We start from the raw sequence: 56,344 nt of genomic DNA, 5'->3' as shown, positions 1-56,344 counted from the left end.
ACGGCCAGACCGGCCTCGACGGCGGCGCCGGCATCGTCGGAATGGACGTGCACCGAGTACTGCCCGGGAGCGCCGGAAGCGCCTGCCGCCGCGATCACGATGGAGTCACCGAGACCCTCGAGCCGGCGGCGCAGCACCTCGACCCCGTCGGACCCGCACCCGCCCAGCAGGTACATGACCTCGAACTGCGGGGTGGCGCCCGCGGCCTCGCGGGCCGGTTGCGTCGCCGGCCGGTAGGCCTGGCGCCGCGGGGTACGACCGGTCAGGGCGCGGGCCAGGGCGTCGAGCAGCACCAGCAGACCGCGACCGCCCGCGTCGACGACACCGGCCTCGGCGAGGACGTCCAGTTGCCCGGGGGTCTCGTCGAGGGCGATCGCCGCGGCGTCGGCAGCCGCGGCCACCGCGTCGGGCAACCCGGGCGCCGCGTTGCCGGCGGCCTCGGCCGCCGCCGCGAGGACCGACACGATGGTGCCCGGCCTGGTGTCCAGTGCGGCCTCGACGAGGTCGACGCCGTGGCGCAGGGCGGAGGCGAACAGCGCACCGTCGACCTCCGGCAGCGAACCGCCCCGGCGGGCCGCGGCGCCGGCGGTGACCTCGGCGACACCGCGCAGGATCTGCGACAGGATCACACCGGAGTTGCCGCGGGCGCCGTGCAGCGCCCCCTCCGCGAGCGCGGCCGCCACCTCGGCGACGTCGCCGTCGCAGCCCTGGGCCTGCGACCAGGCCGAACGCATGGTGAACAGCATGTTGGTGCCGGTGTCGGCGTCGGGAACCGGGAAGACGTTGAGCCCGTTGATCTCGTCGGTGTGGGCTATCAGGTCCTCGACCGCGGCGTGGGCCCAGCCGCGCAGCACCGTCGCGTCGAGTCGCCCAGCCGCCATCTCACCTCCTGCCCTCACCCCGGTCGTGCGCGCCAGCCTATCGACCTCCCCGGACATCGCTGCCGCGCCGAGGCGTCCTGTGGACGGCTGCCGCGGAGGCACCGCGGGCGGTTTTGGCGATCACCCGCCCGGCCGGTATCCTGATCAGGTTGTCGGGTCGTTCCGCGCTCGCCGCGGCCCAGGGACCCGGACCCCCACGTACTGATCCAAGGAGTTCTAGATATGGCTGCCGTGTGCGATGTCTGCGGAAAGGGCCCCGGCTTCGGCAAGTCGGTGTCGCACTCCCATCGCCGGACCAGCCGTCGGTGGAATCCGAACATCCAGACCGTGCGCGCCGTTTCCCATCCGGGCGGCAACAAGAAGCGCGTCAACGTGTGCACCTCCTGCCTCAAGGCGGGCAAGGTCGCTCGCGGCTGACCTGCCCACGGTTGAGCCCGGCGCCGTCCGGGTAGCCCCGCGGCATGTCCTTGCGCGAGAAGAGTAGGTCTGTCCTGTTCGCCACCGCGGCGGTCGTCGCCGTCGGCGCGTTCGCGACCGCATGCGGCGGCGATTCGAGCGAGGGCGGGGAGACCACGTCCACGACCACGACGACCACCACCGAGACGTCCACGGAGACGACGTCGGTGACGGTCAGCCCCCCGGCCGAGACGACGCCGCCCGCGACGGGCACCGTGGCGCCCGAGGTGCCGCCCGGCACGACCGACGGTGACGGCACCGTCGAAATCCCCGCACCCCCGGCGATCCCGGCCCCACCGGCGATCCCGGCCATTCCGTCGCCCCCGGCGATCCCCTCGCCGCCGCCGATCCCCGCGATCCCCTGATCTCCACTGCCGCTAAGGCAACCGCCAGTCGATCGGTTCGGCACCCAGCTCCGTCAACAACTCGTTCGCCCGGCTGAACGGCCGCGACCCGAAGAACCCGCGTGACGCCGACAGCGGCGAGGGGTGCGGTGACTCGATCGCCACACACGCCTCGCCCGTCAGCATCGGTTTGAGAGTCGCCGCATCACGACCCCACAGCACCGCCACCATCGGCGTGTCCCTGGCGACGAGGGCCCTGATCGCGCATTCGGTGACCGCCTCCCAGCCCTTGCCGCGGTGCGACGCGGGGGTGCCGGGACGCACCGTCAGTACCCTGTTGAGCAGCAGCACACCACGCTCCGCCCACGGGGTGAGGTCGCCGTTACTCGGCTGCGGGTGGCCCAGGTCGGCGGTGTATTCGGTGAAGATGTTGGCCAGGCTGCGCGGCAGTGGACGGACCTCCGGGTCCACCGAGAAGCTCAGGCCGACCGCGTGCCCGGGCGTCGGGTAGGGATCCTGACCCACGATGAGCACCCGGACCTGGTCGAACGGGAACGAGAACGCCCGCAGCACGTTGGCGCCGGCGGGCAGGTAGCGGTGGCCGGCGGCGAGTTCGGCGCGCAGGAACTCCCCCATCCGGGCCACCTGCTCACGCACGGGTTCGAGCGCGTGCGCCCAGCCCTGGTCGACGAGTTCGGAGAGCGCGCGTGCAGTCACGAAAAGCCAACCTAGCGTGCGGGGTTCGTCAAAACGACTGCCATCCCCGGTTTCCGGTCCACGTGCCGCCGTCGACCAGTACGCCGGTCGGGCCTGCGACCACCCGCCCGACCGTCCGCCACCCGTCCGGCGGCGGGCCGGGGAAGGCCGCGGCCAGCGCGTGGTCCTCCCCGCCGCCGAGCACGAACGCCCACGGGTCGCCGCCCACGACCGCCGCGGCGCCGGCCACCGCGTCTGGGGGTGCGCGCAACGCCGCCCGGTCCACGTCGATCCGGCATCCCGATGCGTCCGCGATGTGCCCGAGATCGGCCAGCAGCCCGTCGGAGACGTCGGTCATCGCCGTCGCGCCTGCATCCGCCGCGGCGCGGCCCTGACCGTAGGGCGGCGCGGGCACGAGGTGCCGACGGCGCAGCTCACTGAACTCGTCGATTCCCTTGTGCCACAACTCATATCCAGCGGCCGACCGACCGAGCTCCCCCGTCACCGCGACGATGTGACCCGGACGGGCACCGTCCCTGCGCACGGGCGCCCGGCCGGCGAGGTCACCCAGCACCGTCACCGAGATCACCCACTGCGGGGCGCGGACCAGGTCGCCACCGGCGATGCCCGCACCCATCGCGGCCGCCTCGTCCCACATACCGTCGCTGAGGCGCACCGCCGAACCGGCCGGGGTGTCTGCGGGCGCGCCGAACGCGACGACGAACGCGGTCGCCGTCGCGCCCATCGCCTCCACGTCGGCGGCGTTCTGCGCGATCGCCTTGCGCCCGACGTCGTACGGCGTCGACCATTCGAGCCGGAAGTGCCTGTCTTGAACCAGCATGTCGGTCGACACCACCGTCCGGCCGTCCGCGAACGTCACCATGGCGGCGTCGTCACCGGGTCCCAGCGTGATCGACGGCGGCAACCGCCGCCCCCGCACCAGCGCATCGATCACCGCGAACTCACCGACGTCCGCCATGCTCGCGGTCGGGTCGAACGGCGCCATGTCACCTCCACCCGGCGGCCGTCACGACGCGCAGCACCGGCTCCACCTGCGGTACGTTTGGTCCCCGGAGTCTATGGGGCGGGACGGAGGCGAACACCGGTGGTCGAGGCTTTCATGCTGATCCAGACCGAGGTCGGCCGCGCCGAGGTCGTGGCGGCACGGTTGGCCGAGCTGCCCGGTGTGCAGACCGCGGAATACGTCACCGGACCCTACGACGTGGTGGTCCGGATCGGCGCCGACAGCCTCGACGATCTACGGTCGGCCGTCGTCCCGAGCGTTCAGGGAGTCGACGGGATCACCCGGACTCTGACCTGCCCGATCGCGAACGGCGCGCACCCATAGGCTTGTCGGGGTGACCCCCGCAGATCCGCAACGAGCGCCGCGAGACGGCCCACCCCGCGCCCTGATGATCGCGGCGATCGTGGTGGCCGTCGCGGCGTTGGTGGTGGTGCTCGGTATCGCGGCCGTGCGGCAGGGCCGCCCGCAGCAGCAGCCGGTGCCGATCGCGGCGGTCCCCGCACCCCGCGCCGACAGCCCGGAGTGTGCGGCCCTGTTGGGCGCACTCCCCGAGGTGCTCGGCGACTTCCGCCGCGCGCCGACGGCGGAACCCACCCCGGCCGGCACCGCGGCGTGGCAGGCCGGCCCGGACACCGAGGCGATCATCCTGCGCTGCGGGCTGGACCGTCCGGTCGATTTCGTGGTCGGGGCGCCGATCCAGATGGTCGACGCCGTGCAGTGGTTCCGCGTCGGGGAAGAGGCCGCGCCGGGCAGCAGGCCGGAGAGTCAGCAGACCCGCAGCACCTGGTACGCCGTGGACCGCCCGGTGTACGTGGCGCTGACGCTGCCGCAGGATTCTGGCCCGACGCCCATCCAGCTCATCTCCCGGGTGCTGACCGACACGATGCCGGCCGAGCCCATCGCCCCCGGGCCGCCGCGTTAGCGCAGACCGGTTCCGCGGGCCACCGCCGTGTCCACCATCGCGGCGAGTAGCGTCGGGTAGTCCACGCCGCTGGCCGCCCACATCCGCGGATACATCGAGATCGTGGTGAAGCCCGGCATGGTGTTGATCTCGTTGATCACCGGTCCGTCGTCGGTGAGGAAGAAGTCGACCCGCGCCAGCCCCTGACAGTCGATCGCGCGGAAGGACCGGATGGCGAGGTGGCGGATCTCGTCGGCCACGTCGTCCTCGATCTTCGCGGGCACGTCCAGTTCGGCGCCGTCGTCGAGATACTTGGTGGCGAAGTCGTAGAAACCGTCCTCGCGGCCACGCACCCCGGCCACCCGGATCTCCCCGACCGTGCTGGCCTCGAGCCGGCCGTCGGGATACTCCAGCACGCCGCACTCGATCTCCCGGCCGGGCACTGCGGCCTCGACGATGACCTTGGGATCGTGCCTGCGGGCCAGGTCGATCGCTGCGGGCAGCTCCGCCCAGTCCGCCACCCGGCTGACCCCGATCGAGGAGCCGCCGCGGGCGGGTTTGACGAACACCGGCAGACCGAGGCGTTCGCGTTCGTCGAGCGTCATGTCCGCACGTCCGGGACGCAGCACCACGTGGTCGCCGACCGGGAGACCCTCGGCGATCAGCAGCTTCTTCGTGAACTCCTTGTCCATGCCCGCGGCGCTGGCCAGGACACCCGCACCGACGTAGGGCACCCCGGCGAGTTCCAGCAGACCCTGGATGGTGCCGTCCTCGCCGTAGGGGCCGTGCAGCACCGGGAACACCACGTCGACCGCGGCGAGGACCTCGCCCGCCTGGGCAGGGCTCAGCGACACCAACTCACCGCGACGGCCCGGGTCGGCGGGCAGCGCCAGGGCCGTCCCGGATGCGGCGCTCACCTCGGGCAGCTGCCCGTCGGCGATGGCCAGGGTCTCCGGCCTGCCGTCGGTGAGCACCCAGGACCCGCCGGGAGTGATCCCGACCGGGACCACGTCGAAGCGTTCGGGGTCGAGATTGCGCAGGATGCTGCCTGCGGAAACGCAGGAGATGGCGTGTTCGGAACTGCGCCCGCCGTAGACGACGGCAACGCGGGTGCGCTGGTTGCGGGCGATCACAGTCTGCAGAGGCTACCGTCCCGGCCACCACGGGGACGATTCGATATCAACCGAGCGCGGCGCCGAGGTCGGCGATCAGGTCGTCGGTGTCCTCGATGCCCATCGACAACCGGGCGAAGCCGTCGGGCACCGGGTCGCCCCACCGGGCGCGCCGGTCGATGGAGGTGTGGATGCCGCCGAAGCTGGTCGAGGCGACCAGCAGGGCGCTGCGCTCGACGAGCGCGTGCACGGCCGCCGCGTCGGCGAGTTCCACCGACACCAGCCCGCCGAACCGCCTCATCTGACGCGTCGCCACCTCGTGCGCGGGGTCCTCGGGCAGTCCGGGATAACGCACACCCCGCACGGCGGGATGGTTGCGCAGGAGCATGGCCACCGCCAGCGCGTTCTGGCACTGCCGTTCGAACCGCAGTCCGGCGCTGCCGAGGCTGCGGAGCACCAGCCACGCCTCGAACGGTCCGAGGATCGGGCCGGCCAGCAGTCGGTCGCTCTCCAGCGCGGCCATCATCTCGGGATGGCTGCCCGCCACGTAGCCGGCGATCAGATCGCTGTGCCCCGAGAGCGCCTTGGTTGCGCTGGCCACCACCAGATCGGCGCCCAGCGACAGCGGTTGCTGGCCGAGTGGGGTGGCGGTGGTGTTGTCGACGATCAGGGTGGCCCCGCGCCGCCGGCACGTCATCGCCAGCCGGTGCAGATCGACCACCTCGAGCCCCGGGTTCGCGGGTGTCTCGGCCAGCACCACATCCGCGTCCACCGCCGCCGCACACATCTCGGCCGCCCCCACTTCGACAACCGAGACGCCCAGCGGCGCAAGGTATTCCGAAGCGTATCGACGTACCTGGTAGTAGCCGTCGGCAGGGACGACCAGCCGTTTGCCCGGGCCGGTCAGCACCCGCAGCGCGGAGGTGATGGCTGCCATGCCGGATCCGAAGGCCAGTGCGGCGGAGGCGCCTTCGAGCTCGGCCAGCGCCGCCTCGAGCCGCCGCCAGGTCGGGTTGGAGCTGCGCCCGTAGGTGTCCAACGGCTGCGCTTCGTCCGGCGACAGATGGTACGCCGAGACCGGAACCGGCGGGGTGGCCACGGGCTGGCCCGCAACCGCCTCGGCGCCAACGGCTTTGACGCTTCGCGTGGAGTCGCCGTAGACGCCTTCCATCTGCGCTACTCCGGTTTGGTGCTGCGCCCGAGCAGCAGCACGACTGCTTCGTCCACGGAGAACCCCTTGTGGCAGACGCGGTGCACCGCATCGGTGAGCGGCATCTCGACGTCGTAGCTGGCGGCCAGCGCCAGCACCGACCGGCATGAGGTGACGCCCTCGGCCACGTGTCCGCCCGCGGCGCGCAGCGCCGACTCCATGGTGCCGCCCCGGCCCAACCGTTCGCCGAAGGTGCGGTTGCGCGACTGCGTCGAGGTGCAGGTCGCGACGAGGTCACCGACGCCGGCCAGGCCGGCCAACGTCGCCGGTTTGGCGCCCAGCGCGATCCCGAGCCGCATGATCTCGGCCAGGCCGCGGGTGATGATCGCCGCGACCGTGTTCTCCCCCAGTCCGACGCCGACGGCCATCCCGCAGGCCAGCGCGATCACGTTCTTGCACGCGCCGCCGATCTCGGCGCCGACCACGTCGGCGTTGGTGTAGGGCCGTAGATAACCGGTGGCCAGCGCGCGCTGAAGGGCTACCGCGCGCCCGCTGTCGCTGCACGCGACGACGGTGGCGGCGGGCTGTTCGTCGGCGATCTCGCTGGCGAGGTTCGGCCCGGTCACCACCGCGACACGGGCTGGGTCCGCGCCGGTGACCTGGACGATCACCTGGCTCATCCGCATGAGCGTGTCGAGTTCGATGCCCTTGGCGAGGCTCACGAGCGTGGCGTCGTCGTCGATCAGGCCCTTCCACTGCTCGAGGTTGCTCCGCAGGCTCTGCGCAGGCACACCGAGCACCACCGTGCACGCCCCGGCGAGGGCCTCGGCCGCGTCCGCGGTGGCGTGGATCGTGGTGGGCAGGTCCACCTCGGGGAGGTAACCGCTGTTGCGGTGGGTCTCGTTGATCTCCGCGGCGACCTCGGGCCGCCTGGCCCACAAGGTCACCGAGTTCCCCGCGTCGGCGAGGACTTTGGCCAGCGCCGTGCCCCACGCACCGGAACCCATCACCGCCGCCGTCACCACGCGTTCACCCTAGCGCGCAGCCGGCGGGGCCCGACGGCGTCGGCCGGACAACCGCGGTGCTGGCAGGATGGCGCCATGCGCGGCACGACAAGCAACGGCGCCGCCGCGTCCGACACCGACGTGGCGGTGGTCGTCGCCGTCAAACGCCTCGCCGCCGCCAAGACCAGGCTGGCGCCGATCTTCGCCCCCGGCGATCGCGAGACGGTGGTGCTGGCGATGCTCGTCGACACCGTCGCCGCGGCCGCAGCGGTCGCGTCGGTCACCGTCGTCACTCCCGATCCCGCCGCCGCGGACGCCGCCCGCGCGCTCGGCGCGCAGGTGCTCGACGATCCGACCCCGGCCGGCCACCCCGACCCGCTCAACAACGCGCTGCGCGCCGCCGAGGCCGTCGTCCGCACGGTGACCCCGAATGTCGTTGCGTTGCAGGGTGATCTGCCTGCGCTGCGGGCTCGCGAGCTGAGCGAGGCGATCGCCGCCGCGCGGGCACGGCCCCGCAGCTTCGTCGGCGACCGGCACGGCACCGGCACGTCGGCGCTGTTCGCGTTCGGCGTCCCGCTGGATCCCCGGTTCGGTCCCGATTCCGCGGAGCAGCACCGTCGTTCGGGTGCGGTCGAGCTGACCGGCTCCTGGCCGGGTCTGCGCTATGACATCGACACCCCCGACGATCTGCTGGCGGCCCGCCGCCTCGGTGTCGGCACGCAGACCGCGCGCGCGGTCGGGGCCCAAAGGTGAACAACTCGCGTACGCGGTGGCAGGACGGCAGCGACATAGGGGAGGATCGGGCCATGACCGAAGCCGAGGCCGCGATCCGCGCGGAGGGCACCACAGAGAGCACCGACCGGGCGCCGGGAGATTCCACCCCGGAGGCACCGCCGGCGGCGACGTCGCCCGCGATCGACAACGCCCTGCCCGAGGACCGCTACCTCAACCGCGAACTGAGCTGGCTCGACTTCAACGCGCGGGTGCTGGCGCTGGCCGCCGATCCGAGCCTGCCCCTGCTCGAACGGGCGAAATTCCTCGCGATCTTCGCGTCCAACCTCGACGAGTTCTACATGGTGCGCGTCGCCGGCCTCAAGCGCCGCGACGAGATGGGGTTGTCGGTGCGGTCGGCCGACGGGCTGTCGCCGCGTGAGCAGTTGCGCAGGATCAGTGAGCGCACCCAGCAGATCGCGTCGCGCCACGCGCGGGTGTTCCTCGACGCGGTGCGCCCCGCCCTGGCCGACGAGGGCATCGTCATCGTCACCTGGTCCGAACTCGACGAGGCCGAACGCGCGCAGCTGTCGACGTACTTCCACGAACAGGTCTTCCCGGTGCTCACCCCGCTGGCCGTCGACCCGGCCCACCCGTTCCCGTTCGTCAGCGGCCTGTCGCTGAACCTGGCGATCACCGTGCGCCAGCCCGAGGACGGCGGACAGCACTTCGCGCGAATCAAGGTGCCCGACAACGTCGACCGGTTCGTCCGGCTCGGGGTGCGCGGTGAGAGCGGCGAGGTGGTGCGATTCCTTCCGATGGAGGAACTGATCGCCGCGTTCCTGCCGGTGCTGTTCCCCGGCCTCGAGATCGTCGAGCACCACGCCTTCCGGATCACCCGCAACGCCGACTTCGAGGTGGAGGAGGACCGCGACGAGGACCTGCTGCAGGCGTTGGAGCGCGAACTCGCCCGCCGGCGGTTCGGTTCGCCGGTGCGCCTCGAGGTCTCCGACGACATGACCGAGAGCATGCTCGAACTGCTGTTGCGCGAACTCGACGTGAACCCGAGCGATGTCGTCGAGGTGCCGGGGCTGCTCGACCTCTCCGCACTGTGGCAGATCTACGCCGTCGACCGGCCCGCGCTCAAGGACCGGCCGTTCGTACCCGCCACCCCACCGGCTTTCGGTGAGCGGGAGACGCCGAAGAGCATCTTCGCCACGCTGCGCGACGGCGACGTGCTGGTGCACCATCCCTACGATTCGTTCTCCACCACGGTGCAGCGGTTCATCGAACAGGCCGCGGCCGATCCGAACGTGCTCGCCATCAAGCAGACGCTGTACCGCACCTCGGGCGACTCCCCGATCGTCAACGCGCTCATCGACGCCGCCGAGGCCGGTAAGCAGGTGGTGGCGCTCGTCGAGATCAAGGCGCGCTTCGACGAACAGGCCAACATCAAGTGGGCACGCGCGCTGGAACAGGCAGGCGTCCACGTGGTGTATGGGTTGATCGGGCTCAAGACCCACTGCAAGACAGCGCTCGTCGTGCGCCGCGAAGGGTCGATGATCCGGCGCTACTGCCACATCGGGACCGGCAACTACAACCCGAAGACCGCCCGCCTGTACGAGGACGTCGGGTTGCTCACCGCCGCACCGGACATCGGCGCCGATCTGACCGACCTGTTCAATTCGCTGACCGGGTACTCCCGCAAGGTCGCCTACCGCAACCTGCTGGTGGCGCCGCACGGGGTTCGCCGCGGCATCGTCGAGCGCATCGAGCGGGAGGTGGCCGCCGCCCGCGACGGCGCCGAGGGCCGGATCCGCCTCAAGGCCAACGCGTTGGTCGACGAACAGGTCATCGACGCGCTCTACCGCGCATCGCAGGCCGGGGTGCAGGTCGAGGTGGTGGTGCGCGGTATCTGCGCGCTGCGACCCGGTGTTACGGGCTTCTCGGACAACATCGCGGTCCGGTCGATCCTGGGCCGGTTCCTGGAGCATTCGCGGGTGATCCACTTCCGGGCCATCGACGAGTATTGGATCGGCAGCGCGGACATGATGCACCGCAACCTCGACCGTCGCGTCGAGGTGATGGCTCAGGTGAAGGACCCCCGGCTGACCGCACAACTCAACGACGTCTTCGAGTCGGCGATGGACCCGGCGACCCGCTGCTGGGAACTCGGCGCCGACGGGCACTGGTCGGCGTCGCCGCGCGAGGGTGAGACCGTGCGCGACCACCAGGTGTCGCTGCAGCAGCGTCATCGCCACCCGTGACGTGCCGCGTGACATTGGGCACCCCCGCGGGCCCGCGATGACCTGCAGGAGTTGAGTTGTCCAAGACGAAGACGTCGAATGCCGTTGCCTCGCCTGCCAAATCCGTGCTGGCGGCGGGTGCGGTGCTGTGGCGGCCCGGCGGGGACGGGTCCTCGCCGGAAGTCGCCGTCATCCACCGTCCTCGCTACGACGACTGGTCACTGCCCAAGGGCAAGGTCGACCCCGGGGAGACCGAACCGGTGACCGCCGTACGTGAGGTGCAGGAGGAGACCGGCTACTCGTGCGTCCTCGGCAGGCGGCTGGCCTCGGTGAGCTATCCCCTCGAGGAGGGCGTCAAGAAGGTCCGCTACTGGGCGGCCCGCGCCGTCGACGGCGCCTTCTCCCCCAACGACGAGGTCGACGAAATGGTCTGGCTGCCCGTTCGGGAGGCGATCACCCGGCTGGGTTACCCCCACGATCGGAAAGTGCTGCGCCGGTTCACGAAGGTGCCGCCGGACACCCGGACGGTGCTCGTCGTGCGGCATGCGACGGCGGGGAGCAAGTCGCGCTACCGCGGCGACGATCGCAAGCGACCGCTGGACAAGCACGGCCGCGCACAGGCCGAGTCGTTGGTCGGTCAGCTCCTGGCGTTCGGGGCCGACCGGCTTCACGCGGCCGACCGGATCCGTTGCGAGCAGACGATCGAGCCGCTGGCCCAGGAACTCGGTGAGACGGTGCACCCGGAACCGGCGCTCACCGAAGAGGCCTACGCCGAGGACAAGAAGGCGGCGCGGCGGCGCGTCCTGGAGATCGCCGCCGAGGCGGGCGAGGCGGGGCACACACCGGTGATCTGCTCGCAGGGCAAGGTGATTCCCGACCTGATCGAGTGGTGGTGTGACCACGACGGGGTCCGGCCCGACAAGTCCCGTAACCGCAAGGGCAGTACGTGGGTACTGTCGTTGGCGGCAGGGCGACTGGTCGCCGCCGACCACATCGGCAGCCCGCTGGCCCTCAGATAGACGCCGGAACCGCCGCGGATCGTCACGACCCGCGGCGGTTCGGCGCTCTGCGAGGGATTACTTGCGGCCCTTCTTGGCCGGCGCCTTACGGGCCGGAGCCTTGCTGGCCGTCTTCTTGGCGGCGGTGGTCTTCTTGGCGGGAGCCTTGGCGGCGGCCTTCTTGGCCGGTGCCTTGGTCGCAGCCTTCTTGGCCGGTGCCGTCTTCTTCGCCGCGGCGGTCGACTTCTTCGCCGGCGCCGACTTCTTGGCGGCGGCCGTCGTCGTCTTCTTCGCCGCGGTCTTCTTGGCCGGTGCCGTCTTCTTCGCCGCGGCGGTCGACTTCTTCGCCGGCGCCGTCTTCTTGGCGGCGGCCGTCGTCTTCTTCGCTGCGGTCTTCTTGGCGGGCGCCTTCTTCGCGGTACGCTTCGCCGGCCCGGCAGTCACACCGCGCTTGACGGCGGGACCTTCGGACGCGAGCTTCTGTGTGCCGGAGACGATCGCCTTGAATTGAGCACCCGGCCGGAACGCGGGCACCGAGGTCGGCTTGACCTTCACCGTCTCACCCGTGCGGGGGTTGCGTGCGACGCGCGCTGCGCGCCGGCGCTGTTCGAAGACGCCGAAACCGGTGATGGTCACGCTGTCGCCCTTGTGCACCGCACGCACGATGGTGTCCACGACGTTCTCGACCGCGGCGGTGGCTTGCCGACGATCGGTGCCCATTTTGGTTGTCAGTGCGTCGATAAGCTCCGCTTTGTTCATGCAAAACCTCCGAGACCAGTGGTCCTTCTTGGACCGACTAGTGGACACGGTAAACCCACTGACCACTGATTTCCAAGAGCCACGCGCAATTTCGGCGGGCGTTGGCGAACTTTTCGGCAATCCGGTTGGCCCCCTTGAGGTCCTGCCGGGGCACCGGGAAATGGGTGCGGAGGCGGCGATTTCGGGTCGGCCGGAGCCCCGGATCAGGCCGGCAAGGTGCGCGGTTTCCAGCTCGGCCGGTGCCGCTCGTAGTCCTCGATCTCGGCCTGTTTCCGCAGCGTAAGGCCTATATCGTCGAGTCCCTCGAGCAGCCGCCAGGCCGTGTAGTCGTCAATCTTGAACGGCACCATGACCGTTCCGGCGATGATGTTCCGATCTTGAAGATTGACAGTGATTTCCAGTCCCGGATTCTGCTCGATCAGCTTCCACAACAGTTCAACGTCATTTTGATCGACCTCGGCGGCCAGGAGGCCGGCCTTACCCGCATTCCCGCGGAAGATGTCGGCGAACCGCGACGAGATGACGACCCGGAAGCCGTAGTCCATCAGCGCCCACACCGCGTGCTCGCGCGAGGAACCGGTCCCGAAATCCGGTCCCGCGACCAGAACCGAACCCCTGTCGAACGGCGGCAGGTTGAGCACGAACGAAGGGTCGTTGCGCCACGCGGCGAACAGACCGTCCTCGAAACCGGTTCTGGTGACCCGCTTCAGGTAGACCGCGGGGATGATCTGGTCGGTGTCGACGTTCGACCGACGCAGGGGGACGCCGATCCCGGTGTGGGTGCGAAAGGCTTCCATGGCGAGTTCTCCTTCAGCGAGCGGGGACGGCGGACAGGTCCGCGGGGGATGACAGGGTGCCGCGGACGGCGGTGGCGGCGGCCACGGCCGGGGACACCAGATGTGTCCGCCCGCCTTTGCCCTGGCGCCCCTCGAAGTTGCGGTTGGACGTCGACGCGCAGCGCTGCCCCGGGGAGAGCTGATCGGGATTCATGCCCAGGCACATCGAGCAGCCCGCCTGCCGCCACTCGGCCCCGGCCTCGGTGAAGATCCGGTCGAGCCCTTCGGTTTCGGCCTGCGCGCGGACCCGCATCGAACCGGGCACCACGAGCATCCGGACCCCGTCGGCGACGCTGCGACCGCGCAGGACGTCGGCGACCACGCGCAGATCCTCGATGCGGCCGTTGGTGCACGATCCGACGAACACGGTGTCGACCGCGACGTCACGCATCGCGGTGCCGGCCTCAAGACCCATGTAGGTCAACGCCTTTTCCGCCGCCTGCCGCTCACCCTCGTCGACGATCAGCTCCGGGTCGGGCACCGCCCCGGACAGCGGCACACCCTGCCCGGGGTTGGTGCCCCAGGTGACGAACGGGCTCAGTTCGGCGGCATCCAGGTAGACCTCGGTGTCGAATTCGGCGCCGGGATCGGTGCGCAGCTGCCGCCACGCCTCCACGGCCGCATCCCAGTCGGCGCCGGTGGGCGCGTGCGGGCGGCCGCGCAGGAATTCGAAGGTGACGTCGTCGGGGGCCACCATGCCCGCGCGCGCACCGGCCTCGATGCTCATGTTGCAGATCGTCATCCGGCCTTCCATCGACAGCGATTCGATGGCGCTGCCGCGGTATTCGATGACGTGGCCCTGACCGCCGCCGGTGCCGATCTTGGCGATGACGGCCAGGATGATGTCCTTGGCGCTCACCCCGGGTGGGAGTTCCCCGTCGACGTTGACCGCCATCGTCTTGAACGGCCGCAGCGGCAGCGTCTGCGTCGCCAGCACGTGTTCCACCTCGGAGGTGCCGATGCCCATCGCCAGGGCGCCGAACGCGCCGTGCGTCGAGGTGTGGCTGTCACCGCAGACGACGGTCATCCCCGGCTGGGTGAGCCCGAGCTGCGGGCCGATGATGTGCACGATGCCCTGTTCGGCGTCGCCCATCGGATGCAGACGGATCCCGAACTCGGCGCAGTTGCGCCGCAACGTCTCCACCTGGGTGCGCGAGACCGGGTCGGCGATCGGCTTGTCGATGTCGACCGTCGGCACGTTGTGGTCCTCGGTGGCGATGGTGAGGTCCGGCCGCCGCACCGGCCGGTTCGCCAGGCGCAGACCGTCGAACGCCTGCGGGCTGGTCACCTCGTGGACGAGGTGCAGGTCGATGTAGATGAGATCCGGTTCACGTGCGGCACCCTCGCCGGTGCCGTGGGCGACGACGTGGTCGGCCCACACCTTCTCGGCCATGGTGCGCGGTGTGGCGGGCTGTGCCATTACCTTCTCGATTCTCGATACGCGGCCTGCGACGTAGCGCTGGCAATCTCATATTGCGGGACGATAGTATCTCCCTGTGAGACAGGATAGCGGCATCGGCGTGCTGGACAAAGCCGTGGGCGTACTGCACACCGTGGCGGAGTCGCCCTGTGCCCTGGCGGAACTGTGCGAGCGCACGGGGTTGCCCAGGGCGACGGCGCACCGGTTGGCCGCGGGCCTGGAAACCCACCGGCTGCTGGCCCGCGACGCCGACGGGCGGTGGCGGCTCGGCCCTGCGCTGACCGAGCTGGCCGGCCAGGTCAACGACCCGCTGCTGGCGGCCGGAGCGGTGATCCTGCCTCGACTCCGCGAGATCACCGGGGAGAGCGTGCAGCTATACCGGCGTGAGGGCACCGCGCGGATCTGCATCGCGGCGTTGGAACCGCCCGCGGGACTGCGGGATACGGTGCCCGTCGGCACCCGGCTGCCGATGACGGCGGGTTCGGGCGCCAAGGTGCTGCTGGCCTTCGCCGACGCCGCCACCCAGCAGGCGGTGCTGCCCGACGCGATGTTCACCGAACGCACGCTGGCCGAGGTGCGCAAGCGTGGATGGGCCCAGAGCGCCGCCGAACGCGAGCCCGGGGTGGCCAGCGTGTCCGCGCCGGTGCGCGACGGCAAGGGGGCCGTGGTGGCGGCCATCTCGGTGTCCGGTCCGATCGACCGGATGGGTCGCCGCCCGGGCGCGCGGTGGGCCGCCGATCTGCTGGCCGCCGCCGACGCACTCACCCGCCGGCTGTAGGACCGCTCGCGAGATCGACACCAGGGCGGTCATCGACCCGTCGAGGACGACCGTGACGTAGATCTCGGCGAATGAACAGCCCGGAACGACGACGGCGCCCGACTCCGAAGAGCCGGGCGCCGTGATCTTGTACCCCCGATGGGATTCGAACCCACGCTACCGCCGTGAGAGGGCGGCGTCCTAGGCCGCTAGACGACGGGGGCTAGAACTTTCGGTTGGTCAGCATAGCTCAGCCGAACAACGCTGACCTAATCGCCTGCAGAGCCTGTCGGGCTCTTCGCGCAGACCGCCGAACCAGCTGGGGTACCAGGACTCGAACCTAGAATGGCTGAACCAGAATCAGCTGTGTTGCCAATTACACCATACCCCATTGGCTGCTCATCACCGCTGGTCACGAGCATTTTCGGAGCGCTTGCGCGGCGAGGATCGCCCCCGCGCATCGTTCCGGCGCCGACGTGCACACTACCAAAGATTTCGGGGTGCTTTCGCCACGCCTGCCCCGGACCCACCCCGGGAGCTAGCCGGCGGCGGCCGCACGCTCGCGCCCGGCCCGCAGGCGGGCGAGGCTGCGATCACGGCCCAGCAACTCCAGCGACTCGAACAGCGGTGGGCTGACAGAGGCTCCCGTGGCGGCGACGCGGATCGGCCCGAACGCCTTGCGCGGCTTGAGCCCGAGATCGTCCAGCAGCGCCTTCTTGAGCGCCTCCTCGATCGCGGCGGTCGTCCACTGCCCGACACCCTCGAGTCCGGCGAGCGCGGCGTCGAGCACCTGTACCGCGTCAGCCTTGAGTTCCTTGCCCGCCGCCTTCTCGTTGAGGACGAAGGCAGCCTCGTCGAGGAACTTCAGCAGATCCCACGCATCGCCGAGCACGACGATGCGGGTCTGCACCAGCCGGGCGGCCTCGGCGAACTGGGCGTCGTCGAGACCGGTGTCGTGTCCGTGGACGGCGAAATACGCCTTCAGGCGGGCGGTGAACTCGTCCTCGGACAGCATCCGGATGTGCTCGGCGTTGAGCGCATCGGCCTTCTTCTGGTCGAACCTCGCCGGATTGGAGTTCACGTCGGCGACGTCGAAGGCGGCCACCATCTCGTCGAGGCTGAACACGTCGCGGTCGTCGGCGATACCCCATCCGAGCAGCGCCAGATAGTTGAGCAGACCCTCCGGGATGAATCCCCGGTCGCGGTGCAGGAACAGGTTCGACTGCGGATCCCGTTTGGACAGCTTCTTGTTGCCGTCGCCGAGCACGCTCGGCAGATGGGCGAACTCCGGCACCCCGTCGGCCACACCGATGCGGATCAGCGCCTCGTACAACGCGATCTGACGGGGCGTGGACGGCAGCAGATCCTCGCCCCGCAGCACGTGGGTGATCTTCATCAGCGCGTCGTCGACCGGGTTGACCAGCGTGTAGAGCGGTTCACCGTTACCGCGGGTGAGCGCGAAGTCGGGGATGGTCCCCGCCCCGAACGTGGTCTCCCCGCGCACCAGATCCCGCCAGGTGACGTCGTGTTCGGGCATCCGCAGGCGGATCACCGGATTGCGGCCCTCGGCGCGGTGGGCGGCCCGCTGCTCGTCGGTGAGGTCGCGGTCGAAGTTGTCGTAGCCCAGTTTCGGATTGCGCCCCGCGGCGAGGTGGCGCGCCTCCACCTCCTCAGCGGTCGAGAAGGCCTCGTAGGCCTCCCCCGCCTCGACCAGACGGGTGATCACGTCGCGGTAGACGTCCCGCCGCTGAGACTGCCGGTACGGCGCGTAGGGCCCGCCGACCTCGGGCCCTTCGTCGTAGTCCAGGCCGAGCCAGCTCAGCGCATCGAGGATCGCCAGGTAGCTCTCCTCGCTGTCGCGCGCGGAATCGGTGTCCTCGATGCGGAACACGAACGTGCCGCCGGTGTGCCGGGCGTACGCCCAGTTGAACAGCGCGGTGCGGATCAGGCCGACATGCGGGGTGCCCGTCGGCGAGGGACAGAATCGGACGCGGACGCCCATATCGCTCATCGTTTTCCTTTTCGCACAACGGGATTGGTGAGAGTTCCGATGTTCTCGACGGTGACCGAGACGGTGTCGCCGTCGTCGATCGGGGATACCCCTTCCGGGGTGCCGGTGAGAATGAGATCTCCGGGAAGCAGGGTCATCACAGCCGAGATCCACTCCACGATCGCCCCGACGTCGTGCAGCATCATCGACGTCCTGGTGAGCTGACGGGTCTCGCCGTTGACCTCGGTGCGCAGTTCGAGATCCGACGGGTCGACGTCGGTGACGATCCACGGGCCCACCGGACAGAACGTGTCGTGCCCCTTGGCGCGCGTCCACTGTCCGTCCTGCTGCTGCTGATCTCGCGCGGACACGTCGTTGGCGATCGTGTAGCCGAGGATGTTCTCGGCTGCCCGCGCGGCGGGGACGTCTTTGCACGGTCGCCCGATGACGACGGCCAGTTCCCCCTCGAAGTGCACGGGATTGGCGTTGGCCGGCAATTGGATCGGGATGTTGGGACCGATGATGGAGGTGTTCGGTTTGAGGAAGATCACCGGATCGGGGAAGTGTCCGCCGCCCATCTCCTCGATGTGCGCGGCGTAGTTCTTCCCGATGCACACCACCTTGCTGGCCAGGATGGGCGCCAACAGCCGGACGTCGGCCAGCGGCCACGACCGCCCGGTGAAGGTGGGCGTGCCGAAGGGATGTTCGGCGATCTCCTTGACGACCGCGGCGGGATCGTCGGGGGTGCCCTCAACGCTGACGAAGGCGACCCCGTCGGGGCTGGCGATTCGACCAAGGCGCATGGCTGCCAGCCTAGTGTCAGCCGCCCGCACCCCCGGCAAGCGCCGTCCGCAGGAACGGGGTGGAGTGGGGCGGCGACGCCGACACCGGCGGCACGTCGCGGTCGAGCAGACCCACGCCGAGCAAGATCGGCTGGTCACACCCGACACCGTACGGACCGCCCTCGTGGTGTCCATAATATGAGATGCCAGTTCAAACATCTGGGATGGGCGTGCCACCATGGACGGATGACCCCACCGGAGATCGGCACGGCGCGCCGCTGGTCGATGCTGGCGCTGGGGGTCGCCGCGACGATGTGCGCCAACGTCTTCATCTACGGTGCCGCATTCCTGATTCCGACCCTGCATGCCGAGCGCGGCCTCGACCTCGCGCTGGCGGGGCTGATGGCGTCGATGCCGAGTTTCGGCATGGTCGTCACCCTGATCGCGTGGGGTTACGTCGTCGACCGGGTCGGCGAACGTTTCGTGCTGACGGTGGGTTCGGCACTGACGGCGGCCGCCGCGTTCGCCGCGGCCGCGGTCGATTCGCTTCCGGCCGTGGGCGCACTGCTGTTCCTCGGAGGGATGGCCGCGGCGGGCAGCAACTCGGCCAGTGGCCGCCTGGTGGTCGGATGGTTCGCGCCGCAGCAGCGCGGACTCGTGATGGGGATCAGGCAGGCGTCGATTCCGCTCGGCGTCGGCCTCGGCGCGTTGGTGATCCCGCGGGTCGCCCAGGACCACGGCGTCGCGGCGGCACTGCTGTTCCCGGCGATCGTCTGCGCGGCGGCGGCGGTCCTGTGTCTCGTCGGCGTGCTCGACCCACCGCGGCCGCCGCGCGCGGAGGCGGCGGCCGAAGTCCTCGCCAACCCGTACCGGGGTGGCGCGGTCCTGTGGCGGATCCACGCCGTCTCGGTGCTGCTCGTCGTGCCGCAGGCGGTGGTGTGGACGTTCACGCTGGTGTGGTTGATGTCGGAGCGGGGATGGTCGGCGGCGCCGGCGGGTGCGCTGGTGACCCTCGCCCAGGTGCTGGGCGCGGGCGGCCGGATCGGCGCGGGCTACCTGTCCGACCGGGTCGGCGACCGGCTGCGCCCGATCCGCTGGATCGCCTGTGCGGCCGCGGCGGTGATGGCCCTGGTCGCGCTGACCGACGCGTTGGAGTCGCCGCTGAGCGTCGCGCTGATGGTGGTCGCCTCGGTGATCACGGTGTCGGACAACGGTTTGGCGTTCACTGCCATCGCCGAGATCGCGGGGCCCTTCTGGAGCGGACGGGCCCTGGGCGCGCAGAACACCAGTCAGCATCTGGCGTCGGCCGCGTCCGCCCCGGTGTTCGGCGGGCTGATCGGGGTGTTCGGCTACCCGGTGTCGTTCGCGCTGCTGGCGGTGCTGCCGCTGTTCGCACTGCCGCTCGTGCCCGTCGGACCGGACACCGAAGAGGTTCACCACCGCACGTGACGGGTGCGCTAGGTTGACGACGATGACACGCCTACTGCTGCACCACGCCGCGCTCATCGACGGAACGGGCGCCGCACCGCTGCCGGACGCGGCAGTGCTGGTGGAGGACGGCCACATCCGTTGGGCTGGAACGGCTTCCGCGGCCCCAGCGGGTGACGCGACCCGGGTCGATCTCGGGGGCAACACCATCTGCCCCGGGTTCTTCGACTGCCACGTCCACTTCAGCCTACCCGGCGCCGGGGCGACGCCGATCGACCGGGCGTTGAATCCCCCGTCGTACCACTACTTCCAGCTGATCGACCGGCTGCGGGTGACGTTGCACAACGGGGTCACCACCGCGCGCGACCTGATGGGGATCGACGCCGGGGTCCGGGATGCGGTCGCCCACGGCCTGATCGAGGGTCCCCGGCTGTTGGTGGCGATCAACATGATGAGCCAGACGTGCGGCCACGCCGACTTCCATCTGCCGTCCGGCATCGACCTCACGCCGATGATCGGTGGTTCTCTCGTCGACACCGTCGACGAGGCGCGGCGGCGCACCCGCGAGCTCATCGCCGCGGGCGCCGACGTCATCAAGGTCGCCTCGAGCGGCGGGGTGTCCTCTCCCAGTGACCAACCCGAATGGCTCGGCATGCGCCGCGAACTCATCACCGCGGTGGTGGAGGAGGCCGCGGCCTACGGCCACAAGCGGGTGGCCGCGCACGCGATCGGCTACGCCGGTATCGAAGCCGCCGTCGAGGCCGGCGTCACCAGCGTCGAACACGGTTACCAACTCGATGAGGCGTTGCGGCAGCGGATGGTCGATGCGGGCATCTTCCTGGTGCCGACCCTGCTCGAGACGATGGCGGACGTGACCTCCTCACCGGCCGGTCAGGCCAAGGGCGCTCACTGGCATGCCGTCGCACAGGAGTCGATCGCCGCATCGGCGGCCGCGGGGGTCAAGATCGCTGTCGGAACCGACGCGGGCCTGAGCCCGGAACACGGTACGAATCTTCAGGAACTCGGCCTGCTCGTGCGCTTCGGCGGCCTGACCCCGATGCAGGCGATCGTCGCGGCCACCTCGGCCTCGGCCGAATTGTGCGGCCTGTCCGAACAACTGGGCACGGTCGAAGCCGGCAAGCTGGCCGATCTGGTGATCGTGCGGGGCGACCCGCTGACCGACATCGCGGCCGTCGGTGAACCCGACAACATCCTGCTGGTGCTCAAAGAGGGCCGCGCCGCGATCGACCGCGCAGGCTTCCTGTCCGCTTAGACGGGAGCACCAGCAGCGCCGCCGCCAGGAAGCACAGCGCTCCGACGAAGGTTCCGGTGTTGGCCAGCAGCGCGTCCTCGGTAACGCCGGCCGGAGTGACGAACGCGCCGAGCGCGGACGCGCCGAACGCCACGCAGCCGGCCATGTTCACCCACTGCGCCTGCCAGTCCCGTGACCGGGTCGCGAACGAACCCACGGCGGCGATCCCCAACGCGCCGCTGACGAGGAACGCCACGGACCCGGTGGCGTCCGGCGCCCACACCAGGTGGCGCTCCTCGGTCGCCGCGTGCGCCCACACCGCGGCGCCGGTGCTGACGTTGAACAGCAGGGTGCCCATGAATTGCGTTGCAGCCGAGAGGTATTCGAAGCTGGAACCGCTTCGCGACCGGACCAGTTGCAACCACGCGGCGCTGGTGAAGAAGAACGATCCGGCGAAGCACAGCCCGTTGGCGGCGCCGGCACCGGCCGCCGCGGCGAAACCCGGCACCGTGGCGAGCGCGAACAGCGCTGAGCCGATCGCGAACAGCCGGCACTGCCGTGCCAGCGTCACCTACAGCAGACCGACGATCCGGTCGCCGACGGCGCTGGTGCCCAGTTCCTCGGCCCCACGGCCGGACAGGTGCGCTTCCACCGCTTTGTCCACCCGGGCGGCCGCGTCGTGTTCGCCGAGGTGCGCCAGCAGCAGCGCCACCGACATGATCGCCGCGGTCGGATCCGCGATGCCCTGTCCGGCGATGTCCGGGGCGCTGCCGTGCACCGGCTCGAACATCGACGGGTTGGTGCGGGTCGCGTCGATGTTGCCGCTGGCCGCCAGCCCGATTCCGCCACACACCGCGGCGGCCAGGTCGGTGACGATGTCCCCGAACAGGTTGTCGGTGACGATCACGTCGAACCGGCCGGGGTCGGTGACGATGTGGATCATGGCGGAGTCGACGTGCTGGTAGGCGATCTCGACATCCGGATAGTCGGCCGCCACCTCCTGCACGGTGCGCCACCACAGCGCGCCGGCGAACGTCAGCACGTTGTTCTTGTGCACCAACGTCAGATGCTTGCGCCGCTGCTGGGCACGCCGGAACGCATCGTCGACCACGCGGCGCACACCGAAGGCGGTGTTGAGGCTCACCTCGGTGGCCACCTCGTGGGGCGTGCCGACGCGGATCGCGCCGCCGGTGCCCGTGTACGGACCCTCGGTCCCCTCGCGCACCACGACGAAGTCGATCTCGGGGTTACCGGCCAGCGGACCCGTCACCCCGGGGTACAGCTTGGCGGGCCGCAGGTTGATGTGGTGGTCCAGTTCGAACCGGATCCGCAGCAGCAGACCACGTTCGAGGACACCGCTGGGCACCGAGGGATCACCGATCGCGCCGAGCAGGATCGCGTCGTGGGCCTTCAGCTCCCCCAGCACGGAATCCGGCAGGATCTCGCCGGTGGCGTGGAAGCGCTGGGCGCCGAGGTCGTAGCTCGTCTTCTCGACGTCCGGCAGAACGGCGTCGAGCACCTTGACCGCTTCGCCGACCACCTCGGGGCCGATACCGTCTCCGGCGATGATCGCCAGGTTCGTCGTCACGACAGATCAACCACTTCCAGTGTCTTGGCGTCGACCGCCTCGGCGAGCGCCGTCCGCAGGTCGGCGGGCACGTCACGGTCGAGGCGCAGCAGGATCGTCGCCCCCGGACCCTCGGCGTCCTCGCTGAGCTGGGCGGCGTGGATGTTGACCTCCGCCGTGCCGAGCAGTGTGCCGATCTTGCCGAGCGCGCCGGGCTGATCGATGTAGTTCACGATCAGGTTGACGCCCTCGGCGCGCAGATCGAAGTTGCGCCCGTTGATCTGGACGATCTTCTCCACCAGCTGCGGTCCGGACAGCGTGCCCGCGACGTTGGTCACCGTTCCGTCGGAACCGACCGCCCGCACGTCGACCACGCTGCGGTGGTTGGGGCTCTCCGTGGCGGTGGTCAACTCCGACTGCACACCGCGTTCGGCAGCCAGTGCCGGCGCGTTGACGAACGTCACCTGCTGGTCGGTCACCGTCGAGAACAGCCCGCGCAGCGCCGAGAGCCGAAGCACCTCGACCTCTTCGGCGGCCAGCTCACCGCACACCCGCACCGACAGGGTCGTCGTCGGCTCGGTGGCCAGCGTTCCGGCCAGCAATCCGAGTTTGCGCACCAGGTCGAGCCACGGCGCGACCTCCTCGCCGACGACTCCGCCGCCGACGTTGACCGCGTCGGGCACGAACTCCCCGGCCAGTGCCAGACGTACGCTCGCCGCCACGTCGGTGCCTGCGCGGTCCTGCGCTTCGGCGGTCGAGGCGCCGAGGTGGGGTGTGACGACCACCTGCGGCAGGTCGAACAGCGGGCTGTCGGTGCAGGGTTCGGTGGCGAACACGTCGAGGCCGGCACCGCGCACATGGCCGCTGGTGATGGCGTCGGCCAGGGCCTGCTCGTCGATCAGCCCGCCGCGCGCGGCGTTGACGATGATCACGCCCTTCTTGGTCTTCGCCAGCGCGTCCTTGTCGATCAGCCCCGCGGTTTCGGGCGTCTTGGGCAGGTGCACCGAGATGAAGTCGGCGCGGGCCAGCAGATCGTCGAGGGCGAGCAGTTCGATGCCGAGTTGCGCGGCGCGGGCGTGCGACACGTACGGGTCATAGGCCACCACGTGGGTGCCGAACGCCGCCAGTCGCGCGGCCACCAGCTGGCCGATGCGGCCCAGCCCGACGACGCCGACGGTCTTGCCGTAGATCTCGGTGCCGTTGAACGACGACCGCTTCCACGTACGGGCGCGCAGCGTCGCGTCGGCGGCGGGAACCTGCCGCGCGGCGGACAACAGCAGTGCCAGCGCGTGTTCGGCGGCGCTGTGGATGTTCGAGGTGGGCGCGTTGACGACCAGCACCCCGCGTGCGGTCGCGGCGTCGACGTCGACGTTGTCGAGACCGACACCCGCGCGGGCGACGATCTTGAGTTTCGGGGCGGCGGCGAGGACTTCGGCGTCGACGGTGGTGGCCGAACGGACCAGCAGGGCATCGGCTTCGGGGACGGCAGCGAGCAGTTTCTCGCGGTCCGGGCCGTCGACCCAGCGGACCTCGACCTGGTCACCGAGGGCGGCGACGGTGCTCTCCGCGAGCTTGTCGGCTATCAGTACAACAGGGAGACTCACCCGGCCAGCGTAATGGGCTTCAATATTGCAGTGGCGGGCAGGAGCACGCGCGCCGGGCGACGGAGAGGAGCCACATGGATGTCACTGTCGTGGGCAGCGGTCCGAACGGCCTGGCCGCCGCCGTCATCTGCGCGCGTGCCGGACTGTCGGTTCGGGTGTTCGAGGGACAGCCGACGCCGGGCGGAGGTGCCCGCAGCGCCGCCGATCCCGAGTTCCCCGACGTCCTGCACGACGTGTGCTCCGCGGTGCATCCGCTGGCGGTGGCGTCGCCGTTCTTCGCAGAGTTCGATCTGGCGGCGCGCGGTGTCTCGCTGGTCTCGCCCGAGGTGTCCTACGCCAACCCGCTGCCGGGCCGGCCTGCGGGGGTGGCGTACCGGTCGCTGGACCGCACCTGCGCCGAACTGGACCGCGGCGACTCGTGGCGGCGGCTGTTCGGCCCGCTCGTCGAGCACGTCGACGGTGTGCTCGGCTTCTTCCTCGGCGACAAGCGGTCGCTGCCGCCGGATCTGCCGACGACGGTGCGCACCGGGCTGCGGGTGCTCGCCCAGGGCAGCAGGTTGTGGGGGTCGCTGCGGGGCGAGGACGCCAGGGCGCTGTTCACCGGCGTCGGCGTGCACGCGATCAAGCCCATCCCGTCCCCGGTGAACAGCGGTGCGGGGTTGATGCTCGGCACCGTCGCGCACACCGCGGGCTGGCCGGTCCCCGTCGGGGGCACGCAGAGGATCTCGGATGCGCTGGTCGCCGATCTGGTGGCGCACGGCGGCGAACTGGTGCTCGGCGAACCCGTCACCGCGCCGCCGGCCGGGGTGACCATCTACGACACCGCCCCGACCGCGTTGCTCGCGATCTACGGCGACGCCGTTCCGCCGCGGTACGCGCGAACCCTGCGCCGGTACCGGTACGGCCCCGGGGTCTGCAAGGTCGACTTCGTGCTGTCCGGTGAGATCCCGTGGCGCGACCCGCGGGTCCGGGACGCGGTCACCGTGCACATGGGCGGCAGCCGCGCGCAGATGGCGCTCGCCGAACGCGAGGTCGCCGCGGGGCGGCATGCCGAGTGGCCGATGGTGCTGGCGTCGCTGCCGCATCTGGCCGATCCGTCGCGCATCGACGACGCGGGCCGGCGCCCCCTGTGGACGTACGCGCACGTGCCGTCGGGCTCGGATGCCGATCTCACCGAAACGGTGACCGCCCTGTTCGAACGCGTCGCACCGGGTTTCCGCGATCTGGTCGTCGGCGCCCGATGCGTTCCGGCGGCGCAGATGTCGCTGCACAACGCGAACTACGTCGGCGGCGACATCATCGTCGGCGGGGCGAACCTCTTCGCCGCGATGGTGGGGCCCACGCTGCGCCTCGACCCGTGGACGACGCCGATCCCCGGGGCCTACCTGTGCTCGTCGGCCACACCGCCCGGCACCGGTGTGCACGGGATGGCCGGCTACTACGCGGCGCGCACGATGCTGCGCCGGGAATTCGGCATCAAGGAGCTGCCCAGTCTCGCCCCCTGAAAGCGATTTCGGCGCGCCAACCGACGGTGACCGTCGATTGGCGCGCCGAAATCGACGGGAACTAAGCGGTTTCGGTGATCGGGCGGTCGACCCAGCTCATCAGGTCGCGCAGCTTCTTGCCGGTGACCTCGATCGGATGCTCGGCGTTCTCCTTGCGCAGCTTCTCGAGTTCCTTGTTGCCACCCTCGACGTTGGCGACGAGGCGCTTGACGAACGTGCCGTCCTGGATGTCCCTGAGGATGTCCTGCATCCGCTTCTTGGTGTCGGCGTCGATGACCCGCGGGCCCGACAGGTAGCCACCGAACTCGGCGGTGTCGGACACCGAGTAGTTCATCCGGGCGATGCCGCCCTCGTACATCAGGTCGACGATGAGCTTGAGCTCGTGCAGCACCTCGAAGTAGGCCATCTCGGGGGCGTAGCCCGCCTCGACCATCACCTCGAAGCCGGTCTTGACCAGCTCTTCGGTGCCGCCGCACAGCACGGCCTGCTCACCGAACAGGTCGGTCTCGGTCTCTTCCTTGAACGTGGTCTTGATGACCCCGGCGCGCGCACCGCCGATGGCCGCGGCGTAGGACAGCGCCAGCGCCTGGCCCTCGCCCTTCGGGTCCTGGTCGATGGCGATCAGGCAGGGCACGCCCTTGCCGTCGACGAACTGGCGGCGCACCAGGTGGCCCGGGCCCTTGGGGGCGACCATGCCGATGGTGACGTTGGCCGGCGGCTTGATCAGGCCGAAGTGGATGTTGAGGCCGTGGCCGAAGAACAGCGCATTGCCGTCCTCGAGGTTCGGCTCGATGTCCTTGGTGAAGATCTCCGCCTGCGCGGTGTCGGGCGCCAGCAGCATGATCACGTCGGCCCACTTGGCCACCTCGGCCGGGGTGTCGACCTCGAGCCCCTGCTCGGTGACCTTCTCGCGGGACTTCGACCCCTCCTTGAGGCCCACCTTCACCTGCACACCGGAGTCGCGCAGGCTCAACGAGTGCGCGTGTCCCTGGCTGCCGTAGCCGATGACGGCGACCTTGCGGCCCTGAATGATGGACAGGTCGGCATCATCGTCGTAGAACATCTCAACTGCCACTGGTAATTTCCTTCTCTGACTTGCGGTTTGGGATCTATTTCGCAGCACCGATGCCGCGCGGACCGCGCGACAGCGACACCACACCGGACTGCACGATCTCACGGATGCCGTACGGCTCGAGCACCCGGAGCAGGGCGTCGAGCTTCTCCTGGGTACCGGTGGCCTCGACGGTCAGCGACTCGGTCGACACGTCGACCACCTTGGCGCGGAACAGGTTCACCGCCTCGATGACCTGACCGCGGGTGGTGGCGTCCGCACGCACCTTGATGAGCGCGAGTTCGCGGGCCACCGAGTTGTCCGCGTCCTGCTCGACGATCTTGATCACGTTGATCAGCTTGTTGAGCTGTTTGGTGATCTGCTCCAGCGGTGCCTCGTCGGCGCTGACGACGATCGTCATGCGCGACATGTCCTTCTGCTCCGTCGCGCCGACGGCGAGGGACTGGATGTTGAAGCCGCGCCGGGAGAACAGCGCCGCGACGCGCGCGAGCACTCCCGGCTTGTCCTCGACGAGCACCGACAGGGTGTGGGTCCGGACGTTTTCGGCCATCAGGCGTGCCCCTCGTCGTTGTCGTCGAACAGCGGACGGATGTCGCGCGCGGCCATGATCTCGTCGTTGCTGGTGCCGGCGGCCACCATCGGCCACACCTGGGCGTCGGCGCCGACGGTGAAGTCGATGACCACCGGCCGGTCGTTGATGGCCTGCGCCTGCCTGATCACCTCGACGACGTCTTCCTCACGCTCGCAACGCAATCCGACACAGCCCAGCGCCTCGGCCAGTTTGACGAAGTCGGGGATGCGCCGCGAGTGGGTGGCCAGGTCCGTCTGGCTGTAGCGCTCCTCATAGAACAGCGTCTGCCACTGCCTGACCATGCCGAGGTTGCCGTTGTTGATGACGGCCACCTTGATCGGGATGCCCTCGATCGCACAGGTCGCCAGCTCCTGGTTGGTCATCTGGAAGCACCCGTCGCCGTCGATCGCCCACACCTCGGTGTCGGGGCAACCCATCTTGGCGCCCATCGCCGCGGGCACGGCGAAGCCCATCGTGCCCAGACCACCCGAGTTCAGCCACGTCTTGGGCTTCTCGTAGGAGATGAACTGCGCTGCCCACATCTGGTGCTGACCGACACCGGCGACGTAGACGGCGTCGGGTCCTGCCAGCTTGCCCAGCTGTTCGATGACGTACTCCGGCGACAGGCTGCCGTCGCTCTGCGGGCCGTAGCTCAGCGGGTAGGTCGACTGCACCTCGCGCAGGTAGGACCACCACTCGTCCATGGAGGGGGTCGCGGCGTCCTTGCGCAGCACCTCGATCAGCTCGGTGATCACGGCCTTGACGTCACCCACGATCGGCACGTCGGCGTGCCGGTTCTTGCCGATCTCGGCCGGGTCGATGTCGGCGTGGATCACCTTGGCGTCCGGGGCGAACGAATCGAGCTGACCGGTCACCCGGTCGTCGAAGCGGGTGCCCAGCGCGATGAGCAGATCACTCTTCTGCAGGGCGGCCACCGCGGAGACGGTGCCGTGCATACCGGGCATGCCGAGGTTCTGCGGATGGCTGTCCGGGAACGCGCCGCGGGCCATCAACGTGGTCACCACGGGGATGCCGGTGAGCTCGGCCAAGTCAAGCAGCTGCTCGCTGGCCTCGCCACGGATGACGCCGCCGCCGACGTAGAGCACCGGCTTACGGGCGGCGGCGATCAGCTTGGCCGCCTCCCGGATCTGCCGGTTGTGCGGTTTGGTGTTCGGCTTGTAGCCGGGCAGGTCGATCTGCGGCGGCCAGCTGAACGTGCACGTGCCCTGCAGGATGTCCTTGGGGATGTCGACGAGCACCGGGCCGGGCCGGCCGGTCGAGGCGATGTGGAACGCCTCGGCCAGCGCGCGCGCGATGTCGTCGCCGCTGCGGACCAGGAAGTTGTGCTTCGTGATCGGCATCGTGATTCCGGAGATGTCGGCTTCCTGGAACGCGTCGGTGCCGATCAGCCCCCGGCCGACCTGACCGGTGATGGCCACCACCGGGATCGAGTCCATGTGCGCGTCGGCCAGCGGCGTCACCAGGTTGGTGGCACCCGGGCCCGAGGTCGCCATGCACACGCCCACCCGGCCGGTCGCATGCGCGTAGCCGCTGGCGGCGTGACCGGCGCCCTGCTCGTGACGCACCAGCACGTGGCGCAGCTTCTTCGAGTCGAAGAGCGGGTCGTAGACCGGCAGCACCGCACCGCCGGGGATGCCGAAGATGGTGTCGACGTCCAGCTCCTCGAGCGAACGGATCACCGCCTGGGCGCCGGTCATCTGCTCGGGTGCCAGCGTGCGGGGCCGCACCGTCTTCGGGCTGGTCGACTGGACGGCCGACACGGCCTGCTCGGTGTCAGGCGGTGTCGCGTGTGGTGGTCGCTTGGTCGGTGCGCTCACGGTGTCCTCTTGTCGTTTCTTCCTGGTGGAGTGGACGCGTTCTCGGGCAAGAAAAAACCCCCGACAGCGGGCTGCTGTGCGAGGGTGGCGCGTCGATGCTGGAGGCTATGCCCGGCAGGGGGCCAGCGCGGCATCAACGCGCCAACCAATTACTACGAGCAAGCCCGGGGTCTGCATAACACTCGACGGTAGCCTCCGCACTGGTCACTGGTCAAATTGCGGTCAGGGGTGCGACCGCCCATCCCGTGCGGTGCCAGAATCGGTGTCGTGAGCTCTTCCGACGCCTCGGCCCCCACCGCTCCGGTGGTCATCCGGATTCCGCGCACCGCGCACCTCGCGGTCGGCTTCTTCACGCTGGGGTTGCTGTCGATCGTGCTGGCCAACCCGCGCCTGTTCGGGGTCCTGCTGGTCATCCCGGTGGTGGCCTCGGTGCTCATCATGCGGCTGCGGACGGTGGCCGACCGGAACACGGTGACCGCCCGCAATCTCCTGGGCAGCCGAACCGTGGCATGGGAGGACATCGACGGGCTGCGCTTCAGCAAGGCGAACTGGGCCCGCGCGACGCTCAAGGACGACACCGAGTTGCGTCTGCCCGCGGTGACGTTCGGCACACTGCCCCAGTTGACGGCGGTCAGCGGCGGCCGGGTGCCGAACCCCTATCGGTGACTACGCCAGGGGGTTGGCGCCGTTGAGCAGCACCCACATCGCGACGCCCAGCCCGATCCCGAGTAGCAGCGCGACGACGGACCCGACGAACGGTCGGCGGGCCCAGCCGCGGCCCGCGTCGAAGCCGTAGCGTCCTGGGCCGGTCAGGATGAGCGCGGCGGCGATCACGATGAGCGTCACCTGGAACTCGAAGCCGCCGGGCAGGAAGAAGGGGAACCCGCTCTCGGACTGGCCGGCGACACCGGCCAGCAGCGCGTTGATCAGGTAGGCCAGCGCGATCGCGGCGGCGACCGGGGTGAACAGCCCGAGTACCAGCAGCAGCCCCGCGCCGATCTGAGCGGCGGCGCCGACGTAGGTAAGGATGTTCGCGTGCTGGTAGCCGACTTCGGCGAGCGAATCCTGGAAACCGCCCAGCCCGGGTCCGCCCCACCAGCCGAACGCCTTCTGCAGGCCGTGGCCGACCAGCAGCACGCCCAGTCCGACGCGCAGCAGCATCAGCCCGAGGTCCTGAGTGCCGCGTCTGCGGGCCGCCTTGACCTGTTCGTCGGCGAGATCGTGGCCGACCTCCATGGGCTCCGCGCCGTAGGGCATCACCGGGTGGCCGGTGTGCGGTTGGACGTAGGGCAGCGGTTCGGGGTCGTTCATGAGGTTGAACACCGGCGGGGCGGGGGCGCCCTTCGCCGCGTCGTAGCGCGGGATCGCGGTGGTCTCGAAATCGCCGCCGTAGTTCGGCGACGGCAGATCGTCTTCGGGGTCGACCAGGCTTGCCGAGGTCGGCCGGGCCGGATCGTCGGGCCGTTGCCAGGTGCGCGCGTCCTGGGGGTGACTGGTCACGCCTGTCAGGGTAAGTGCTGATCATCGCGGAATCGTGTATTTACCTCGGCGCTTCTGCCCCCGTCTTGCCCGGCTGCGCACCGGTTGCCCGCCGACCGGCGTGGCGCACTGCGGCGGAGAATCCGTAACCTGGCCAGCATGAGAACGCGCCGGCCGCTCCTCGGGGTGGCAGCACTGCTGTGCGCCACGGCGTTGGTCGGTTCCGGCTGCGCGCGGTTCGACGGGGCGCAGTCGCAGCCGTTCACCACCGAACCCGAACTGCGCCCGGGGCCGACGTCGTCCGAACCACCTCCCCCGCCGCTGCCGGCCAAGCCGTTCCCGAAGGCGTGCCCGGCGCCCGGCGTGATGCAGGGCTGCCTGGAGAGCACCAGCGGGCTGATCATGCTGCCCGACAGCCAGTCCGCGCTCGTCGCCGAGCGCACCACCGGCGCGGTCAAAGAGGTGTCGGTTCGGGCCGAGCCGAAGGTCAAGACGACTGTTCCGGTCGACCCGGCGGGCGACGGCGGCCTGATGGACATCGTGCTGTCCCCCACCTACAGCCAGGACCGGTTGATGTACGCCTACATCAGCACGCCCAGCGACAACCAGGTGATACGCATCGCCGACGGCGACGTGCCCAAACCGATCCTCACCGGAATCCCCAAGGGCGCCACCGGTAACACCGGTGCGCTGATCTTCACCAGCCCGACCACGCTGCTGGTGCAGACCGGGGACGCCGGCAACCCCGGTGCGGCCGCCGATCCCGCGTCGCAGGCGGGCAAGGTGCTGCGTATCGAACAGCCCACCACCGTCAACCAGGCGCCGACGACGACCGCGATGAGCGGGATGGGCTCGGGCGGCGGCATGTGCATCGACCCGTCCGACGGCGCGCTCTACGTCACCGATCGCACCCCGACCGGCGACCGGCTGCAGAAGATGACCAAGGATTCGAAGATCTCGACGGTGTGGACGTGGCCGGACCGGCCGGGTGTGGCCGGCTGCGCGGCGCTCGACGGCACCGTGCTCGTCAACCTCGTCAACACCAAGCAGACCGTCGCGGTGCGCCAGGCCCCGGACACCGGCGCGGTGACCGGCCAGCCTGAAGTGATCCGTCAGGACACCCGCGGGCACGCGTGGGCGCTGGCGCTGTCCGCGGACGGCAACGTGTGGGGCGCGACGGTGAACAAGACCGCCGGGGACGCCGAGCGTCTCGACGACGTCGTGTTCCCGCTCTTCCCGCAGGGCGGCGGGTTCCCGCGCAGCAACGCCGACAACACCTGAGGCGTCGGCCGGATCCCCGGCAAGGTCGGCCGCGACACGGCACCCGCCCGGTAACGTGCCTCTCGTCAATGAGAAGCGCATTACCGGTGGAGGGTGTCAGTGACGGGACGCTGTGCGGGCCGGGTGGCCCTGGTGACCGGAAGCAGCCGGGGTCTCGGTGCGGCGATCGCGACGCGGTTGGCCGCTGAAGGGGCGGCGGTGGTGCTCACGGCGCGAACCCTGGAACCGGATCCGAAATACCAGGGGTCGCTCCGGGAGACGCGCGACGCGATCCTCGCCTCGGGTGGCACCGCGGTCGCCGTCGCCGCGGACCTGTCGCAACCCGAGGAGCGGGAGCGGCTGTTCGCGGAGGCGACCGACGCGCTCGGCGCACCGGACATCGTCGTCAACAACGCCGCGGTGACGTTCCTGCGCCCGCTCGACGGTTTCCCCGACAAGCGGGTGCGGTTGATGCTGGAGATGCACCTGCTCGCACCGCTGCACCTGAGCCAGTTGGCGATCCCCGCGATGCGCGAACGCGGCCGCGGCTGGATCCTCAACGTGACGTCGGTGGGCGGCGACCTGCCACCAGGTCCCCCCTTCTCCGAGTTCGACCGCACCGCCGGGTTCGGCGTCTACGGGACCGCGAAGGCCGCGCTGAACCGGTTGACGAAAAGCCTTGCCGCCGAACTGTTCGACGACGGGATCGCGGTCAACGCGGCGGCCCCGACGAACCCGGTCGCCACACCCGGCGCCGGCACGCTCGACCTGGCCAAGACCGACACCGAGGACATCAGCCTCATCGCGGAGACGGCACTGATCCTGTGCACCGGGGATCCGGAGACGATGACCGGACGGATCGCCCACACCCAGACCTTCCTGCGCGAGATCGGTTGGCTGCGTGAGTGACCTCGACCTCGGATCGCTGCGCACGCGGTTGGCGGCCGCGGGTGTCTCCGATGTCGGTCCGCTCGCGGGCGGGGCGTCGAGCCTGACCTTCCGGGCCGTCCTGGGTTCTCGGCCCGTCGTCGTGAAGGTGGCGCCCCCGGGTCACGCGCCCGTCGGGCACCGCGACGTGCTGCGGCAGGCGCGGATCCTCGACTCCCTTGCGAGCACGGACGTGCCGGTGCCCGAGGTGCTGCACACCGATCCCGGAAGACCACCCGAGGTGCCTCCGCTGTTCGTGATGTCGCTGGCCGAGGGTGAGGCGTTCGAGCCCCTGTTCGACACCGAAGCGCCATTCACCGACGCTGTGCCGCAACGCTTCCGAAACGCCGCACGGACACTCGCCGCGCTGCACCGCCTGCGCCCGGCCGACCTCGGACTGACCGCTGAGCCCGTCGGGGACGCCGCCGCGGAGGTCGACCGCTGGACGGCCACCCTGCGGACCGTCGACCCCGCCCTGGTACCGGGCTGGGAGGAGGTACGCGACGCACTGTTGACCACCGCACCGGCACCTGTGCGGCCGAGTGTGGTGCACGGTGACTTCCGGCTCGGCAACCTCGTCGCCTCCGGCCCGCAGGTCACCGCGGTGATCGACTGGGAGATCTGGTCGGTCGGCGACCCGCGGATCGATGCCGGGTGGTTCCTCGTCAACGCCGACCCGGCCACCTACCGCCGGCCGACGCCGTACCTGGACGTCGTGCCGCCGGTCGCCGAGGTGGCGGCCTGCTACACCGACGCGGCCGGCGCACCGATGCCGGGGCTGCCGTGGTTCATGGCGCTGGCGTGTTTCAAGTCGGCGGCCACCTGGTCACTGATCGTCAAGCACAACCGCCGACGGTCATCTCCCCGAACGGATCTCGAGGCGATGGCACCGGTGCTGCCCCACCTGTTGAGGCGGGCGACGAAATTGCTGGGCTGAGGTCAGGAGCCCCGCGGTATCCCGGCCAGCTTGTCCGCGAATTTCGCCTCCGCCTCCGCCCGCAGGCGCAGCAGATGCTGGGACGGGAAGGTGTCGGGGGCGGGTTTCACGTCGGCGAGCAACAACCGCGCCAACGTCACCTTGTGCACCTCGGTGGGCCCGTCGGCCAGCCCCAGCACGAACGACTCGGTGAGGTACTGCACGAACGGCATCTCGTGTGAGGTGCCCAGCGAACCGTGGATCTGCAGGGCCCGCGCGGACACGTCGTGCAACACCTTCTGCATCATCGCCTTGACCGCCGAGATGTCGGCGCGCACGGCCTTGTAGTCGTTGTACTGGTCGATCTTCCAGGCGGTCTGCAGGGTGAGCAGCCGGAACGCCTCGATCTCCATCCACGAGTCGGCGACCATCTCCTGGACCATCTGTTTGTCGGAGAGCATGCCGCCCTGGGTGTACCGCGACACCGCGCGCTCGGTGATCATGTCGAAGATCCGCCGCACCAGACCGACGGTGCGCATCGCGTGGTGGATCCGGCCGCCGCCCAGCCGGGTCTGGGCCACCACGAACGCACCACCGCGCGGCCCCAGCATGTGGTCGGCGGGCACGCGCACGTTCTCGTACCGCACGTAGCCTTCGCGCCCACCGCCCCCGAGGGGCTGGTAGCCGAGCCCGACGTCGCGCAAGACGTTCACCCCGGGCGTGCCGCCGGGGACGACGAACATCGAATACCGTTGATAGGGCGGCGCATCCGGATCCGTCATCGCCATCACGATGATGAACGACGCCATCGACGCGAATGACGAGTACCACTTCTCGCCGTTGATCACCCAGTGGTCGCCGTCCGGGACGGCGGTCGTGGTGAACACCTTCGGATCCGCCCCGCCGTGCGGTTCGGTCATCGAGAAACACGAGATGATCCGGTTGTCCAGCAACGGCTCGAGATAACGCTCCTTGAGCTCAGGCGTGCCGTAGTGGGCCAGGATCTCGCTGTTACCCGAGTCGGGCGCCTGGGAGCCGAACACGATGGGCGCACACTCCGACCGCCCCAGGATCTCGTTGAGCAGGGCCAACTTCACCTGACCGTAACCCGGGCCGCCGAGGTGCGGTCCGAGATGGGTGGCCCACAGTCCGCGGTCCTTGACGATCTGCTGCAGCGGCGGGATCAGCGCCTGGCGCACCGGATCATTCAGGTCGTGCGATTCCTTGACGATCAGGTCGATGGGTTCGCATTCGGAGCGGACGAACTCCTCCACCCATGCCAACTGCTCCGCCCACTCGGGGTCGGTCGAGAAATCCCACGCCATCGACGCACTCCTCTACTTCGCGGTCCACTTCTGCCGACGCGCGGCCGCGTCATCGGTCGCGTGGGACAGCACCTGATTACGGTTCTCCAACTCCAGCGCGGCATCGAGGCTCGTGGCGTCGGTGTTGACCTGCAGCGCGCGCTTGGTCAACTCGACACCGAGTGGCGCCAGGCCGGCCACGTGCCCGGCGAGTTCCACCGCGCGCGTCAGCAGGTGTGCGGGTTCGACGACCTGGCTGACCAACCCGCGGCTGTCGGCCTCGTCGGCGGCCACGGTGCGGCCGGTGAGCATCCAGTCCGCCGCGACGCTGGTCCCGACGATGCGGGGCAGGTGATAGCTCATCCCCATCTCGGCGCCCGACAGCCCCAACAGGATCGCGGCGTTACCGAATGTGGCTGCGTCCGAACAGATCCGGATGTCGGCGGCCAGGCACAGCGCGAAGCCCGCGCCGACGCACGGACCGTTGACCGCGGCGATGACCGGTTGGGGTAGGGCGCGAACCGCCCGGGGCAGCGCGGCCATCGCCTCCTGGAACCGCATCCGGTCGATGGCGGGGTCACCGGCGTCGAGCATGCCGGCGCCGAAGTTCCGCACGTCGATACCGGAGCAGAAGCCACGGCCGGCGCCGGTCAGCACGATCGCACGGACCCCGCGATCGACGGCCAGCTCGTCGAGGGCCTGCCCCAGCTCGGCCTGCATCACCCGGTTGATGGCGTTGAGCCGGTCGGGACGGTTGAGCCGCAGCAGGGCGACGCCCTCTGCGGCGGTGTCCAGTTCGATGGCCTCCGGCACGTCGGTCAGATCCGCTCGATGATCGTGGCGGTGCCCATTCCGCCGCCGGTGCACATGGTGACCAGGCCGGTGGACAGATCCTGACGCTCGAGTTCGTCGAGTACGGTGCCGATCAGCATCGCCCCGGTGGCACCGATCGGGTGGCCGAGCGCGATGGCGCCGCCGTTGACATTGACCCGCTCGGGGTCCAGGTCGAGGTCGCGGATCGTCTTGAGCGGCACCGCGGCGAACGCCTCGTTGACCTCCCACAGGTCGATGTCGGCGGGACGCATACCTGCCTTGGCGAGGCAGCGCTGCGCGGCCGGGCCGGGCGCGGTGAGCATGATGATCGGCTCGCTGCCGATCGCCGCGGTGGCGCGGATCCGTGCGCGCGGCGAAAGGCCATGGGAGCGCGCCCATTCCGGTGAGGAGATCACCGCGGCCGCCGCACCGTCCACGACCCCCGACGAGTTGCCGGCGTGGTGCACGTGGTCGATCCGTTCCACCTTCGGGTAGCGGTCCAGGCAGATCTCGTCGAACGTCCGGGCCTCCCCCTCGACACCCGCCGCGCCCATCGCGGCGAAGGCCGGACGCAGACCGGCGAGCTTGTCCACCGTCGTCCCCGGCCTGGGGTGCTCGTCCCGATCGAGCAGCGTCGCACCTTCGGCGTCCGTCACCGCGATGATCGAACGCTCGAACCGGCCCTCGGCCATGGCCTGCGCCGCGCGGCGCTGGCTCTCCGCGGCGAAGGCGTCGACGTCCTCGCGCGTGAACCCCTCGAGCGAGGCGATCAGATCAGCCGAGATACCCTGCGGCACCGTCGGGAACAGTTCGCGGAAGGCGGGATTCGCGCCGTCGATGGTGGGGATCCCGACGCCGACGTCCCAGCGGGACATCGATTCCACGCCGCCCGCGACCACCACGTCCTGCGCGCCGCAGGCCACGCCCGCCGCGGCGACCGTGATGGCCTGTTGCCCGGACCCGCAGAACCGGTTGAGCGTCATCCCCGGCACCGTCTGCGGCCAACCGGCCAGCAACAGGGCCAGCCTCGCGATGTCGTCACCGTGCTCTCCGGCCAGCAGCCCGTTGCCCGCGACGACGTCGTCCACCTCACCGGGATCGAACCCGGTGCGGGTCGCCAGCGCCCGCAGGCACTGCGCGAACAAGTCCTGGGGGTGCACACCGTGCAGGCCCCCGTCCGGTCGGCCGCGTCCGCGCGGGGTGCGGACCGCATCGAGAATCCAGGCGTCCGTCATCGGGCAGCTCCCCTCGTCGCGAGCTCGGCGGCAAGGCGGAAACGCCTTCGCGTGTGAAGAGAAGGCTATTCTCCGAAAACGTGGGGAGCAACAACCACGCGCCCCCTAAGCTGAGCGAGTGCCCAGCGATTCGTCGGTGCCGACGGTTCAGCCAGCCGCGTTCCTGCGCACCACGCTGCCGCTCGACCTGTCCGGGCTGTCGGCCCTCGACAGCGGCCGCTATCACTCGATCTGGCTGCCCGATCACATGGTCAGCTTCTGGCCGGACTCGATCTGGACCCCGGAGTTCACCGACCTAGCGGCCGCGTCCCCCTCGCCACACCGCCACCTCGACGGGATGGCGGTGGCCGCGGCGGCCGCCGTTCTGACCGAGACGACTCCGCTGGCGACCGCCGTCGTCGACACGGTCCGGCGGCATCCCGCCTCACTGGCACAGACCGCGCTGACGATCGACCACCTGTCCGGCGGCCGCTTCATTCTGGGCCTGGGCAGCGGTGAGACCGAGAACATCGTCCCCTACGGCTTCGACTTCGACCGGCCGGTCAGCCGGTTCGAGGAGGCGTTGCGCGTGATCCGGCTGCTGTGGGAGTCCGACGGTCCGGTCGACTTCACCGGCCGGTTCTACCGGTTGCACCGCGCCCGCCTGGACACCGAGCCGTACGACGGCCGCGTCCCGCCGATCTGGATCGGCGCCAGCGGACCACGCATGCTCGACATCGTCGGCCGCTACGCCGACGGATGGTGGCCGGCCGGGGCGTGGACGCCCGAGCACTACGCGGACATGCTCGCCGCCGTGCGGGCCGGTGCCGACCGCGCCGGGCGCGACCCGATGGCGATCACCCCGTGCTTCATCCAGGTGTGCCTGATCGCGAAAGACGACGCCGCCCTCGACGAGATCCTGCGGGCACCGCTGGTGAAGGCCTTCCTGCTGCAGGTCTCCGCCGAGACCCTGCGCACCTTCGGGCACGAACATCCGATGGGCGACGACTGGCGGGGATTCCACGACATCGACCCGGCGGCGCTGACCCGCGAGCGGATCGTCGACTTCCTGGCCCGGGTGCGTCCGGAGGCGATCCTGGACCTGCTGCCCCACGGCACGCCCGCCGAGGTCGCCCGCACCGTCAAGGACTACGTCGACGCCGGCTTGCGGGTACCCAAGATCATGGACTACGGCGCGATGGCGGGTCTGCACTACGCGTCGGCGTCCGCCGACCACGTGCGCGAAGCGGAGGACGAGTTGATGCGACTGTGCGGGGTGCCGGCATGAGCGGCCGGTTGGTGGCCGAGAACCTGTTGGCGGAAGCGGAGAACGCCACCGGTTGGCACGACTACGGCGACCCGACGCTGCCCGAGCGGTTCGCTGTCGCCGTCGACCATCTCAACGCACAGGGCATGGACGACGAGGGCAGGCGCCGCGCTGCGGAGGTGTGCCACTGGCTGCTGACCTCCCGACTGGAGTTCTTCGCCGACCGCGACCGCCATCCGGTTGCCGACGAGGTGATCGAGCGGCCGATGTTCGTCACCGGCGAACCCCGTTCCGGCACAACGCTCATGCACGCGCTGATGTCGGTCGACCCCGATGCCCGCGCGCTGCGGTTCTGGGAGGTCATGTACCCGTCGCCGCCCCCCGGACTGGCGGGACCGGACGATCCGCGCCGCGCCCGGGCGGACGCCGACTGGCGGGAGATCAACGCGAAGCTACCGAAGTGGCTGCACAGCCATCCGTACAACGACATGCTCGGCGACGGGCTTCCCGAGGACGAGCGCACCTGGGCCTTCGACTTCCGGGTCATGACGCCGACGGCGTGGTGGCGGGTGCCGATGCAGACCGTCGTCGGTGGACTGCCGACCGATGCGGTCGCGCAGTACCGCATCCACAAGGCCATGCTGCAGCAGTGTCAGTACGGTCGGGTCCGGAAGTACTGGGTGCTCAAGGGGTTTCACGGTTTCCGGCTGACCGAGTTCTTCGCCGAGTACCCCGACGCCACGCTCATGTGGCTGCACCGCGACCCGGTGCAGGTCGCCGCCTCGCGCACGATGATGATGGCCGACATCCTCGACGGCATCGTCGGACCGGTCGACCTGAAGGCCGCGGCGAAGATGCACCTCGACCTGACCCGCGCGAGCATTGCCAACACGATGAGCCACCCCCTCGTCGACGACCCCCGAATCCAGCACGTCCGCTACACCGACTTCATCGCCGATCCTGTCGGCACCGTTCGGGCCTACTACGACTTCTGCGGGCGACCCCTGTCGGCGGGGGCGGAGTCCGCAATGCGCCACTACCTCGCGCACAACCGGGGTGACCGGTACGGCAAGTTCCGGTACTCCACGTCGCTGCTCACCGACATCGGCGAGGACATCGACGCCCTCAACGACGAATTCCGACCTTTTCGAGAGAGATTCGGTGTGGCGATCGAGAAGCGGGACTGAGTCGATGCACGACCGGTTGTCGGTGCACAGCGTCACGTTCCACGGCGATTCCCTCGCCGAACTCGACAACCATTGGCGCGCATTGGGCCTGACACGATTGAGCCTCATCGACACGCAGCTGTCGGACCCCGCGCTGACCCCGCTGCTCACGAGGCACGGGTACCGGATCGACGCCGTCTACCACCTGTTCGGCGCGGGCCGGATCCCCGCCACGAGCGAGCAGACCCGTGCCGCCCGGGATGCACTCGACAGGCTCGTCGACGCCGCGGCCGGGCTGGGGACGCGCATGATCTACATGCTCACCGGCGGGCGGGGGCCGATGTCATGGCGGCACGCCGCCGACCAATTCTGCGCGGCCGTGGCGCCCTGCGTGGAGCGCGCGCGCGAAGCCGGTGTGGCGCTGGCGATCGAGAACGCGTCGAGCCTCTATGCCGACCTCCACATCGCCCACTCGCTGCGCGACACCATCACGCTCGCCGAGATGGCCGACGTCGGGATCTGCATCGACCTGTTCCACTGCTGGGCCGAAGCGGAAGTAACCGAGCTGGTCGACCGCGCACTGCCCCGCACGGAACTCGTCCAGCTGAGCGACTACGTGCTCGGTGACCGCTCGCTGCCCGCCAGGGCGGTACCCGGCGACGGGGTGATCCCGGTCGAGCCGTTCGTGAACCAGGTGCTCGCCGGCGGGTACGCACACGGATTCGACATCGAACTCATCGGCCCGCGGATCGAGGCGGAGGGCCGCGCGGCCGCGGCCCGGCGGGCGTGTGCCCACATCGGGGCACTGCTCGACCGATTGGGCGCGTGATGGCTTTCGGCGACGGTCCCGACGACGCGGCACTGAACGCGGCCTGGGCGACGTTCTGCGACCGGCTCGAGGCCGCGGGCGCGCAGGCCTTCAAGGACCACAACGCCACGTCGGGGGCGCAGCGTGTCGACGCGCTGCGGTTCCTCACCCAGAACCTGGGGCAGGCGTTCGACCTGGCGCTCGAGACCGCCGACACCCGGTATCCGGTCATGCACGCCTTCAGCACCCCGTTGCGCAAACTGGGCGGCGACTGCGCGGACTTCACCTACCACCAGGCCTGGATCGACGGTGCGACCACCTACCGCATCACCGGCAACCGCGGTGACGCACCGTTTCTCAACATCACCGTGCAGGGCCCGCGGGGTTCGGGACCCGGGGTGCTGCACGAGCCGTTCGGTGACGTCCCCGAGGCCAACCTGTCCGGCCACGCCCTCACGACGGGTCCCGGCGGCGACTTCGAGCTCTACATCGGCGGGCCGGAGCGTGGACCGAACTGGCTGCCGACCACGCCCGGCTCCCGGAAGGTGTTCATCCGCCAGGGATTCGACCGGTGGGACGAACGGCCGGCCGAACTGCGCATCGAACGGGTCGACATGGCCTCACCACGGCCGGTGCCCACGCCCGCCGAGATGGTGGCGGCCATCGACTGGGCCGGAGATTTCGTCACCGGCGTGATGGGCGACTGGCCGGAGTACCCGTTCACCCACGGCGGCGTCGACGCCGCCCACCCCAACTGCTTCCCGTCCGTCGACCCCACCACCGGCGACGACAAGCGCGGCCGCGCGGCGGCGAACATGTACTGGGAACTCGCCGACGACGAGGCGCTGATCATCGAATTCGAAGCGCACGACGGACTCTGGACGTTCACCAACATGGGCGTGTTCTTCAACAGCATGGACTACCTGTACCGCCCGGTGAGCTACACCCCGAGCAGGACGGTGACCGACGGCGACGGGCTGATCCGCATCGTGCTGGCCCGTGAGGACCCGGGCTGCCACAACTGGCTAGACACCCAGGGATTCAGCCGAGGCAACGTCACCTACCGGCACATGCTCGCAGGCCGGCCCGCCGTGCTGCGCACCCGGCGGGTGGCCACAGCCGAGCTGACAGACGCCCTACCGCCGGACACCGCCACCGTCACCCCGGAGCAACGCATCGCCCAGATGTGGGCGCGGTTCAACGGGATCCGGCTGCGGCACCGGATGTGAACGACTAACTACACGCGGCCAGAACCAGCTCCCGCACGCGCGCCGCGTCGGCCTGACCCTTGGTGGCCTTCATCACCGCGCCGACGATCGCGCCCGCCGCCTGCACCTTGCCGCCGCGAATCTTCTCGACGATGCCGGGATTGGCGGCCAGCGCCTCGTCGACGGCGGCCTGCAGCGCCGAATCGTCGCGGACCACCTCCAACCCGCGGTCGGCCATCACCTGCGCGGGCTCCCCCTCGCCGGCGAGCACGCCCTCGACGACCTGACGGGCCAGCTTGTTCGAGAGCTTCCCGTCGTCGACCAGCTTCACCACCGCGGCCACCTGCGCCGGGCTGATCGGCAGCGCGTCGAGTTCCACCCCCGATTCGTTGGCCTTCTGCACCAGGAAGTTGCCCCACCAGGCGCGGGCGGACTCGCTGGAGGCGCCCTGCTCGACGGTCGCGGCGACGAGGTCGATCGCACCGTTGTTGACCAGGTCGCGCATCACCTCGTCGGAGATACCCCACTCCTGCTGAATCCGGTTGCGGCGCAGCCACGGCAGCTCGGGCAGGCTCTGGCGCAGGCGCTCGACGACCTCGGCGTCCGGGGCGACCGGTTCGAGATCCGGTTCGGGGAAGTAGCGGTAGTCCTCGGCGGTCTCCTTGCTGCGACCCGGCGAGGTGTACCCGTCCTCATGGAAGTGCCGAGTCTCCTGGTGCACCTGGCCACCCGCGGTCAGAACCGCTGCCTGACGGCGCATCTCGTATCGCACCGCCACCTCGACGCTTTTGAGCGAGTTGACGTTCTTCGTCTCGGTCCGCGTGCCGAACTCGGCCTGCCCGATCGGTTTGAGCGACACGTTCGCATCGCAGCGCATCGACCCCTGGTCCATCCGAACGTCGGACACGTCGAGCGCCCGCAGCAGATCGCGCAGTGCGGTCACGTAGGCGCGGGCGATCTCCGGCGCCCGGGCGCCCGCACCCTCGATCGGCCTGGTGACGATCTCGATCAGGGGCACCCCGGCCCGGTTGTAGTCGGCCAGCGAGTTCGTCGCCCCGGCGATGCGGCCGGTGTCGCTGCCCAGGTGGGTCAGCTTGCCGGTGTCCTCCTCCATGTGCGCACGTTCGATCTCCACGCGCCACGTGCTGCCGTCGTCGAGGGGGACGTCGAGATACCCGTTGATCGCGATCGGCTCGTCGTACTGCGAGATCTGATAGTTCTTCGGCTGGTCGGGATAGAAGTAGTTCTTCCGCGCGAACCGGCACCACGGCACGATCTCGCAGTTCAGCGCCAAGCCGATCCGGATCGCCGACTCGACGGCCTGCTGGTTGAGCACGGGCAGCGACCCGGGCAGGCCGAGGCAGACGGGGCACACCTGGGTGTTGGGTTCGGCGCCGAAGGCGTTGGCGCAGCCGCAGAACATCTTGGTCGCCGTCGAGAGCTCGACGTGCACCTCCATGCCCATCACCGGTTCGAAGCGGGCCACCACGTCGTCGTAGTCGAGCAGTTCTGCCGCCGATGTCACCGTCATGGCCCCGATCCTAGTTGTGGCCTCCCGGACCTCGACCATCCCCGGAAGCGACGCGGACAACACCGCGGTGTGCGGGGTGACGAAGCCCCCACCTCGGGGCGATGACGCCTGGTCGCATCGGTTAATAAGGGGGGCTAAAGTGTCGATCAAGATCAACGGATCGGGGTCAGGGGATGAAGATCAGTCGGGTCTGGAGCAGCATGATCGCCGCAGCGGCGGTGGGGTCGGCCACGCTGGCCGTCGGGGCCCTCGGCACGCCCGCCGCGGGCGCCGAAGCGTGCCCGGACGTCGAGGTCATCTTCGCGCGCGGCACCACCGAGGCGCCCGGCGTGGGGTGGGCCGGTCAGGAATTCGTCGACGCGTTGCAGGCACAGTTGGGCGGCAGGTCGGTGCGGGTCTACCCGGTGGCCTATCCGGCGAGCCCGGACTGGCCGCGCGCCGCCGACGGGGTCGTCGACACCAGCAACCGCATCCGCGACATCGTGGCCACCTGCCCCGACACCGAGATGGTGCTCGGCGGGTACTCCCAGGGCGCGGCGGTCATGGGTTATGTGACGGCAGACCAGACTCCGTCCGGGTACATCCCCCCGGCCGGCATCACGGGGCCGATGGCTCCCGAGATCGCCGACCACGTCGCCGCCGTCGTCCTGTTCGGCACGCCGTCGACCCGGTTCCTCGACGCGATCAGCGCACCGCCCATCACGATCGGCTCGCTGTATGCGGACAAGACGCTCAGCCAGTGCATCCCCGACGACCCGGTCTGCGCCTCGGACGGCGCAAACCTGTTCGCGCACAGTCAATACGGTGCCAACGGCATGATCGACCAGGCCGCCACCTTCGCCGCCGACCGACTCGGCGACATCGAGGCTCAGCCGAAGAACTCCGCGGCGTCGTCGTAGCGGGTCTGCGGCACCAGCTTGAGGTGACGTGTCGCGTCGGCCAACGACACCCGGCCGATCTCCTGGCCGCGCAGCGACACCATCATCCCGTACTCACCGGCGTGTGCGGCGTCGGCGGCGTTGACGCCGAAGCGCGTCGCCAGCACCCGGTCGAAGGGGGTGGGAGTCCCGCCGCGCTGGACGTGGCCGAGCACCGTCACCCGGACGTCGCGGTTGACCCGTTTCTCGACCTCGATGGCCAACTGCTGGGCCACGCCGGTGAACTTCTCGTGACCGAATTCGTCCATCCCGCCCTGCCGTAACTGCATGGTGCCCTCGGCGGGTTTGGCCCCCTCGGCAACGACACAGATGAAATGCGAATCCCCGCGGACGAACCGCTGTTTGACCAACCGGCACACCTCTTCGACGTCGAAGGGCTGTTCGGGGATCAGGGTCATGTGCGCGCCGGAGGCCAGACCGGCGTTCAGCGCGATCCAGCCGGCGTGGCGGCCCATCACCTCGACCAGCATCACCCGCTGATGCGATTCGGCGGTGGAGTGCAGCCGGTCGATCGCCTCGCTGGCCACAGTCAACGCGGTGTCGTGCCCGAAAGTGACGTCGGTGCAATCGATGTCGTTGTCGATGGTCTTCGGCACGCCGACCACCGGTACGTTCTCCTCGGACAGCCAGTGCGCGGCGGTCAAGGTGCCCTCACCGCCGATCGGGATCAGCACGTCGATGCCGTTGTCGTCGAGCGTCTGCTTGATCTGGTCGAGGCCGGCGCGCAGCTTCTCCGGATGCACCCGCGCGGTGCCCAGCATGGTGCCGCCCTTGGCGAGCAGCCGGTCGTTGCGATCGTCGTTGCGCAACTGGATCCGGCGGTTCTCCAACAGACCGCGCCAGCCGTCCTGGAAACCCACGACCGAGGAGCCGTAGCGGACGTCGCAGGTGCGGACCACGGCCCGGATCACCGCGTTGAGGCCGGGACAGTCACCGCCGCCGGTGAGAACTCCTATGCGCATGGCTCCATTCTCCCCGTGCCTCCCGTCGAGCGCACGGTTGTTCGCGGCTCGACTCGACGTTGGCGTCCACCAACCGTGCGGTCGGCGCCTACAACGCGGTCGGCAGCGGGCCGCGGGCCGCCTCGTAGGCCGCACCCACCCGGTACAACCGGTCGTCGGCCAGTGCGGGCGCCATGATCTGCAGGCCGACCGGAAGGTTGTCGTCCGGGGACAGGCCCGACGGCACCGACATCCCGCAGTGCCCGGCCAGATTCAGCGGCAGGGTGCACAGGTCGAACAGGTACATCGCCAGCGGGTCGTCGACCTTCTCCCCGATCGGGAAGGCGGTCGTCGGGGTGGCCGGAGACACCAGCACGTCGACACGTCCGTACGCCGCGTCGAGGTCACCGGCGATCAGGGTGCGGACCTTCTGCGCCTGGTTGTAGTAGGCGTCGTAATAGCCGGCCGACAGCGCGTAGGTGCCGATCATGATGCGGCGCTTGACTTCTGGACCGAAGCCGGCGGCCCGGGTCAGCGCCATCACTTCTTCGGCGCTGCGGGTCCCGTCGTCGCCGGCGCGCAATCCGAACCGCATCGCGTCGAAGCGGGCGAGGTTCGACGACACCTCCGACGGCAGGATCAGGTAGTAGGCCGCCAGTGAATGGTCGAAGTTCGGGCAGTCCACCTCGGTGACGTCGGCGCCGAGAGCGGTGAGTTGCTCGACCGCCTCGGTGAACGACGACAGCACACCGGGTTGATAACCCTCGCCGCGCAACTGCTTGACCACGCCGATCCGCACACCGCTCAGGTCACCGGACGCACCGGCACGGGCGGCGGCGACGACGTCCGGTACCTCGGCGGGCACCGAGGTGGAATCCCTGGGATCGTGGCCCGCGATCACCTGGTGCAGCAGCGCGGTGTCGAGCACCGTGCGGGCACACGGCCCACCCTGGTCCAGCGAGGACGCGCAGGCGATCAGCCCGTACCGCGAGACGGTGCCGTAGGTGGGCTTCACCCCGACGGTGGCGGTCAGCGCCGCAGGCTGACGGATCGAGCCACCGGTGTCGGTACCGATGGCCAGCGGCGCCTGGAACGCCGCCAGCGCCGCCGCGCTCCCGCCGCCGGACCCGCCGGGCACCCGCTCGACGTCCCACGGGTTGCGGGTCGGCCCGTAGGCGGAGTTCTCGGTCGAACTGCCCATGGCGAACTCGTCCATGTTGGTCTTGCCGAGGATCGGCAGCCCCGCCGCGCGCAGCCGCACCGTGACGGTGGCGTCGTAGGGAGAGCGCCAACCCTCGAGGATCTTCGACCCGCAGGTCGTCGGCATGTCGGTGGTGGTGAACACGTCCTTGAGCGCGATCGGCACCCCAGCCAGCGGTGACGGCAGACGCTCACCGGCGGCCACCGCGGAGTCGATGCGGGCGGCTTCGGCGAGCGCCTCGGCGGCGGCCACGTGCAGGAACGCGTGGTAACGCTCGTCGGTGTCGGCGATCTGGTCCAGGCACGCCCGGGTGAGTTCGGTCGACGAGATCTCCTTGGCGGCGATGCGCCCGGCCAGCGTGGCGGCGTTCTCGCGGATGAGGTCGCTCATTCGGGCTCCCTCAGGATGCGCGGGACGGCGAAGCGTCCGTCGACGGCCTTCGGTGCGGCGTCGAGCGCCTGGTCCTGGGTGAGGCCGGGCACCACCATGTCGGGGCGCATGACGTTGACGTCGGTCAGCGGGTTGCCGGTCGGCCGTACACCGGTGACGTCGACGGACTGGATCGCGCTGACGTGGCCCAGGATGGCGTCCAACTGGCCGGCGAAGCTGTCGAGTTCATCATCGCTCAGCGCCAGGCGGGCCAGTCGGGCCAGGTGGGCCACCTCGTCTCGGGAGATCTGTGACACGACCACGAAGCCTAGTCGGGGGCCACGCGGCGCGGGTCGGCGGCGCTGAGCACCGCGGTTTCGCAAGTCGCTTCGCGGGGCGGTCCATGCGAAAGTGGTCGCCGTGCCTTCCTATCTACTGCGAGTTCAGGTCGAGGACCGGCCCGGCCGGCTCGGCTCGCTCGCCGTGGCTCTGGGCTCGGTGGGCGCGGACATCCTGTCGCTCGACGTGGTCGAACGAGTGGCCGGTTACGCGATCGACGATCTCGTGGTCGACCTGCCCGCGGGGACGATGCCCGACCGGGTGATCACCGCGGCCGAAAGTCTCACCGGCGTCTACGTCGACACCATCCGCCCCCACACCGGGCTGCTCGAAGCGCATCGTGAACTCGAGTTGATCGACCACATCGCGGCGGCGCCCAGGGCGCAGAAGCTGCAGGTGCTCGCCGACGAGGCGCCGCGGGTCCTGCGCGTGGGCTGGTGCACGGTCGTGCGCACCGCCGATTCCGGCCTGCAGCGCATCGTCGGCAGCCATGGCGCCCCGGAAACACAGGCCGAGAGCGCGCCCTGGCTGCCGCTGGCGCATGCCGAGGCGCTCGACGCCTCCGCCGAATGGGTGCCGCAGGTGTGGCGCGACATGGACACCACGCTGGCGGCGGCGCCGCTCGGCGACCACCACACCGCGGTGGTGCTGGGCCGCCCGGGCGGACCGGCCTTCCGGCCGTCAGAGGTCGCGCGGCTCGGCTATCTCGCAGGCATCGTCACGACGATCCTGCGGTAGCGGTGCTCAGCCGCCCGCCGGAACCGGGTAGCGGTCGTTGACGTCGGCGTTGGTGTCCTTGCGGGCGCAGTGGGCACAGCAGAAGATCGCCTCTTCCGTCTCGATCCCGTGCCCGAGGATCCGGCATCCGCAGTGCGCGCATTCGGGCGCCAGCTGGACCGCCGCGCACTCGATGCTGTCGAACGTCGCACTGCGTCCGTCGGCCCACGTCACGGTGAACGCCTTGTCGTAGTGGTTGCCGCAGGTGTCGCAGGTCGCCATGGAGTCCTCCCTGTTGTCTCCCTGTTGTCTTCGTGACCCCAGGGGTTCCCAGGGGCTCGGCCGCCAAACCCGCCGCATCGTTTCGCGCTTGCACCCCAGGGGTATTGGACCGATCGGCGCGCAGCCCACTGCGCCGACCTTTTCCACCGACATGCGGAGGTTTCCTCGCGTGGCTCAGAAGCCCATCAACACCGGTCAGGACGTCGTCGACTACCTCGAGGCGCAACACCAAGCGATCCGGCAGCTGTTCGTCGAGACGCTCGACGCGGCCGACGCCGACACCAAGCGTGAGAAGTTCACCCGGCTGCGCACCATGCTGGCGGTCCACGAGACGGCCGAGGAGATGATGGTGCACCCGCGGGTGCGTCGCAAGATCGAGGGAGCGGGCGCGGTCGTCGACGCGCGCCTCGCCGAGGAGCACGACTCGAAGGTCGCTCTGAGCGAACTCGAGAAGCTCGACATCGACACCGCGGAGTTCACCAAGGGGTTGATCCATCTGCAGGCGGCCGTCCTCGAGCACGCCGAGAAGGAAGAGGCCGAGGAGTTCCCACTTCTCACAGAGCATCTCGAATCCGAGGAGCTCGAACGCCTCGCCGTCGCGGTCCAGGTCGCCGAGCGCATCGCGCCGACCCACCCGCACGCCGGCGTCGAATCGGCAACCGCGAACTTCGCACTCGGCCCGTTCGCCTCGCTGATCGACCGGGCGCGCGACGCGCTGCGCGGCGCCGCCTGACCCGCCGCCCAACCAGAATCGCGCCGAGCCTTCCGGCCGGCGGCTGTTACGGTCGAATGAGACCGACGACTCCGCCGTCCGGAAGGCTTCTGCGTGGGAACGTTCCTGATCGTGCTGGCCATCGCGCTGTTCGCCGGCGCAGTCATCGCCCTGGTGCTGGCCGTGCGGCGCTCGAAGAAGCCGAAGCCGGCCCCGCAGCGCACCGATCCGCTGCGGTTCTCGATGCCGCAGGAGTTCGGTCCCCGCCAACTCGGGCCCGGCGCCATCGTCAGCTACGGCGGTGTCGACCTCGTCGTCCGGGGTTCGGTGACCCTGCGCCAGGGCCCGTTCGTCTGGTGGGAACACCTGCTCGAAGGCGGCGACGAACCGGTCTGGTTCAGCGTCGAGGAGGACGAGGGGCGCCTCGAACTCGCGATGTGGACCCGTCGCCCCGACCTGCAACTGCAGCCGGGTGGATCTCATGTCGTCGACGGCATCGGATTCGTCGAGATCGAACACGGCCGCGCCTCGTACACCACCGAGGGCACCACCGGCCTGCCCCCGGGTGGCGACATGGAATTCGTCGACTATGCCGACAACACCGGCGACGCCCTGCTGGGGTTCGAACGCTGGGCGCCCGAGATGCCGTGGGAGATCTCGCTCGGGCGCACGGTGCGTGCCGGTGAGCTCACCGTCTACCCGGCTCCCCCGGCCGGCTCCTAGGGCAGCACCTTGCCGTTCCACCAACTCGCCGTGGCCCCCGCCGACGTCGACGGCGCCGCGCTCGGGCTGGCCCTCGACGCACCCGCCCCGGCACCGCTGGCCAGCATCCGACTGCCGCATCGCCGCGGCGGCGCGCTGGTCCTCGGTGTGCTCGGCGCCTCGCACATCGTGACCGTGGAGCATCCCGCGGGCCGGTTCAGCGAAGAGGTGTCGTGTTCGGCCCATGCACACGGCCGCGCACTGCCCGGCCGTCACGACGCCCGCGGTTACCGCTTCGATTCCGAGACGACGACCTGCGGCGCAACGCAATTCGCGGAGTTGGTGGCACGGCTGCACGAACGCTGTCTGACCGACCGCAACACCCTCGGTGGCCGCTTCCCCGGCGACGACGCCGCGCTGACCGTCCTGCAGGCGCGCCCCGACGGGCCTGGCTGGCGGTGGTGGACGTGGCATCTCTACCCCGCCGCCGACGGCGGCACCGCCGTCCACACGTCGAGCCGGTGGCGCCCGTGACCCGCACCGGCCTGTTCACGCTGTCCGGCGCCCTCGCCGTAGGCGGGGTCATCTGCCTGCTGCTCGGAATGTCGTTGATGGGCGGCAACATCCGCGATCACGTCGCCACGAACTACTCGCGGTACGCCGGCGACACCGACGGCACCGACTACACCTGCAGCGGATCGCCGAGCACGGTGGCCGACGAGCTGGCCGCCCAGGTGCCGCCCGAGGCCCGCACGACAGACCGCGGGACGACGTACCTGCGTTACGACGACGAGATCGTCATCGTCGGCCCGGACGGCACCCGCCCCTGCACCATCCGCGTCGAGGAGCTCGGCGCCCGCTACAGCTCGGGCGGATTCATCTTCCTCGGGCCCGGCTTCTTCCCCGGCTCACCGTCCGGTGGGTCGGGTGGCAGCCCGGGCGGTCCCGGCGGTTCGAAGTGACACCACCCACGAAGGAGCATCCGATGTACCTGGCCGTCGAATTCGGCACCATCAGCGGTGAGAGCCTCACCCAGAACGTGGTGGCGGCGATCCTGTACTTCGTGGTCGGCGCCCTGGTGCTGGCGGCCGGGTTCGGGTTGATGGACCTGCTGACGCCTGGCAGCCTGCGCCACCTGGTGTTCGTCGAGTACCGGCCCAACGCCGTGGCGGTCGCCGCCGGAATGTATGCGGCGCTGGCCATCGTGGTGGTGTCCGCGATCATCGCCAGCTCGAACGAGCTCGGTCAGGGTCTGGTCGACGCCGCCGTCTACGGCATCGTCGGGGTCCTGCTGCAGGGGGTGGCGCTGGTGGTGCTCGAGGTGGCGGTGCCCGGACGCTTTCGCGATCTGATCGAAGCCGAGCGCCTGCACCCCTCGGCGATCGCGACGGCGGTCGTGCTGCTGGCGGTGGGAGGGGTGAACGCCGCCGCGCTGTCATGACGACGACGGAACCCGCGCCCGCCGACCCGGCGACCGGCCGGCCGTCGACGCGGTGGCGGGCGCTGCTGCTGGCGGCCGTCGCCGCCTGCGCCGCATGCGGTCTGGTGTACGAATTGGCGTTGCTGACCCTGTCGTCGAGCATGCACGGCGGCGGCATCGTCGCGACCTCGCTGATCGTCGCCGGCTACGTGGCGGCGCTCGGGGCGGGTGCGCTGGCGGTCAAACCGCTGCTGGGCCACGCCGCGATCACGTTCGTCGCCGTCGAGACGCTGCTCGGGGTCATCGGCGGGTTGTCCGCCGCCGCGCTTTACGTCACGTTCGCGTTCATCGGCGGTTCGACGTGGGTGCTGGTGGTGGGCACGGCGCTGATCGGCGGACTGGTCGGCGCCGAGGTGCCGCTGCTGATGACGCTGCTGCAGCGCGGTCGCACCGCCGGCGCCGCCGACAGCGGCCGGGTGCTGGCGAACCTCAACGCCGCCGACTACTTCGGAGCGCTCGTCGGCGGCCTGCTGTGGCCGTTCCTGCTGCTCCCCCACCTCGGGATGATCCGCGGCGCCGCCGCCACCGGGGTCATCAACCTGGTCGCGGCCGCCGTCGTCGCGGTGTTCCTGTTGCGCCACATCGTCTCCGGCCGGCAACTCGCCGTGGCGCTGGGGGCGCTGACCGCCGCGCTGCTGCTGTTGGTGACGCTGCTGATCCGCGCCGACGGGATCGAGACCACCACGCGCCAGCGGCTTTACAACGATCCGATCGTGGCGTTCGCGCGCTCGCCGTACCAGGAGATCGTCGTGACCAGGCGCGGCGACGACATGCGCCTGTACCTCGACGGTGGTCTGCAGTTCTCCACCCGTGATGAGTTCCGGTACACCGAGAGCCTGGTCTACCCGGCGCTCGGCCAGGGCGCCCGCTCAGCGCTGATCCTCGGCGGCGGAGACGGGTTGGCGGCCCGAGAGTTGTTGCGCCACAGGAGTACGGAGCACATCACGCAGGTGGAGCTGGACCCCGCCGTGATCGACCTGGCCCGCACGACGCTGCGCGGGGCGAATCGCGACGCCCTCGACGATCCGCGGGTCACGGTCGTGGTCGACGATGCGATGACGTGGTTGCGCACCGTCGACCGGACGTTCGACGCGGTGATCGTCGATCTGCCCGACCCGGACAACCCGGTGCTGGGCCGGCTGTACTCGACGGAGTTCTACACACTGGTCACGCGCGCAGTCGCGCCCGACGGGCTGATGGTGGTGCAGGCCGGCAGCCCGTACTCGACGCCGACGGCGTTCTGGCGCACGGTGTCGACGATCGAGTCCGCGGGTTTCGCGGTCACGCCGTATCACGTGCACGTACCGACCTTCGGCGACTGGGGTTTCGCCCTGGCCCGTCTCGGTCAGACCCCGCCGGTGCCAACCGTGCCTAACGACGTTGCGCCACTGCGGTTCCTGAACCAGGAGGTGCTCGACGCCGCCACGGTGTTCTCCGCCGACGTCGGCCCGCAACGGCTGGAACCGTCGACGCTGGAACACCCGCGGATCGTCGACGACATCCGGCGGGGATACCGCTAGTCCGCCGGCTCCCCGGGTCCGTCCGCCGGCTCCTCGGGCCCATTCTCCAGCAGGCGGCGGAAGCCGTCCTCGTCGAGGACGGGCACACCGAGTTCGATGGCCTTGTCGTACTTGGATCCGGGTGAGTCGCCGGCGACCACATAGGCGGTCTTCTTCGACACCGACCCGGCGGCCTTACCGCCGCGGGCGATGATCGCCTCCTTGGCCCCGTCGCGCGAGAACCCGGCCAGTGACCCGGTCACCACGATCGACAGTCCCTCCAGCGTGCGGGCGATGCTCGCATCGCGTTCGTCGGCCATCCGCACGCCCGCGGCGCGCCACTTCTCGACGATCGCGCAGTGCCAGTCGACGGTGAACCACTCCTTGACGGCGGCGGCGATCGTCGGGCCGACGCCTTCGGTCGCGGCGAGTTGTTCCTCGGAGGCCTCGATGATCGCGTCGAGGCTGCCGAACTCGGTGGCCAGCGCCCGGGCCGCCGTCGGCCCGACGTGGCGGATCGACAAGGCCACCAGCACCCGCCACAGCGGCTGGGCCTTGGCCTTGCCGAGGTTGGCCAGCAGCCGCCTGCCGTTGGCCGACACCGCGCCGCCCTTGGTGGTGAACAACTCGGTGCGCAGCAGGTCGTCCTCGGTGAGCGTGAACAGGTCGCCCTCGTCGGTGATGACGCCGGCCTGCAACAGCGCGATCCCCGCCTCGTACCCGAGGCCCTCGATGTCGAAGGCGCCGCGGCCCGCGACGTGGAACACCCGCTCCCGCAACTGCGCCGGGCAGGTGCGCGCGTTGGGGCAGCGGATGTCGGCGTCGCCCTCCTTGGCGGGGGCCAGTTCGGTACCGCACTCGGGGCAGTGCGTCGGCATCACGAACTCGCGTTCGGAGCCGTCGCGCAGATCGACCACCGGGCCCAGCACCTCGGGGATGACGTCACCGGCCTTGCGGATCACCACGGTGTCGCCGATCAGCACGCCCTTGCGCTTGACCTCCGACGCGTTGTGCAGCGTCGCCAGGCCGACGGTGGAACCGGCCACCTTCACCGGCTCCATGTAGGCGAACGGGGTGACGCGACCCGTACGGCCCACGTTGACCCGGATGTCGAGCAGCTTGGTCTGCGCCTCTTCGGGCGGATACTTGTACGCCACCGCCCACCGCGGCGCGCGTGACGTCGCGCCGAGCCGGCGCTGCAGCGTGATCTGGTCCAGTTTGACCACCACACCGTCGATTTCGTGTTCGATGTCGTGGCGGTGCTCGCCCCAGTACGCGATGCGCTCCTGCACCGCGTCGATGCCCTGCACGCGGGCGGTGTGGTCGGACACCGGCAGCCCCCAGGCACGCAGTGCCACATAGGCCTCGTGCAGGCTGTCGGGGCTGAATCCCTCGGTGTGGCCGATGCCGTGGCACACCATCCGCAGCGGGCGGCGCGCGGTGACCGCGGGATTTTTCTGGCGCAGGGAGCCGGCCGCGCTGTTGCGGGGATTGGCGAACGGCGCTTTGCCCTCGGCGACCAGGCCCGCGTTGAGCGCTTCGAAGTCGGCGACCCGGAAGAACACCTCACCGCGGACCTCGAGCACCGCCGGGTGGGGGTACTCCTCGGACTCGGCCAGCCGTTCGGGCACGTCGTCGAGGGTGCGGGCGTTGAGCGTGACATCCTCGCCGACCCTGCCGTCACCGCGCGTCGCGGCGCGTTCCAGCCGCCCGTCGCGGTACACCAGTGCCAGCGCCAGGCCGTCGACCTTCAGCTCGCACAGATAGGCCGCGTCGTCGCCGACCTCGGCCCGGACCCGGGTCGCCCAGGCGGTGAGCTCGTCGACGTTGAAGACGTCATCGAGGCTCAGCATCCGCTCCAGGTGCTCGGCGGACGTGAAGTCGGTGGCGAACCCGGCCCCGCCGACCAGCTGGGTCGGCGAATCCGGGGTACGCAGCTCGGGGTGTGCCGCCTCCAGCGCCTCGAGTTGTCCGAAGAGCTTGTCGAATTCGGCGTCGGAGACGATCGGCGCGTCCCGCACGTAATAGCGGAACTGGTGGTCGCGGACCTCGTCGGCGAGCGCCTGCCACCGGTGGCGCAGTTCTGCCTCGGCTTCGGTGGCCTGCTCCTGCGGCTCGGCGTCCGGGGTCGACTTCGCGCTCACCCCCGAAGGCTATCGAAGCCCGCTGACAAACTTCCGAGCCAAGCCCTAGCCTGGCGGTTGTGCCGCATCCGATCATGTTCCGCGACGACGACCCCGGGCTGGCCGAGGTCAGGGAGATCGCCCTCGGCTACCCGGAGGCCTACGAGAAGGTGTCACACGGACGGCCGTGCTTCTTCGTGTCGAAGATGTTCGCTATGTACGGCGGCAGCACCAAGGAGACCGGGGCGATGACCACCGTCTCCCACTGCGTGCTGGTCAAGGTCGACGAGTCCGACCGCGAGGCATTGCAGGCCGACGACCGCTTCTTCCTGCCCGCCTACCTGGGGCCGTCCGGCTGGCTGGGACTCGACTTCGACCGGGCCGAGGTGGACTGGGACGAGGTGCGCGAACTCGTCGACGCCTCGTTCCGGTTGGTGGCGCCACGCCGGTTGGTCAAGCAACTCGACGGACTCTGACCGCGCGGGCCGCCGGTCGTGGTTCGATCGGGACACCATGAGTTTCGCGAGCCCGTACCCCGCCGTCCAGATCCCGACGACCAGCGTTTACGACTATCTGTTCAACGACCTCAGCGACACCGACGCCGCGCGGGTCGCCCTGATCGACACCCGCTCCGGCGATCAGATGACCTACGGCGAGATGCTCGCCCGTATCGACGCCTTCGCCGGCGCGCTCGCCTACCGCGGCGTCGGGGTCGGCGACGTCGTCGGGTTGCTCGCGCCCAACAGTTCGGCGTTCGCGATCGCCTTCCACGGCATCCTGCGCGCCGGCGCGACCGCCACCACGATCAATGCGCTGTTCACGGCGAAGGATGTCGCCAAACAACTGGCCGACTCGCAGGCCACGATGCTCGTCACCGTGACGCCGCTGCTCGCCCACGCCGCCGAGGGCGCCGCCGCCGTGGGGCTCGCCGACGACCGCATCATCGTGCTCGACGGTCCCGGCGCGGCCGCCGACGGACACCCCAACGCCGCCGACCTGCTCGGCCCCGGTTTCGCGCCGCCGGAGGTGAGTTTCGACCCGGCCACGCACCTCGCGGTGCTGCCCTACAGCTCGGGCACGACCGGCAACCCCAAGGGCGTCATGCTCACCCACCGCAACCTGACGGCCAACGTCGCGCAGATCCGGCCGGTGCAGGGGATGACGGCCGACGACCGGATCCTGGCCGTGCTGCCGTTCTTCCACATCTACGGGATGACGGTGCTGCTCAACGCCGCTCTGCACGCCCGGGCGGCACTGGTGATCATGCCGAGCTTCGATCTCACCGAGTTCCTCGCCAACATCGCCGACCACAAGTGCACGTATGCGTTCATCGCGCCGCCGGTCGCGGTGGCGCTGGCCAAGCACCCGTTGATCGACGAGTACGACCTCTCCTCACTGCAGGGCATCATGTCCGGCGCCGCCCCGCTCGACGCAGATCTCGGCCGGGCCGTCGCCGAGCGCCTGGGGTGTGCGGTGGTGCAGGGCTACGGGATGAGCGAGCTGAGCCCGGTCAGCCACGTCACACCGTTCGACGGTGGCGTGGAGATGGTCGGCACGGCGGCGCCACTGGCGTCGAGCGGATGGACCGTGCCGAACTCGGAGAGCCGGCTCACCGATCCGGAGACGGGCGGCGAGATCGACATTCCGCCAAGCGGTATGAGCACCACCGGTGAGCTGTGGTTCCGCGGCCCGAACGTGATGGCCGGCTACCTCAACAACGAGGAGGCCACCCGCGAGACCATCGACGACGACGGGTGGTTGCACACCGGCGACCTGGCCCAGGTGGACGAACACGGCTGTGTGTACATCGTCGACCGGCTCAAGGAGCTGATCAAGTACAAGGGCTACCAGGTGCCACCCGCCGAACTCGAGGCGGTGCTGCTCTCACACGATGCGGTCGCCGATGTGGCGGTGATCGGCGTCGTCGACACCGAATCCGGCGAAGAGGTGCCCAAGGCGTTCGTGGTGCGCCAGCCCGGGGCGTCGTTGACCGAGGCCGAGGTGATGGAGTTCGTAGCGGGCCAGGTGGCGCCGTACAAGAAGGTGCGCAAGGTCGAGTTCATCGAGGCGATCCCGAAGTCGGCCTCGGGCAAGATCTTGCGAAAGGACTTGCGCCACTAGCTCGCTCACCATCGACTTTGCGCGTAGATCGCGATCTCGGCGGCGGTTTCAAGCGGTGGATGCAACACCCTTCTTGATTGGAGTGTGTTGTGGGCGGTCATTTGGTGTTGCGGTCGCGGATGC

General features: G+C 69.9%; 56 protein-coding genes and 2 tRNA genes (1 of these 58 cut by a window edge). 29 read left to right on the top strand and 29 right to left on the bottom strand.

Annotated features, from left to right (window positions below; all coding sequences use genetic code 11):
• Positions 1-881: the 5' portion of a DAK2 domain-containing protein gene (locus tag AU195_RS17360; RefSeq protein ID WP_059160300.1), read on the bottom strand. 736 nt of this gene lie to the left of the window's left edge; the window shows 881 of its 1,617 coding nt (coding positions 1-881); it begins with the start codon at positions 879-881; its stop codon lies off the left edge, out of view.
• 222 nt (positions 882-1,103) lie between these two features.
• Between AU195_RS17360 and rpmB the strand changes: the two genes are divergently transcribed.
• Both rpmB and AU195_RS25745 read left to right on the top strand, forming a co-directional pair.
• Entirely contained in the window at positions 1,104-1,298 is a 195-nt protein-coding gene (rpmB, locus tag AU195_RS25270; RefSeq protein WP_011559334.1) for a 50S ribosomal protein L28, read from the top strand.
• A 44-nt stretch (positions 1,299-1,342) separates the two neighbouring features.
• Positions 1,343-1,702: a hypothetical protein gene (locus AU195_RS25745; protein ID WP_157531164.1), complete on the top strand. Its 360-nt coding sequence runs from the start codon at positions 1,343-1,345 to the stop codon at positions 1,700-1,702.
• 12 nt (positions 1,703-1,714) lie between these two features.
• Here AU195_RS25745 and AU195_RS17350 read toward each other — a convergent pair whose 3' ends face one another.
• Both AU195_RS17350 and AU195_RS17345 read right to left on the bottom strand, forming a co-directional pair.
• Complete coding sequence (locus AU195_RS17350; protein ID WP_059160298.1) at positions 1,715-2,398, bottom strand: uracil-DNA glycosylase; 684 nt, start codon at positions 2,396-2,398, stop codon at positions 1,715-1,717.
• Positions 2,399-2,426: 28 nt separating this feature from the next.
• Positions 2,427-3,383: a thiamine-phosphate kinase gene (locus tag AU195_RS17345; RefSeq protein ID WP_059160297.1), complete on the bottom strand. Its 957-nt coding sequence runs from the start codon at positions 3,381-3,383 to the stop codon at positions 2,427-2,429.
• Between the two features lie 114 nt (positions 3,384-3,497).
• On the opposite strand from AU195_RS17345, the gene AU195_RS17340 reads away from it, so the two are divergent.
• Together AU195_RS17340 and AU195_RS17335 are read left to right on the top strand one after the other, a co-directional pair.
• On the top strand, positions 3,498-3,725 hold the full coding sequence (locus AU195_RS17340; RefSeq protein WP_059160435.1) for an Lrp/AsnC ligand binding domain-containing protein: 228 nt from the start codon (positions 3,498-3,500) through the stop codon (positions 3,723-3,725).
• A gap of 64 nt (positions 3,726-3,789) precedes the next feature.
• A complete protein-coding gene (locus tag AU195_RS17335; RefSeq protein WP_059160296.1) occupies positions 3,790-4,323 on the top strand; it encodes a DUF3515 domain-containing protein in 534 nt (177 codons plus the stop codon).
• Here AU195_RS17335 and AU195_RS17330 read toward each other — a convergent pair.
• Genes AU195_RS17330 through AU195_RS17320 form a run of 3 tightly spaced genes read right to left on the bottom strand, consistent with a single transcriptional unit; the run spans position 4,320 to position 7,571 of the window.
• Positions 4,320-5,435, bottom strand: a complete 1,116-nt coding sequence (locus AU195_RS17330) for a D-alanine--D-alanine ligase family protein (RefSeq protein ID WP_059160295.1) — start codon at positions 5,433-5,435, stop codon at positions 4,320-4,322. The genes AU195_RS17335 and AU195_RS17330 overlap by 4 nt on opposite strands.
• A 46-nt stretch (positions 5,436-5,481) precedes the next feature.
• A complete protein-coding gene (locus tag AU195_RS17325; RefSeq protein ID WP_059160294.1) occupies positions 5,482-6,585 on the bottom strand; it encodes a cystathionine gamma-lyase in 1,104 nt (367 codons plus the stop codon).
• Positions 6,586-6,590: 5 nt separating this feature from the next.
• Positions 6,591-7,571: an NAD(P)H-dependent glycerol-3-phosphate dehydrogenase gene (locus AU195_RS17320; RefSeq protein WP_172800624.1), complete on the bottom strand. Its 981-nt coding sequence runs from the start codon at positions 7,569-7,571 to the stop codon at positions 6,591-6,593.
• Positions 7,572-7,664: 93 nt separating this feature from the next.
• Here AU195_RS17320 and cofC point away from each other — a divergent pair, with 93 nt between their 5' ends.
• From cofC to mutT1, 3 genes are read left to right on the top strand one after another with little or no spacing between them, the layout of a single operon-like run.
• A complete protein-coding gene (gene cofC, locus AU195_RS17315; RefSeq protein WP_059160292.1) occupies positions 7,665-8,321 on the top strand; it encodes a 2-phospho-L-lactate guanylyltransferase in 657 nt (218 codons plus the stop codon).
• A gap of 53 nt (positions 8,322-8,374) precedes the next feature.
• Positions 8,375-10,546: an RNA degradosome polyphosphate kinase gene (locus tag AU195_RS17310; RefSeq protein WP_059160291.1), complete on the top strand. Its 2,172-nt coding sequence runs from the start codon at positions 8,375-8,377 to the stop codon at positions 10,544-10,546.
• Between the two features lie 56 nt (positions 10,547-10,602).
• Positions 10,603-11,544, top strand: coding sequence for an 8-oxo-(d)GTP phosphatase MutT1 (mutT1, locus tag AU195_RS17305; RefSeq protein ID WP_059160290.1), 942 nt, complete (start codon positions 10,603-10,605; stop codon positions 11,542-11,544).
• Between the two features lie 57 nt (positions 11,545-11,601).
• Here the strand turns inward: mutT1 and AU195_RS17300 are convergent, their stop codons facing one another.
• From AU195_RS17300 to leuC, 3 genes are all read right to left on the bottom strand, one after another.
• Positions 11,602-12,282, bottom strand: a complete 681-nt coding sequence (locus AU195_RS17300) for an HU family DNA-binding protein (RefSeq protein WP_059160289.1) — start codon at positions 12,280-12,282, stop codon at positions 11,602-11,604.
• 203 nt (positions 12,283-12,485) lie between these two features.
• Positions 12,486-13,079, bottom strand: coding sequence for a 3-isopropylmalate dehydratase small subunit (leuD, locus tag AU195_RS17295; RefSeq protein WP_059160288.1), 594 nt, complete (start codon positions 13,077-13,079; stop codon positions 12,486-12,488).
• A gap of 13 nt (positions 13,080-13,092) precedes the next feature.
• Positions 13,093-14,538 carry a 3-isopropylmalate dehydratase large subunit gene (gene leuC / locus AU195_RS17290; RefSeq protein WP_059160287.1) on the bottom strand — a complete coding sequence of 482 codons (1,446 nt, stop codon included), beginning with the start codon at positions 14,536-14,538 and terminating at the stop codon, positions 13,093-13,095.
• Positions 14,539-14,614: 76 nt separating this feature from the next.
• Here leuC and AU195_RS17285 point away from each other — a divergent pair, with 76 nt between their 5' ends.
• Positions 14,615-15,316, top strand: a complete 702-nt coding sequence (locus tag AU195_RS17285; protein WP_059160286.1) for an IclR family transcriptional regulator — start codon at positions 14,615-14,617, stop codon at positions 15,314-15,316.
• Between the two features lie 130 nt (positions 15,317-15,446).
• Here AU195_RS17285 and AU195_RS17280 read toward each other — a convergent pair.
• The 4 genes from AU195_RS17280 to AU195_RS17265 form a co-directional block, all read right to left on the bottom strand.
• A tRNA-Glu gene (locus tag AU195_RS17280) sits at positions 15,447-15,519 on the bottom strand.
• Between the two features lie 95 nt (positions 15,520-15,614).
• Positions 15,615-15,686 (bottom strand) — tRNA-Gln (locus AU195_RS17275).
• Between the two features lie 147 nt (positions 15,687-15,833).
• Positions 15,834-17,297, bottom strand: coding sequence for a glutamate--tRNA ligase (gltX, locus tag AU195_RS17270; RefSeq protein ID WP_059160285.1), 1,464 nt, complete (start codon positions 17,295-17,297; stop codon positions 15,834-15,836).
• Between the two features lie 5 nt (positions 17,298-17,302).
• Positions 17,303-18,088 carry a fumarylacetoacetate hydrolase family protein gene (locus tag AU195_RS17265; RefSeq protein WP_059160284.1) on the bottom strand — a complete coding sequence of 262 codons (786 nt, stop codon included), beginning with the start codon at positions 18,086-18,088 and terminating at the stop codon, positions 17,303-17,305.
• A 225-nt stretch (positions 18,089-18,313) separates the two neighbouring features.
• On the opposite strand from AU195_RS17265, the gene AU195_RS17260 reads away from it, so the two are divergent.
• Together AU195_RS17260 and AU195_RS17255 are read left to right on the top strand one after the other, a co-directional pair.
• Positions 18,314-19,516 carry an MFS transporter gene (locus tag AU195_RS17260; protein WP_172800617.1) on the top strand — a complete coding sequence of 401 codons (1,203 nt, stop codon included), beginning with the start codon at positions 18,314-18,316 and terminating at the stop codon, positions 19,514-19,516.
• Between the two features lie 22 nt (positions 19,517-19,538).
• Positions 19,539-20,768, top strand: a complete 1,230-nt coding sequence (locus AU195_RS17255) for an amidohydrolase family protein (protein WP_059160282.1) — start codon at positions 19,539-19,541, stop codon at positions 20,766-20,768.
• On the opposite strand, the gene AU195_RS17250 is transcribed toward AU195_RS17255, so the two are convergent.
• The 3 genes from AU195_RS17250 to serA are packed head-to-tail and all read right to left on the bottom strand — an operon-like array spanning position 20,719 to position 23,918.
• Positions 20,719-21,318 (bottom strand): hypothetical protein, encoded by a 600-nt coding sequence (locus AU195_RS17250; RefSeq protein ID WP_059160281.1) that lies wholly within the window; start codon positions 21,316-21,318, stop codon positions 20,719-20,721. The genes AU195_RS17255 and AU195_RS17250 overlap by 50 nt on opposite strands.
• Complete coding sequence (locus tag AU195_RS17245) at positions 21,319-22,335, bottom strand: 3-isopropylmalate dehydrogenase (RefSeq protein ID WP_059160280.1); 1,017 nt, start codon at positions 22,333-22,335, stop codon at positions 21,319-21,321.
• Positions 22,332-23,918, bottom strand: coding sequence for a phosphoglycerate dehydrogenase (serA, locus tag AU195_RS17240; protein ID WP_059160279.1), 1,587 nt, complete (start codon positions 23,916-23,918; stop codon positions 22,332-22,334). The genes AU195_RS17245 and serA overlap by 4 nt, the downstream gene beginning before the upstream one ends.
• A gap of 74 nt (positions 23,919-23,992) precedes the next feature.
• Here serA and AU195_RS17235 point away from each other — a divergent pair, with 74 nt between their 5' ends.
• The gene (locus AU195_RS17235; protein WP_059160278.1) at positions 23,993-25,423 is read left to right on the top strand and encodes a phytoene desaturase family protein; all 1,431 of its coding nucleotides are present in this window, start codon (positions 23,993-23,995) and stop codon (positions 25,421-25,423) included.
• Between the two features lie 61 nt (positions 25,424-25,484).
• Here the strand turns inward: AU195_RS17235 and ilvC are convergent, their stop codons facing one another.
• The 3 genes from ilvC to AU195_RS17220 are packed head-to-tail and all read right to left on the bottom strand — an operon-like array spanning position 25,485 to position 28,904.
• Positions 25,485-26,486, bottom strand: coding sequence for a ketol-acid reductoisomerase (ilvC, locus tag AU195_RS17230; RefSeq protein WP_172800623.1), 1,002 nt, complete (start codon positions 26,484-26,486; stop codon positions 25,485-25,487).
• 46 nt (positions 26,487-26,532) lie between these two features.
• The gene (ilvN, locus tag AU195_RS17225) at positions 26,533-27,045 is read right to left on the bottom strand and encodes an acetolactate synthase small subunit (RefSeq protein ID WP_059160276.1); all 513 of its coding nucleotides are present in this window, start codon (positions 27,043-27,045) and stop codon (positions 26,533-26,535) included.
• Positions 27,045-28,904, bottom strand: a complete 1,860-nt coding sequence (locus tag AU195_RS17220) for an acetolactate synthase large subunit (RefSeq protein ID WP_059160275.1) — start codon at positions 28,902-28,904, stop codon at positions 27,045-27,047. The genes ilvN and AU195_RS17220 overlap by 1 nt, the downstream gene beginning before the upstream one ends.
• Before the next feature lie 267 nt (positions 28,905-29,171).
• On the opposite strand from AU195_RS17220, the gene AU195_RS17215 reads away from it, so the two are divergent.
• Positions 29,172-29,570, top strand: a complete 399-nt coding sequence (locus AU195_RS17215; RefSeq protein ID WP_059160274.1) for a PH domain-containing protein — start codon at positions 29,172-29,174, stop codon at positions 29,568-29,570.
• Here the strand turns inward: AU195_RS17215 and AU195_RS17210 are convergent, their stop codons facing one another.
• On the bottom strand, positions 29,571-30,404 hold the full coding sequence (locus tag AU195_RS17210) for a DoxX family membrane protein (protein ID WP_059160273.1): 834 nt from the start codon (positions 30,402-30,404) through the stop codon (positions 29,571-29,573).
• Between the two features lie 138 nt (positions 30,405-30,542).
• Between AU195_RS17210 and AU195_RS17205 the strand changes: the two genes are divergently transcribed.
• The 3 genes from AU195_RS17205 (at position 30,543) to AU195_RS17195 (ending at position 33,507) form a co-directional block, all read left to right on the top strand.
• Entirely contained in the window at positions 30,543-31,664 is a 1,122-nt protein-coding gene (locus AU195_RS17205) for a PQQ-dependent sugar dehydrogenase (protein ID WP_172800616.1), read from the top strand.
• 99 nt (positions 31,665-31,763) lie between these two features.
• Positions 31,764-32,552: an SDR family NAD(P)-dependent oxidoreductase gene (locus AU195_RS17200; RefSeq protein ID WP_059160271.1), complete on the top strand. Its 789-nt coding sequence runs from the start codon at positions 31,764-31,766 to the stop codon at positions 32,550-32,552.
• Positions 32,545-33,507, top strand: coding sequence for a phosphotransferase family protein (locus AU195_RS17195; protein ID WP_059160270.1), 963 nt, complete (start codon positions 32,545-32,547; stop codon positions 33,505-33,507). The genes AU195_RS17200 and AU195_RS17195 overlap by 8 nt, the downstream gene beginning before the upstream one ends.
• 2 nt (positions 33,508-33,509) lie before the next feature.
• Here the strand turns inward: AU195_RS17195 and AU195_RS17190 are convergent, their stop codons facing one another.
• Genes AU195_RS17190 through AU195_RS17180 form a run of 3 tightly spaced genes read right to left on the bottom strand, consistent with a single transcriptional unit; the run spans position 33,510 to position 36,838 of the window.
• Positions 33,510-34,811, bottom strand: a complete 1,302-nt coding sequence (locus tag AU195_RS17190) for an acyl-CoA dehydrogenase family protein (RefSeq protein WP_059160269.1) — start codon at positions 34,809-34,811, stop codon at positions 33,510-33,512.
• A 12-nt stretch (positions 34,812-34,823) separates the two neighbouring features.
• Positions 34,824-35,603, bottom strand: a complete 780-nt coding sequence (locus AU195_RS17185) for an enoyl-CoA hydratase/isomerase family protein (protein ID WP_059160268.1) — start codon at positions 35,601-35,603, stop codon at positions 34,824-34,826.
• 5 nt (positions 35,604-35,608) lie between these two features.
• A complete protein-coding gene (locus AU195_RS17180; protein ID WP_082703096.1) occupies positions 35,609-36,838 on the bottom strand; it encodes an acetyl-CoA C-acetyltransferase in 1,230 nt (409 codons plus the stop codon).
• Between the two features lie 118 nt (positions 36,839-36,956).
• On the opposite strand from AU195_RS17180, the gene AU195_RS17175 reads away from it, so the two are divergent.
• Genes AU195_RS17175 through AU195_RS17160 form a run of 4 tightly spaced genes read left to right on the top strand, consistent with a single transcriptional unit; the run spans position 36,957 to position 41,287 of the window.
• On the top strand, positions 36,957-38,105 hold the full coding sequence (locus AU195_RS17175; protein ID WP_286149304.1) for an LLM class flavin-dependent oxidoreductase: 1,149 nt from the start codon (positions 36,957-36,959) through the stop codon (positions 38,103-38,105).
• Complete coding sequence (locus AU195_RS17170) at positions 38,102-39,271, top strand: sulfotransferase family protein (RefSeq protein ID WP_059160433.1); 1,170 nt, start codon at positions 38,102-38,104, stop codon at positions 39,269-39,271. The genes AU195_RS17175 and AU195_RS17170 overlap by 4 nt, the downstream gene beginning before the upstream one ends.
• A gap of 4 nt (positions 39,272-39,275) precedes the next feature.
• Positions 39,276-40,079: a sugar phosphate isomerase/epimerase family protein gene (locus AU195_RS17165; RefSeq protein WP_059160266.1), complete on the top strand. Its 804-nt coding sequence runs from the start codon at positions 39,276-39,278 to the stop codon at positions 40,077-40,079.
• Entirely contained in the window at positions 40,079-41,287 is a 1,209-nt protein-coding gene (locus AU195_RS17160; protein WP_059160265.1) for a DUF1214 domain-containing protein, read from the top strand. The genes AU195_RS17165 and AU195_RS17160 overlap by 1 nt, the downstream gene beginning before the upstream one ends.
• A gap of 4 nt (positions 41,288-41,291) precedes the next feature.
• Here AU195_RS17160 and gatB read toward each other — a convergent pair whose 3' ends face one another.
• Positions 41,292-42,797: an Asp-tRNA(Asn)/Glu-tRNA(Gln) amidotransferase subunit GatB gene (gene gatB / locus AU195_RS17155; RefSeq protein ID WP_059160264.1), complete on the bottom strand. Its 1,506-nt coding sequence runs from the start codon at positions 42,795-42,797 to the stop codon at positions 41,292-41,294.
• 173 nt (positions 42,798-42,970) lie between these two features.
• Between gatB and AU195_RS17150 the strand changes: the two genes are divergently transcribed.
• Entirely contained in the window at positions 42,971-43,696 is a 726-nt protein-coding gene (locus tag AU195_RS17150) for a cutinase family protein (protein ID WP_059160263.1), read from the top strand.
• Here AU195_RS17150 and AU195_RS17145 read toward each other — a convergent pair.
• From AU195_RS17145 to gatC, 3 genes are all read right to left on the bottom strand, one after another.
• Complete coding sequence (locus tag AU195_RS17145; protein ID WP_059093607.1) at positions 43,666-44,697, bottom strand: ATP-dependent 6-phosphofructokinase; 1,032 nt, start codon at positions 44,695-44,697, stop codon at positions 43,666-43,668. The genes AU195_RS17150 and AU195_RS17145 overlap by 31 nt on opposite strands.
• An 88-nt stretch (positions 44,698-44,785) precedes the next feature.
• Entirely contained in the window at positions 44,786-46,267 is a 1,482-nt protein-coding gene (gatA, locus tag AU195_RS17140) for an Asp-tRNA(Asn)/Glu-tRNA(Gln) amidotransferase subunit GatA (protein ID WP_059160262.1), read from the bottom strand.
• Positions 46,264-46,563 (bottom strand): Asp-tRNA(Asn)/Glu-tRNA(Gln) amidotransferase subunit GatC, encoded by a 300-nt coding sequence (gene gatC / locus AU195_RS17135; protein ID WP_059160432.1) that lies wholly within the window; start codon positions 46,561-46,563, stop codon positions 46,264-46,266. Before gatC ends, gatA begins: the two co-directional genes overlap by 4 nt.
• 103 nt (positions 46,564-46,666) lie before the next feature.
• On the opposite strand from gatC, the gene AU195_RS17130 reads away from it, so the two are divergent.
• Positions 46,667-47,323, top strand: coding sequence for an ACT domain-containing protein (locus AU195_RS17130; RefSeq protein WP_059160431.1), 657 nt, complete (start codon positions 46,667-46,669; stop codon positions 47,321-47,323).
• A gap of 6 nt (positions 47,324-47,329) precedes the next feature.
• On the opposite strand, the gene AU195_RS17125 is transcribed toward AU195_RS17130, so the two are convergent.
• Complete coding sequence (locus AU195_RS17125; protein WP_059160261.1) at positions 47,330-47,584, bottom strand: metallothionein; 255 nt, start codon at positions 47,582-47,584, stop codon at positions 47,330-47,332.
• A 151-nt stretch (positions 47,585-47,735) separates the two neighbouring features.
• Here AU195_RS17125 and AU195_RS17120 point away from each other — a divergent pair, with 151 nt between their 5' ends.
• The 6 genes from AU195_RS17120 (at position 47,736) to AU195_RS17095 (ending at position 51,998) form a co-directional block, all read left to right on the top strand.
• Positions 47,736-48,317, top strand: coding sequence for a hemerythrin domain-containing protein (locus AU195_RS17120; protein WP_059160260.1), 582 nt, complete (start codon positions 47,736-47,738; stop codon positions 48,315-48,317).
• 93 nt (positions 48,318-48,410) lie between these two features.
• A complete protein-coding gene (locus tag AU195_RS17115; protein ID WP_059160259.1) occupies positions 48,411-49,019 on the top strand; it encodes a DUF4178 domain-containing protein in 609 nt (202 codons plus the stop codon).
• Positions 49,020-49,028: 9 nt separating this feature from the next.
• Positions 49,029-49,532 carry a DUF2617 family protein gene (locus AU195_RS17110; RefSeq protein WP_059160258.1) on the top strand — a complete coding sequence of 168 codons (504 nt, stop codon included), beginning with the start codon at positions 49,029-49,031 and terminating at the stop codon, positions 49,530-49,532.
• Positions 49,529-49,960, top strand: a complete 432-nt coding sequence (locus tag AU195_RS17105; RefSeq protein ID WP_059160430.1) for a DUF4247 domain-containing protein — start codon at positions 49,529-49,531, stop codon at positions 49,958-49,960. Before AU195_RS17110 ends, AU195_RS17105 begins: the two co-directional genes overlap by 4 nt.
• A 23-nt stretch (positions 49,961-49,983) precedes the next feature.
• A complete protein-coding gene (locus AU195_RS17100; RefSeq protein WP_059160257.1) occupies positions 49,984-50,439 on the top strand; it encodes a DUF350 domain-containing protein in 456 nt (151 codons plus the stop codon).
• Positions 50,436-51,998, top strand: a complete 1,563-nt coding sequence (locus tag AU195_RS17095) for a polyamine aminopropyltransferase (RefSeq protein ID WP_059160256.1) — start codon at positions 50,436-50,438, stop codon at positions 51,996-51,998. The genes AU195_RS17100 and AU195_RS17095 overlap by 4 nt, the downstream gene beginning before the upstream one ends.
• Here the strand turns inward: AU195_RS17095 and ligA are convergent.
• Complete coding sequence (gene ligA, locus AU195_RS17090; RefSeq protein ID WP_059160255.1) at positions 51,995-54,121, bottom strand: NAD-dependent DNA ligase LigA; 2,127 nt, start codon at positions 54,119-54,121, stop codon at positions 51,995-51,997. The genes AU195_RS17095 and ligA overlap by 4 nt on opposite strands.
• A gap of 59 nt (positions 54,122-54,180) precedes the next feature.
• Between ligA and AU195_RS17085 the strand changes: the two genes are divergently transcribed.
• Together AU195_RS17085 and AU195_RS17080 are read left to right on the top strand one after the other, a co-directional pair.
• Entirely contained in the window at positions 54,181-54,576 is a 396-nt protein-coding gene (locus AU195_RS17085; protein ID WP_286149302.1) for an MmcQ/YjbR family DNA-binding protein, read from the top strand.
• A gap of 37 nt (positions 54,577-54,613) precedes the next feature.
• Positions 54,614-56,221, top strand: a complete 1,608-nt coding sequence (locus tag AU195_RS17080) for a 4-coumarate--CoA ligase family protein (protein WP_059160254.1) — start codon at positions 54,614-54,616, stop codon at positions 56,219-56,221.
• Positions 56,222-56,344: the final 123 nt, after the last annotated feature.

This window comes from Mycobacterium sp. IS-1496 (genome assembly GCF_001499995.1).
Taxonomy (GTDB): Bacteria; Actinomycetota; Actinomycetes; order Mycobacteriales; family Mycobacteriaceae; genus Mycobacterium.
The sequence above is the reverse complement of the archived record's forward strand: the minus strand, read 5'-3'. Positions and strand labels throughout refer to the sequence as shown.

Bases quoted from the DNA above. Each gene is read 5' to 3' on its own strand.
- rpmB (WP_011559334.1), top strand. From the start codon at position 1,104: ATGGCTGCCGTGTGCGATGTCTGCGGAAAGGGCCCCGGCTTCGGCAAG.
- AU195_RS25745 (WP_157531164.1), top strand. From the start codon at position 1,343: ATGTCCTTGCGCGAGAAGAGTAGGTCTGTCCTGTTCGCCACCGCGGCG.
- AU195_RS17345 (WP_059160297.1), bottom strand. From the start codon at position 3,383: ATGGCGCCGTTCGACCCGACCGCGAGCATGGCGGACGTCGGTGAGTTC.
- AU195_RS17340 (WP_059160435.1), top strand. From the start codon at position 3,498: ATGCTGATCCAGACCGAGGTCGGCCGCGCCGAGGTCGTGGCGGCACGG.
- AU195_RS17335 (WP_059160296.1), top strand. From the start codon at position 3,790: ATGATCGCGGCGATCGTGGTGGCCGTCGCGGCGTTGGTGGTGGTGCTC.
- AU195_RS17325 (WP_059160294.1), bottom strand. From the start codon at position 6,585: ATGGAAGGCGTCTACGGCGACTCCACGCGAAGCGTCAAAGCCGTTGGC.
- AU195_RS17320 (WP_172800624.1), bottom strand. From the start codon at position 7,571: ATGGGTTCCGGTGCGTGGGGCACGGCGCTGGCCAAAGTCCTCGCCGAC.
- cofC (WP_059160292.1), top strand. From the start codon at position 7,665: ATGCGCGGCACGACAAGCAACGGCGCCGCCGCGTCCGACACCGACGTG.
- AU195_RS17310 (WP_059160291.1), top strand. From the start codon at position 8,375: ATGACCGAAGCCGAGGCCGCGATCCGCGCGGAGGGCACCACAGAGAGC.
- AU195_RS17300 (WP_059160289.1), bottom strand. From the start codon at position 12,282: ATGAACAAAGCGGAGCTTATCGACGCACTGACAACCAAAATGGGCACC.
- leuD (WP_059160288.1), bottom strand. From the start codon at position 13,079: ATGGAAGCCTTTCGCACCCACACCGGGATCGGCGTCCCCCTGCGTCGG.
- leuC (WP_059160287.1), bottom strand. From the start codon at position 14,538: ATGGCACAGCCCGCCACACCGCGCACCATGGCCGAGAAGGTGTGGGCC.
- gltX (WP_059160285.1), bottom strand. From the start codon at position 17,297: ATGGGCGTCCGCGTCCGATTCTGTCCCTCGCCGACGGGCACCCCGCAT.
- AU195_RS17265 (WP_059160284.1), bottom strand. From the start codon at position 18,088: ATGCGCCTTGGTCGAATCGCCAGCCCCGACGGGGTCGCCTTCGTCAGC.
- AU195_RS17260 (WP_172800617.1), top strand. From the start codon at position 18,314: ATGACCCCACCGGAGATCGGCACGGCGCGCCGCTGGTCGATGCTGGCG.
- AU195_RS17255 (WP_059160282.1), top strand. From the start codon at position 19,539: ATGACACGCCTACTGCTGCACCACGCCGCGCTCATCGACGGAACGGGC.
- AU195_RS17235 (WP_059160278.1), top strand. From the start codon at position 23,993: ATGGATGTCACTGTCGTGGGCAGCGGTCCGAACGGCCTGGCCGCCGCC.
- ilvC (WP_172800623.1), bottom strand. From the start codon at position 26,486: ATGTTCTACGACGATGATGCCGACCTGTCCATCATTCAGGGCCGCAAG.
- ilvN (WP_059160276.1), bottom strand. From the start codon at position 27,045: ATGGCCGAAAACGTCCGGACCCACACCCTGTCGGTGCTCGTCGAGGAC.
- AU195_RS17205 (WP_172800616.1), top strand. From the start codon at position 30,543: ATGAGAACGCGCCGGCCGCTCCTCGGGGTGGCAGCACTGCTGTGCGCC.
- AU195_RS17190 (WP_059160269.1), bottom strand. From the start codon at position 34,811: ATGGCGTGGGATTTCTCGACCGACCCCGAGTGGGCGGAGCAGTTGGCA.
- AU195_RS17180 (WP_082703096.1), bottom strand. From the start codon at position 36,838: ATGACGGACGCCTGGATTCTCGATGCGGTCCGCACCCCGCGCGGACGC.
- AU195_RS17170 (WP_059160433.1), top strand. From the start codon at position 38,102: ATGAGCGGCCGGTTGGTGGCCGAGAACCTGTTGGCGGAAGCGGAGAAC.
- AU195_RS17165 (WP_059160266.1), top strand. From the start codon at position 39,276: ATGCACGACCGGTTGTCGGTGCACAGCGTCACGTTCCACGGCGATTCC.
- AU195_RS17160 (WP_059160265.1), top strand. From the start codon at position 40,079: ATGGCTTTCGGCGACGGTCCCGACGACGCGGCACTGAACGCGGCCTGG.
- gatB (WP_059160264.1), bottom strand. From the start codon at position 42,797: ATGACGGTGACATCGGCGGCAGAACTGCTCGACTACGACGACGTGGTG.
- AU195_RS17150 (WP_059160263.1), top strand. From the start codon at position 42,971: ATGAAGATCAGTCGGGTCTGGAGCAGCATGATCGCCGCAGCGGCGGTG.
- AU195_RS17145 (WP_059093607.1), bottom strand. From the start codon at position 44,697: ATGCGCATAGGAGTTCTCACCGGCGGCGGTGACTGTCCCGGCCTCAAC.
- gatA (WP_059160262.1), bottom strand. From the start codon at position 46,267: ATGAGCGACCTCATCCGCGAGAACGCCGCCACGCTGGCCGGGCGCATC.
- AU195_RS17125 (WP_059160261.1), bottom strand. From the start codon at position 47,584: ATGGCGACCTGCGACACCTGCGGCAACCACTACGACAAGGCGTTCACC.
- AU195_RS17120 (WP_059160260.1), top strand. From the start codon at position 47,736: ATGCGGAGGTTTCCTCGCGTGGCTCAGAAGCCCATCAACACCGGTCAG.
- AU195_RS17100 (WP_059160257.1), top strand. From the start codon at position 49,984: ATGTACCTGGCCGTCGAATTCGGCACCATCAGCGGTGAGAGCCTCACC.
- AU195_RS17095 (WP_059160256.1), top strand. From the start codon at position 50,436: ATGACGACGACGGAACCCGCGCCCGCCGACCCGGCGACCGGCCGGCCG.
- AU195_RS17080 (WP_059160254.1), top strand. From the start codon at position 54,614: ATGAGTTTCGCGAGCCCGTACCCCGCCGTCCAGATCCCGACGACCAGC.